Genomic DNA, 57,671 nt, shown 5'->3' with positions numbered 1-57,671 from the left:
GACACCGACAATGCTGCTTCCGGAGTAAAATACTGATGCTCCAGCATAGTCACACTCATGCTGGCAGAACGGCCATGTGGCTTGGCATCAATTTTAATACTGAATCGTGCCTGTTCTGTTTGCTCAGACGATTTCCAAAACCAAAAGCCCTGCTCTTCACTGCGGGTGATCCAGCCGGTAACAAACTCCTGGCCTTGCTCGTCCTGTTGTAACAAGTCAACGCCTTGTTCAGCAAACTGCGTTTTCAGCATTTGTTGCAGGAAAGGCAATAAGTCGCCGGTGTAATCATTGCGGTCAAACCAAACGCGGGATAATTTATCGCCCTCTTCCATCCGGCTGCTGGCTGCCGTGGCCAATACCATGACAGGAGCCCTGGTATCAACTCCTCTTGCTTTAGCCGACGTAGGCGGGATGTCGAACTGGCCGGGCTGTGCCGGTTGTTGTAAACCTGCCGGAACCTTAATAGCCTGAAGGGCCGGGGCTGGCTTGCTGTCTTGTTCAACCTGAGAAGTTGAACAACCGGCCAGCAACAAACTTAACACTACACTACCTTTTACCCAATGTTGCACTTTACTACTCCTGAATTTGCTGCCGCGCTGTGTCATCACAGTGCAATACCAGCCTGCGTCAATGCCTGTTCGATTATCGCGCCGTGAATTGGTTCAAGCTGTGTCAACGGTAACCGCATCAGATCTGAGCTGATTAAGCCCATTCTGTGCAGCGCCCATTTAGCCGGAATGGGGTTAGCCTCGATAAACAGATCATGATGCAGCGCCTGCAGGCTGCTATCAATTTGTTGTGTTACCGCTTTATCACCTGCCAACGCCGCCTGACACAGCTGTGCCATTTGCCGTGGTGCAATGTTAGTGGTAACAGAAATTACACCATGACCACCTTGTAACATAAATTCGGCGGCAGAGGCATCGTCACCACTTAATAACATAAAACCGGCCGGACAGCGCTGCTGTAAATCAGCCAAACGCTGCATTGAGCCGGTGGCTTCTTTAATACCAACAATATTGGAGGTTTTTGCCAATTCAGCTACCGTTTCCGGCAACAAATCTACGCCGGTGCGGCCTGGCACATTATATAAAAGTACCGGTTTATCCGTAGCAGCCGCTACGGCATTAAAATGCAGCACCATACCTTTTTGCATCGGCTTATTGTAAAACGGCGTAACGGTTAAAAAACCGTCTATCGGTAATTTCGACAAAGCGCGGGTACGTTCTACCGCTTCTGCCGTCGAGTTAGCACCGTTACCGGCAACAACTGCAATGCGCCCCGCCACCTGAGTGCAAACTGCCGCAATAACCTCCAACTGTTCAGCAAAGCTAATGGTCGCAGCCTCTCCGGTAGTACCCATAATTACCAGACCCTGAGTACCGTTCTGCAGATGAAAATCCACCAGCCGTTTCAGGCTGACGTAATCTATTTCACCCTGCCCAACCATAGGCGTTATCAGCGCAACCCAACTTCCTCTGAACATCTTCATTACTGCCCCGTTTGCCATTAAGGGCGCCTATGTTAAAGAGACACCGGCGTAAACACAAGAATCCGTTTGGGCTTAACGCGACAAGGCACAAACGGATGAAATCTTCCGGCCTTATGCTACACTGGCGCGCATCATTTTTGCTCAGTGTATTTTCTGCTGTCACCGGGGTTTTCATACTATGTCACAACAACTTGTCGTAACCGCCATCGGCACTGACCGCACCGGCATTGTCAGTAGACTGGCGCGTCTGGTAACAGATTGCAATTGCAACATTACCGACAGCCGCATGGCCATTTTCGGCGGTGAATTTACCTTTATTATGTTGTTAAGCGGTGATCCTGCCGCCATCAGCCGGATTGAGCATCTGCTGCCGGCGCTGGGCGTTGAACTTGATCTAACTACCATGACTAAGCGTACCGGTTCGCATCAGCCCAAAGCGGTCGCTGCGCATTATGTGTTGGAATACAGCGGCCCTGACCGCGTAGGTACTTTAGGCGCCATTACCGGCTTACTGGCCAGCCGTCAGGTGTATATCGGCTCACTGCAATCGCAAAGCAAAACCGGCGCTGATGGCCAAAGCATTATGCACACCATGATGACATTGGAGTTGCCGCAAGGTGAGCCGGCAGCGCAAATTGAGGCAGACATCAGCAGTCTGCTGCAACAGATGAATTTAACCGGCACTTTCCATGCCCAAACCTGATACGGAGCACAATATGCAATATTTAGCCGCCGGCGCCACCGCGCCTGATTTCACCTTGGCAGATCAGCACAACCAAGCGGTGCAGCTAAGCAGCCTGCTTAAGCAAAGCCGCGTATTGGTGTATTTTTATCCTAAAGCCATGACACCAGGCTGCACCGTGCAAGCCTGTGCATTACGGGACAGCAAAGCAGAGCTGGCAGCCAAAGGCGTAACGGTGGTTGGCATCAGCACCGATGCCCCGGCCAAACTGGCTAAATTTGCCCAGCGCGATGAGCTGAACTTCACCCTGTTGTCAGACGAAGATCACAAGGTGGCAGACGCTTTCGGTGTTTGGGGCGAGAAAAAGTTTATGGGTAAAGTATATGACGGCTTGCACCGTATCAGCTTTTTAATCGGCCAAAACGGCAAGGTAGAACAGGTGTTCGATACCTTTAAAACCAAAGATCATCACCAGGTGGTGCTGGATTATTTAGCCTGACAGCAATAACACTACACCGTGCCGGTATAGCATCTGGTCTTATTCAGCAACCGCGCACGGCGTAACCTGCTATGGTTTATGCACTTAACCTATTCTAATCGCTTATTTTCTGCACCAGCCGGGAGAGAAACATGCAAAAACAGCTAATGGCGGCATTTATTGCCCTGACAATTACCCATACCGCACAGGCAGCAGAGCTGGTTACTGAAAAAACCACGCTGACGGTAGACACCGTAACGTCCGGCTTAAAGCATCCGTGGGGCATGACCTTTTTGCCCGATGGCAGCATGCTGGTAACAGAGCGTAACGGCGGCATGCTGCGGGTTGATGCCAAAGGCAATAAAAGCGCCCCGCTTGGCGGCTTACCGGACATTGATGCCCGCGGCCAGGGTGGTTTACTTGATGTAATACTGGCGCCGGATTTTGCTACCAGCAATAAGCTGTATTTCAGCTTCAGTGAGCCGGGCACGGCAGGCAACAGCACTGCAGTTGCCAGTGCAATTTTAGACGCTGACAAACTCAGCGACGTAAAAGTGATCTTCAGCCAACAGCCTAAATACGACAGCCGGCACCATTTTGGCAGCCGGTTGGTATTTGATAACAATGGCCGGTTGTTTATTACCACCGGTGATCGAGGCAGCCAGCGCGACCAGGCACAAAAGCTGGATAATCATATCGGCAAGGTGATCCGTATCAACACCGACGGCACAGCAGCACAGGATAACCCCTTTGTTAAAGACAACGCTACTAAAGCGGAAGTCTGGTCGTACGGTCACCGTAATATTCAGGGCGCGGCACTGCACCCGCAAACCGGCGCGCTGTGGACGCACGAACATGGCCCTCAGGGCGGTGACGAAATTAATATCGCTGAAGCTGGCAAAAACTACGGCTGGCCGGTTATTACCTACGGTGAAGAATACGGTGGCGGCGTAATTGGCAAAACCAAGCAAGATGGTCTCGAGCAACCACTGCACCACTGGGTACCGTCAATAGCCCCAAGTGGCATGGCGTTTTACAGTGCTGAGCTGTTTAGTGGCTGGAAAAACAACCTGTTGGTGGGGTCACTGAAATTTGGCCAATTGGTGCGGTTGGAGCTGAACGGTAATAAGGTTAGCCATGAAGAACGCATTATGATTGGCCAGCGCATCCGCGATGTAAGACAAGGCCCCGACGGCGCTGTATACCTGCTGACAGACAGCTCTGATGGCCAGATCCTGCGCTTAACACCGGCACAATAACCACTGTGAATACTTTCAAATCTTACGCCGGCAGGTTAAGCCTGCTGGCTCTGGCCTTGCCATGCCTGTTCAGCCGCAGCCTGCAGGCCGATACCGAAGTTATTGTCATAAGTGCGACAGAGCAGCGCGAAAGTTGGCTCAGCAGCCCGGCATCGGTTGAGCTGAGCACTGTGCCTGAGCAGGGGATCCTGATTGACAGCGCTCAACTGCTCAATAGCATCAGTGGTGTGCAGGCCGACAGCCGCGCCAATTTTGCCCAGGATACACGACTGAGTATCCGTGGCTTTGGCAGTCGCAGCGCCTTTGGTATTCGCGGCCTGTATTTACAACAAGATGGCATTCCACTGTCCACCCCGGATGGTCAGGGCCAGTTATCCAGTGTGTTGCTTGATAATATAGCGCAGGTAGAAGTATTAAAAGGCCCGTTGGCTGCGCTTTATGGCAATGCGTCCGGCGGCGTTATTTCAATGTACAGCCAAAACCCGTTGCAAAGCGCGCTGGCAGTGCGCATGGCAGGCAGTGAGCAGCATCGGCAGTATCAGCTGCATGCTGATTGGGTAAGCGGCGATACCAGCCTGAGCGCGGCACTGAAGCAATTTGACAGCGACGGTTACCGGCCGCACTCAGCGGCTAAAAAGCAACAGGCACAGCTACTGTACCGCACGGCCGTGGCAGAGACAGCAAAGCTGACAGCCAGGCTGGATTATGCCAGAGATCCGCAATTGCAGGACCCGTTGGGGTTATCTTTGGCGGACTGGCGGCAAGATCCAAAGCAAACCAACACAGCCGCAACGTTGTTCGATACGGAAAAACACAGCCGTCAGCGCCAGCTCAGTGTCAGTCTCGGCGATTATCAGGAAGCTGATCTATGGCAGCTGAGCAGTTGGCTGGGCGATCGTACTATTGGTCAGCGCCTGGCGTTTACCGGCAGCGCCCTGTCATCCGCGGGTGGTGAAGTAGCTCTGCAGCGCCGTTTCAGTGGTGTCAGCGGCAACTACCGGCTGCTACAGGGTAGCAATTATCAATTGCGCGCAGGTGGCAGTGTGGTGCAAAGCGAGGACGACAGACAAGGCTTTGTTAATGACTTTGGCCAGCGTGGCGACATGCGCCGCGATCAAACCGACAGTGCAGATAATAAAGACGTGTTTGTGCGAATGAACTGGCAACCGGCAACACGCTGGCAGTTGCAAGGCGGCTGGCGTTACAGCGAGCTGCAACTGGCAGTGGCCGACCGCTACCTTAATACAGAAAACCCGGACGACAGCGGCCGTAAAGGCTTTTATAACCAGGCATTGGCATTGGGGCTCAGTTACCGTATCACTGATGGAATAAGTGGCTTTATCAGTGCCGGCCGCGGCTTTGAAAGCCCTACCCTGGCTGAAATTGCTTATCGCAGCGATGGCAGCGGCGTGAATTTAGCGCTTGAAGCCAGTACCAACCGGCAATGGGAAGGCGGCATTAAATGGCAAAACAGCAGCACTGGCGGCGCTGCTTTTAGCGGCAGTGTCAGCCTGTTTAGTATCATAACCGACAATGAGCTGCTGGTAGACAGCTCCGCCGGCGGCCGCACCAGCTATCGCAATGCCGCCAAAACCGAGCGCCACGGCGCTGAGCTGCAACTGAACTGGCGGCAAAATGCTTATCTGCGCCATCAGCTCAGTGGCCACTATTTAACGGCACAATTTGCTGATGCGCTGCTCGATGGTAACAGCTTACCCGGCGTAGCCCGCAGCCAACTGCAGTGGCAACTGGCGTACCGGCCCTGGCAGGACAATACCGCACTTAACGGTACTGAGCTTAGCCTGCACAGCCAATACCGCAGCAAGGTGTATCTGGATGATGCCAACAGTGACTCAGCACCATCAGCAGTAACCTTTTCTGTCAGTGCCCGCCACAGCAAACAATGGCAACAACTGACACTGGATTACTGGCTGGCACTGGATAATATCACTGACAAAGCCTATGTTGGCTCGGTGATTGTAAACCAAAGCAATGGCCGCGCTATTGAACCGGCACCGGGAAGGCAATTCAGTGCCGGCATCAGCGCCGGCTTTTTATGGTAACCAGCAGCAGTAAAGTAGCGTCTTTACTGCTGCTCCGTTAAGCTCACATGCGGATGCACCCTGCCAGACCAGGCATTGATAGTAGCCTTTACCAGTGACGCCAGCGGTATAGCAAAGAAAATCCCCCAGAAGCCAAACAAACCACCGAAAAACAGCACGGCAATAATAATAAACACCGGATTTAAATCCACCGCTTCGGAAAACAGCAACGGCACCAACAAATTGCCGTCCAGCGCCTGGATAATGCCATACGCCAGCATTAAATAGCCAAACTCAGCGGTAGGCCCCCACTGAAAAAAGGCCACCAGGGCTACCGGTAAGGTTACCACTGCCGCCCCGACATACGGGATCAGCACCGACAGCCCCACCAACACGCCGAGCAGTAGTGGATAATTCAGGCCGAACAGCGCAAACACCGAATAGCTGCAGGCGCCGACAATCAGAATTTCCAGAATTTTGCCGCGAATATAGTTCATGATTTGCGCATTCATTTCATGCCATACCTGGGTGATCAGCTTGCGCTCGGTGGGCAACAATTGCACGAAACTGCTGGTCAGTTGCGCTTTATCTTTCAGCATAAAAAATACCATCAACGGCACCAATACCAGATAAATCAGCAAGGCTACCAAATCGACAATTGACGCCAGCGACAACTGCAGCATATTGGTGCCGAACCTCATCAAACGCTCATCAACCGAATGCATTAAGACGTTAATTTGCTCAACACTCACCACGCCCGGAAAAGATGCCGGTAACTCCAGCAAATAAGCTTTACCCTGCTCTATCATCTGCGGCAAATCCCGCAGCAGGTTGCGCCCCTGGTACCAGACTATCGGAATTAACCACATTAAGGTTAAGGTCGCCACGCCGATAAAAGCTGCCACCACCAGCACAGTACTGACTGCCCGCGACAGCCCGAGCTTGCCCAGCCGCAAAACCGGCCACTCCAGCAAATAGGCAAACGCAATGGCTACCAGTACCGGCGCCATAATGCCGCTTAGCCAGTAAATTGCCATAAAACCGATAAGCAGCAACAAAAACAGCGTGACGACCTGAGGATCAGAAAACTTATTGGTGTACCATTTTTTTAACCAATCCAGCATGTGTCTGAACTCCAACCTATGCAAAAAGTGCTAACTGACGAAAACAACCGCAAGTATACCCATGATAACGGCTAATTTGGCGCTTAACACTCTGTCGCAACAAAATATATGTTAAATTAGCACGGCTTTGCTGACGGAACTAATCAGCGCAAAACCAGACAAAGTCTGCATTAGCGGTCAGACCAATCATTAGAACAGGGTCAGGTGTTTTTGACATGAGATTCTCTGCAGTAACAAAACCTTTGGCGCTGTGCCTGTTAGCAACAGGTATTCAGCTGTTACCCGCTACGGCCTTTGCCGTTTTGCCCGATCTGGGTGGTAATGCGTTCAGTACCATTACACCGGAAAAAGAAAAACAACTGGGCGATGTGATGATGCGCCAAACCCGTGGCAGCCTGCCGATGGTGTACGACCCGTTATTGGACGAATACATTAATTCATTGGGTAATAAGCTGGTAGCGCGCGCTAATGATGTGAAGTTTCCGTTTAAATTCTATTGGGTTGACGACAAGAACATTAACGCTTTCGCCACCCTGGGCGGTAATGTTACCTCACACACCGGTACCCTGGCGGTGGCAGAAAGTGAAAGCGAATTTGCCTCGGTAATGGCGCATGAAATTGCCCACGTTACCCAGCGCCATATCGCCCGCTTTGTAGAAGCACAAAGCCAGAAAGCCCCGTTAACCCTGGCGGGGGTCCTCGGTGCTATAGTGCTCGCAACAGTAAACCCGGAAGCCGGTATGGCAGCAATGATGGCAACCCAGGGCGCTGCCCAGCAAAGCGCTATTAACTTTACCCGTAGCAACGAGCAGGAAGCAGACCGTATTGGTATGCAAATATTATCTGAAGCTGGTTTCGACCCCCACGCAGTACCGAATTTTTTCCGTAAACTCGCCGAACAAAGCCGCTTTGTGAACCAGCAATTATCGTTTTTGCAAACCCACCCTTTGTCACAAAGCCGCGTCAGTGATACGCGAATGCGTGCTGAGCAATTTCCACAGCGTTTTGTGCCCGATAGCCAGGATTTCACCCTGAGCAAAGCCAGAGTGATGGCCAGGCATCAGTATGATAAAAAAGATGCTGAAGTGATATTTCGTAAGATGCTCAGCGACCCGGGCGGCAATACCCGAGCTAATCAGTATGGCTTAGCCATAGCCTTATTAGATAACGGCAAACCGGAACAGGCCCGTAAGTTAATAGAGCAGTTGCTGGCAAAAGATGAACACAATCTTTACTACATTGATGTGTACACCGATATCTTGCTGGCGCAAAAAGAGTATCAGCTGTGTTTAGAGATGCTGGAACAGCAATATTTGCTGCGGCCGAATAATCAGGTGGTTACCCTTAACTATGCCAATGCGGCGTTAAAAGCCAATGCCAACCGGCTGGCTATTCATCTGTTAAAAAACCTGCTGTTCTACAAAAATGACAGTATTCTGGCTTATGATATGTTGTCTGAAGCCTATAAAGCCGCCGGTGACCTGGCCAAATTTTATGAAGCCCGCGCTGATCTGCGCTATCAGTTGGCTAACTACCCACTGGCCATTGACGATATAAATGAAGCACTTAACCACTTAAGACCGGAAGAAAAGCTGGAAAACCGCCGGCTGGAGGCGAAAAAAGTGCAACTGCAAACTGAATTTGACCGGCTGCGCCGCATGTAGCCGGCCCGGATAATACCGCTTACAGGACATCATTATGTTAACGATCTACCATAACCCGCGCTGCTCGAAAAGCCGTGAAACCCTGGCCTTACTGCAACAACAGTCGCAGCCGTTTCAGGTTATTGAGTACTTAAAAACACCGCCGACGGCGGATGAATTGCGCCATTTACTGCAGTTGCTGGGGCTTAACGCCCGCCAGTTACTGCGCAGCAAAGAAGACGAATACCAACAGCTGGGGCTGGCCGATAGTACGCTGAGCGAGCAGCAACTGATTGCCGCTATGGTGGCACAGCCTAAGTTAATTGAACGCCCCATAGTGGTATATGGCAACAAAGCCGTTATCGGCAGGCCGGCCACTAATGTACTGAACATTCTGCCATGAGCGGTTATGTGTTGGTGCTGTACTATTCGCGCCATGGTGCCGTTGCCGCATTAGCAGACAAAATTGCCATAGGTATCCAGCAAGCCGGAGCTGAAGCCCTGGTGCGTTGCATTCCGCCACTGGACAGCAGCGTTGCCAGCCGCCATGCGTTAGTTACCCTGGCCGAGCTAAGTGCCTGTGATGGCCTGGCATTTGGCAGCCCGGTGCGTTTTGGCAATATGGTCGCCGATGCCAAAGCATTTTGGGACGGCACCACCAGCTTGTGGCTCAAAGGCGAATTAATTGATAAACCGGCCGGGGTATTTACCTCATCCGGCAGTATGCATGGCGGCAATGAAGCCACCTTGCTAAGTATGAGCCTGCCATTGTTACATCATGGTATGCTGTTAACCGGTATCCCTTACAGCGAACCGGAACTGCACCAAACAACCAGCGGTGGCACGCCGTACGGTCCAAGCCACGTCAGCGGCCATCACGCAGATAATAAACTCAGCGTTGATGAGCAGCGCCTCGCCATTGCCTTTGGCAAACGACTGGCCGGTTTAAGCCGGCAGCTAAAACAACACAGGTGTTAAAGATGCAACACAGCAGTACTATTGCAATGTCAGCCAAAACCGCCCGCTATCTGCTGCTGGGCCGGTTGGGCTTTTTCGGTTTGTGGTTACTGCAACCACTGTGGATCTTATGGTTGGCACCACCGCAACTGGGCAGTGCTTATACCTTGTTAGCTGTGCTGTGGTTACCCTTGTGGTTTCCGCTGTACGGTATGCTCAAAGGCCACGCCTATACATTGGCCTGGGCTAACTTTATTGTGATGATTTATTTTTTGCACAGCCTGACCAATTTGTGGGTCAGCACCGGCATACAGCAATTTTTGGCGGTTTTGGAATTACTGCTGGCCAGCATGATGTTTATCGGTTGCACCTACTATGCCCGCTACCGCGGCCAGGAGCTGGGCTTAAAAATCCCCAAACTTAAAGATGATCCGCGTCGTTAACACATTACTCCGCGACAATGCGGCCGGTGTAAAACGTCAGCCGGCGCTGAATAAAACCACTTTGCACCATCCGGCTCAGAGTGGCATTCAGCTGCTGCGCACCGGTTGCGTCATGCCGGCTTAAACCACAATACACGGCCGGTGGTGCAGACCATAGCGGGTCGGCCGCAAAACTGTGATCTCCGGTTGTGTTTACATAAAAGTGGTATGACAAATCTACCGTCATCACCACATCCAGCCGGCCCTGTTTTAACCTGAGCAAATTACTTTCCAATGAGTGAGCATCATCACGTATTACATCACCGGAGCGAAACACCTGCTCCAGCTCCGGATAGGTAAAACCACGGCTGGTACCTACCCGTTTACCGGCTAAATGCTGCACCGCAGCAACAGGTTCGGCCTGGCGCAGTCGCACCAACAACTGTTGCGTATTAAACAGTGCATCAGTCCACAGTAGTTGCTCCGGCTGTGATACCCAGTCCGGATTTAAAAAACAGGCTATTTCAGCTTCGCCCTGCAATAGCCAGGGCTCAACCCGGGCGCGGGGTAAATTTAAATACAACACCGGCCGGTTTAGCTGCCGGCCCAACTCATCGATAATGTCTTTACTTAAGCCGGCTTGCAGTACCTTATCGGCATTAAAAATAGCATAAGGCGGCGTATTGGAGTCACTGACAACGGCACGGATAGGAGCAGTATTACCGGCAACCGGCAGCGCAGCCAAACACAGTAATATCAGGCACAATTCGCGCATCAAGTCCCTCATATCCTTGCCCGGTAGCGGCTGGTTTAATCTGCATTAATATCAGCCTAGTCGCTTTCCTCCAGCCATTCCACTTTTTCTATCTGGCTGAACCTGCTACTGATTTTATGCGCCGAGGTATGGATCTGTTTCACATCTGTGGCAGCCTGATCGATATGTTTAGCCAGATTATCAAAGCGGCCACGAAAGCGATCAAAATCCTCCGCCAGTTTAATTAAATGTTCCTGAATAAGGTGAATTTGCCGCCGTGTGGCATCATCTTTCAATACGCTGCGTGCCGTGGTAAGCACTGCCATTAAGGTGGTCGGCGAGGTTAACCACACCCGCCGGCGGTAGGCCTCTTCGACAATATCGGCGTGATAAGCATGCAGCTCGGCAAAAATAGCCTCGGCCGGTAAAAACATAATGGCGCCGTCGGCGGTTTCATTGGCAATAATGTATTTGTCGGCAATATCATTGATATGCTTTTTAATATCGAGCTTAAACTGGCGCTGTGCTTGTTTGCGCTCTTCAGCACTATATTGCGGATCGGTCATCTTTTTATAGCTTTCCAACGGAAACTTGGCATCAATCGCAATATCGCCACTGGGTTTGGGCAAAAACAACATGCAGTCGGCAATACGACCATTACTCAGGGTATGTTGCAATGAAAAGTGCTGCTCCGGCATGACATTACGAATAAGCGCGGTTAACTGCACTTCGCCAAAAGCGCCACGCGAGCGTTTATCGGCCAACACCTCCTGCAGGCTGACAACGTTGGTGGACAGCTCGGTAATTTTCTTTTGTGCATCGTCAATCAATGCCAGCCGTTTAACGATATCGGTGAAGGTTTGGTTAGTCTTCTCAAAGCCTTCACTTAAGCGCCGCTCTACCTGGCCGGCAATGTCTTTTAAACGCTGATCAATGCTCTGGGTTAGTTGCTTCACCTGCTCGGCCAGCATGATGGCCTGCTGTTGCAGATTTTTGCTCAGTTCAAACCTGGCAGCCTGCTGCGTCTCGGTAATTTTCTGCAATACCTGCAGTAAATGCTCCTGCTGCTGTTGCTGCAGCTGCTGGCGCTGCAGATGCAACTGCTCGAGTAATTGTTGCTGAAACCTGCCCTGTTGCTGCACCAGCTCCAGCTTATGCTGTGCCAGTTGTTCTGCCAACCCGGCCCCCGGGGCGCGGCGCAACAATTGCACTAACAATAAAATCAGGTTCAGGCTTAGCAAAGCCGTGATCAAATAAATAAAGTGTTGTGTCGACATAAAACCTCTGTGCCGGCAAACCATTGCCGGTTGCTTTGCGTATAACGAAGCACTATACAACTTTATCAGCAGCACTATGAAACAACTGGCGTTATTTCCGTTAAACAGTTTTATCTTACCTGAGGGCCGTATGCGCTTGCGGATCTTCGAGCCCCGCTATGTGCGTTTGATCAGCGAAGCCAGCGCCGGCAAGCGCGATTTTGCCCTCGCCCAAATTAACCCTTATGTCAGCCAGCAGCATCCGGATCGCATTTTGCCACTGGCGACACGGGTGTGCATTGAAGATTTTGAACAGCTCGATGATGGTTTACTGGGTATTACCATCGCCGGCATAGAAAAAGTACAGATAGCACAGCGCTGGCAAGAAGCCGATCAGCTGCATGTGGCACAGGTGCAGCCGCTGGATAATTGGCCGGCGCTGCAACTTGATGCCGGCTACCAACCGCTGATGCTTCAATTACAAAAATTGCTGCAACAGCAACCGGCTTTACAACAACTTTATCCCAGCCCGAAATACAGTGATGCTACCTGGCTTGCTTCACGTTGGTTGGAACTGCTGCCCATGCAGCCGGCACTGAAGCAGCGACTGGCGTTGGAAGACAGCCCCGCCCCGTGTCTTGACAGCTTACAAGCCTGGATGTCGTATCATGCCTGAGATTTTACTACCCGGTCATAAGCGGCCTGCTCGTCATCGGTAATAATGGACACCACTTGCCAACTACCTTGCAGGGCTTGCAGTGTGTACGAGGTATGGCAGGTAAACATCACTTTGCCGCTATTGTCATAAAATCGCCAATACAGGCTGACAAACTGCAGCTGGTCAGACAAGCGTAACTGATGCTGCAGCACAAAATCGGCCGTTGCCACACCCAAAGCACGATACTTGGCCACCTGCCCCAGCACATGCCGGTGCAGACCTTCTGTATCAGTCAGCAGGGTTTTGCTGTCGCCTGCTAACAATAAGCTGGGTAACGAGATAAGCTTTTGAAATGTATCAAGCTCAGAGTTTATATAGGCTTTGGCATAGGTTTGAAAAAAATGCTCTACGGTTTGCATCAGCTGATCCCTAAATATTTATGTACCTGCACACTTAGGCGCCAGTTATGTTGTTTGCACATCGCAATGGCCAGTTCTGTTGCCCGGCGCTGCTGGCTTATCGGCTGCAGGTAAATCAGCTTAGCTTTAACATCAGTATGTTGCAATAACTGCAACAGCTCGTCGATATGCTTTTGCATCGCCACCGGATGCTTAATTTCATTAGCGCGATCCAGCGCACTTTGCAGCACCTTGTAGCCGCCGGCCATATTCACCTTCGGCGATACCGTTACCCAGGTTTGCGCCGGCGCTTTAATCTCAAAGGTGCCACTGGTTTCAATTTGCGTGCTGTAGCCCTTACTGTGCAAAGCCTCACACAGCGGGTTTAAATCATACATACAGGGCTCACCGCCGGTGATCACCACATGTTTTGCCTGGTAACCTTGTTTGGCAAACAGCGCCAACAACTCCTCGGCACTAACACCGGCCCAGTGCTCAGTCTCTGCGGTTTTAATGACGATATCACCCAGTGACTGGCGCAGTTCGCCCTTCACTTCCCAAGTATGTTTAGTATCACACCAACTGCAACCCACCGGGCAGCCCTGTAAGCGGATAAAAATGGCCGCGGCACCGGTAAAACTACCCTCACCCTGGATGGTTTCAAAAACCTCGTTAACTTTATACACTCTGTGCTTTGCCCTTTAGCCTGCGGCTGAATTACTGTACAATGCGCGCCCCCGCCTGGCTTGGCGGGTAAAGTCGCAAAATTTGAGCTGTATTATACAAGAGAGAGCCTGCTATGCCGAACAAAGTTGTGGTGATTTATTCCGGTGGGATGGATTCCTTCACCGTATTACACAAAGCGGTTCAGGCCGGCCATGATGTGTATGCCTTGTCGTTTAACTATGGTCAGCGCCATGTAAAAGAGCTGCAATGCGCGGCACAGGTGTGTCAGGAGCTGGGCATCAAGCATAAAATTGTTGATATCTCTGCTATTAACCAGCTTTTAGCCGGCTCGTCGTTAACCGATGATATTGACATTCCGGAAGGTCATTATGCCGCCGACAATATGAAATCGACCGTGGTGCCTAACCGTAATATGATTTTATTATCTTTGGCAGTGGGTTATGCCGTGTCATTGGGTGCCAATCAGGTGTATTACGGCGCGCATTCAGGCGATCACTTTATTTACCCGGACTGCCGGCCGGAGTTTGTGCAAAAAATGCATGACGTTTGCCAGATAGCTAACTACGAGCCGGTAGATATTATCAGCCCGTACCTGGCACAAACTAAAATTGAAATTCTCGCCGATGGCCTGGCCATGGGACTGGATTACAGCAAAACCTGGACTTGTTACAACGGCCGGGAAAAAGCCTGTGGTAAATGCGGTTCCTGTCAGGAGCGGCTTGAAGCCTTTACGCTGAATAACACCACCGACCCGCTACCATACGAATAAACTCACTAACAGATAATCAGACCGGTCGTTTAAAACGAACCGGTTTGCCCACGCCAACACGCCGTAAACCCATCCCTGGGGGCTCGTCTCAGCCCGTCCGGGGCTTCAACGGTTGGCTTAGGGCAAACCGATTCTCACTTAAGTTATCTGCCCGATAAATCAGTTTTTTTGTTTTCAGGCCGCACTAAACAAGCTCTGGTGCAGCTGTTTAACTACCGCCGGCGCGTCAGCATCCTGCACTAAAAAGCACAGGTTATGCTTAGATGCACCGTGGCAAATCAGCCGCATATTAATGCGCTCCAGCGTATTAAATAAATCACCGGTAATGCCTTTGCTGCTGTGCAGATGATTGCCGATAACCGCTATCAGGCTTAAGCCCTGCTCTACCGACACTTCACAAAAACTGCGCAGTTCCGTCAACGCCGGCTCTACCGAAGCACTAAAGGCGCTGGTCATGCCGCCTTCGTCTAAGGTTAAGGCTACACTGATCTCTGAAGTGGTAACTAAATCTACAGAGATCTGGTGCCGGCTTAAAATATCAAACACCCGGGTTAAAAAACCGGCGGCGTGCAACATGGCCGGGCTTTTTACCGTAATTAAGGTTTGTGATTTGCGCAGTGCAATAGCGCGATAAGGCGGGCGCTCTTTTACCTCTTTGGCAATCCAGGTACCGCCAGCTTCAGGCTCGCGGCTGGAGCCGACAAAAACACCGATATTACGCCGCATTGCCGGTATTAACGTCGCCGGATGCAGCACCTTGGCACCAAAGGTGGCCATTTCCGCCGCTTCATCAAAGCTGATTTCTTTAATGCAGCGCGCCTGTTCTGTTAAGCGTGGATCGGTGGTAAAAATGCCCACTACATCGGTCCAGATTTGCACTACAGCAGCACTTAACGCCTCAGCCAACAGCGCTGCACTGTAATCTGAACCACCACGGCCCAGGGTAGTGGTTTGGCCTACCTCATCCGCGCCGATAAAGCCTTGGGTAACCACCACGTTATCGGCCAGCAGCGGTTGTAATTGTATTGCGCACAGCTCACTTATCTGGCTGATTTGCGGCTCGCCTTTACCAAAGCGGCTGTCGGTACGCATTACCCGGCGCGCATCAAAACATAAGCCGGCGGCGCCACGCTCACGCAGCACCTGAGCAAACAATACCGAGCTTAAGCGCTCACCAAAGGATTGAATTTCATCTTTATGCGCAGCGCTGTATACCGCACCACTTTGCTCTATCAGCTGTTTTAATGCCGACAACAACTGATCGATATCCGTAGCTACTGTATCGGGCTGCTGCAAACGGTTTAGTACGGCCAACGTAATACGCTCAATGCCCTGATAGCAAGCATAGCGTTCTGTTACATCGGTATGTTTGGTGATATCGACCAGCAGGTTGGTTACGCCGGAACTGGCGCTGACCACTACTAAGCGAATGGCTGGTTCAGCCAGGATAATGTCGGCGCAGCGCGACATTGCATCGAAGTCTGCGACACTGGTGCCGCCGAATTTTGCAACAATAAGATTGGACAAGGGTGCCTCTCCTTATAAAACATAATAAGCAGAGCATGGCATTTGCTAACAGCAAAACGAGAATGGCACAGATAGCTTCTGTAATTTCTGTAAACTGTAGTTAACAAAGGCCAGAAGCTCTCCACCGGAATTCAGGTGACAGTCGTAAGGATTCAGCCTTAACGACCGGGACAGGCAGCTCTATAACTGCATCTCCCTCGGCGTTAGTCCCCCTCGTTCAGGCTGCGATGTATAGACATCTGTCCGGAACTACCTGGCTAACGCACCTCTTCTGGTCTATCAGATTTGATTGACGGGCGACACCTTATCCTGTTTTTGCCATTCAGGCAATAGCCTTTTAGCCGTCTAAACAGTTCTTTTATTCCGATAAAGCCCGTTGCCGCGTCTGCCAGCGCTTATATTTGAGCGCTATGGTAGCGGTTTAAGCTGAACAAATCCTTAGCAGCAATGAAATAAATCAGTAGTTAAGGTTAATTTTTTTAAGCATAGCGACAAAGGCATCCATATCGGCTTCATTAGCCGCGTCGCTGTGCCATTTATTATGGAACCCCAGGGTTAATTGCACCTTGCCATTGCTAAAATACACTTCATAACCATCAAAGCCGGAATTCACCGTAATGCCATCCAGCTCAAAGCCGGCGCCCAGCTCATTATTAATAGCGCTGCCATGTTGTTCTACTTTGCCAAATACACTGAGTAGAAATTTGCCATCCAGTTCGTTTTGCATTGCTAAGCTCCTGTCGTCGTTAGCTTAAGAGTAACACCGGTTTGCAGCTAATACGCGCAAAGGTTATAGTCCGGCGCAGTTATAAGAACAATAAGGCGAAATATATGCACAAAACTTTAGTTACCACCGCTGTTGCCCTGACATTTTTTGCGGCCTCTGCCACTGGCAATATTGTTCAGGACGCGCCATTGGTGTCTATTGCCAGCCAGGATGCGTATTTTAATAACTTGCGCGCGCACTGCGGTAAAGCCTTTGAGGGCAAAGTGGTGATGGATAATCCGAAAAGCCCGGGCTTTGATGGTCGTTTAGTCATGCATGTACGTAAATGTACTGACAGCCAATTACAGATCCCGTTCCATGTTGGTGATAACCATTCCCGCACCTGGATTATCACTAAAACCGGTTCAGGCCTGAGTTTAAAGCACGATCACCGCAATAAAGACGGCAGCCATGATGTGTCTACCATGTACGGCGGCCACACTTTGGATGCCGGCTGGCCTACTGTGCAAAGCTTCCCGGCCGACCAATATTCAAAAGAGCTGTTTGTCAGCCAGGGCATACCGGCGTCCAATGGTAACACCTGGCAAATGTATATTTACCCGCAAACGTTCAGCTATCGTCTGGTGCGTGATGGCCGCGAGTTCCGCGTTGATTTTGATTTAACCAAACCGGTAGCCCTACCACCCACGCCCTGGGGTTATCAGGACTAAGCGCATTTAAGTCGCGACCACTTTACTGGTCGCTGGTTTTTACTTGCGTTAAGATAAATGGCTTTTAATACCGAACGCTGAGACAACAGCGACATATAACGATAAAAACCACGGAGTGACTATGATTACCCTTTCAAGGTTTACGCTACTGGCCGGCGCACTGGCTACAGGCGCCCTGCTTAGCGCCTGCTCTGAGCAACCTACCGACGTTAAAACGGCAGAAGCACCACAACCTGCCGCTGAACAAACCGAATTAAAACTGACCGAAGTTAACCCGCGTTTAGGCGAATATATTAAAACCCTGGCCTCAGACGAGTTTCAGGGCCGCGCCCCGGCGACTAAAGGCGAAGAGTTAACCGTGGCCTTCTTAGAAGATAACTTTCGCCGTATCGGTTTAAAGCCGATAGACGGCGACAGCTATAAACAACCGGTATCACTGGTGCAGATTGACCCGGTGCAGGTATCTGCTATGAGCTTAAAAGGCGATAAATTACCGGCACAGTTTAACTATCGTGACGATATGACCGCCTGGACTACCCAGGTAACCGAACAGGTTGATGTGACCGACAGCGAAATGGTGTTTGTCGGCTACGGCATAGTGGCACCGGAATACGGCTGGAACGACTACGAAGGCCTGGATGTAAAAGGCAAAACTGTAGTGATGTTTGTTAACGACCCGGGCTTTGCTACCCAAGACCCTAATCTGTTTAACGGCAACGCCATGACCTACTATGGCCGCTGGACCTACAAATATGAAGAAGCCGCCCGCCAGGGTGCAGCGATGGCGCTGGTGATCCATGAAACCGATGCCGCCAGTTACGGTTGGGGTGTGGTCGCCCATGGCTCACCGATTAAATTTGATTTAATCAACGAAAACAAAAACATGGACCGCGCTAAAGTAGAAGGCTGGGTCACCACTGAATCGGCCGAAAAGCTGTTTGCCAATATCGGTACCGATTTAGCCACTATGCACAAAAAGGCGCTGCAAAAAGACTTTGCTCCGGTGCCGCTTAATGCTACCGCCTCTGTCAGCGTAAAAAACAACCTGCGTGAGCTGACTTCCAGCAACGTGGTAGGTTATATCGAAGGCAGCAAATATCCGGACGAATATGTGCTGTATATGGCGCACTGGGATCATTTAGGTATGGATTTTTCCAACCCGGATAACAAAGTATTTAACGGCGCCCAGGACAATGCCTCCGGCACCGGTGGCTTACTGGCACTGGCCGAGCACTTTACGCAGCAGGCAAAGCCGGAGCGCTCAGTGGTATTTGTAGCAGTAACGGCAGAAGAGCGCGGTTTATTAGGCTCGGCCTGGTATGCGGCCAACCCGGTATTCCCGCTGGAGAAAACCGTGGTTGGTATTAATATGGACGTGATGAACGTGTACGGCCCGATGAAAGATATGGTGATTGTTGGCCTGGGTAATAACAACGCCGAAGATATTTTAATTAAGTACACTGAACAACAAGGCCGTTATGCGGTGCGCGAGCACAACCCGGAAGCCGGTATTGCCTATCGCTCAGATCACTTTAACCTGTCGAAAAAAGGCGTGCCTATTTTGTATGCTAAAGGCGGTAATGACCACTTTGAAAAAGGTGCTGATTGGGGTAAAGCCCAGCGCGCCGAATACAATAAGTGCTGCTACCACAAAGTGGGCGACGAGTGGAATGACGACTGGGACTTACGTGGTGCTCAGCAAGACTTATTCCTGTTTTATCAGGTAGGTAATGAGCTGGCTAACAGCCGCAACTGGCCAAACTGGAATGAAGGCAACGAGTTCCGTGCGCTGCGCGATGCATCGGCAGAGGCGCGTAAAGAGTAACTTGTGGCAAGTAACAAGTAACAGTAATAAATAATATCAGGGCAGCTCAGGCTGCCCTTTTTTATGTCGCTGCCACACACAGGGCAGCAACGTGGTATATTCATTGTCTATTCAGTACGTTCGGCTTAGTGTCCGCTTAACAACCTAAAGGATTACCTATGCGCTGGTGGCTCAAAACGCTGCTTACAGGCTTGGCACTGTTACTGCTGTTAACAGCCGGCGCATATTGGTACCTGCAAAAAACTCTGGCCACCCTACCGCTGCACAACCTGCAGTATCAGATCAACAGCCTGGGCTTGCGTCAGATAGCATTTAGCAGTGTCAGTTTTAACCTCGACAATCCCAAACTGCATGTACAATTCAAAGATATTAACCTGAGCTGGCAATGGCTGAATACCAAACTAACCCGGGTACAACTTGGCAGCGGCGATATCAGTTTGCTGGCCTGGCCACAGGCTAACGCTGACAATGCTACTGATGGCAATACTGAAGATGCTGCAATAAACAAACTCAGTTTGCCTGCCAACTGGCAATTGCCTGACATGCTGCCGGCTAAGATAGATGTCACTCAGTTGGCTTTGCATTTGCCCTGCAGCCAAAACCGTTGCAGTTATCTGTTATCGGCCGCACTGAGTAATAGCACGCAACAATTGCAGTATCAGTTAACACTGGCTGACAGTAACAGCCCGGATACAGCACGTTTAACTCTCAATGGCGATTACCGCACGGTACAACAACTGCCACTGCTGAACGCCAGGCTTAATCTGGATAACAGCACCCGGTTACAACTGCGCCAGCAATTAAGCGCACAAGATGGCATTAATGCCAGTGGCGAGCTGACACTGGATATCGCGCCACCCTCGCCGTGGTTAGTACAACAACTGAAAATGTGGCAAATCGGGCTGCCGGCCCGGGTCGCAGATCAAGCCTTAGCGCAATTTAGTGCGCCGGTGTCCGTGCAAAGCAACTGGCAACTGCAATTACCGGCAACCACAGATTTAGCCGTTATAGCGGCGCAAGCCACTGGTAACTGGCAACTTAGCGCCAACCTGCCCTCAGCGTTAACCTTACCGGGTATCGGTCAATTACAGGGTACAGTAAACGCAGAGCTTGGCCTGGACCATGGTGAGTTAAGCCGGTATCAGCTTAATGCGCAGTTGGCGCTGCACCAGCCGCAGCTACCGCAACAGGCGCAGCAATATGGCCTGGCCGCAGAGCAGCTGCAAATTAACATCACGGCCGATGGCCAAAGCCAGCCACAACTTACCGCTCTGCCGCTCAGTATCAGCCTCACCAGCCTGGGAGATACAGCGCTAACCTTCAATGCCGGTGCCACGCTTAACCTGACACCACCTTTTAGCGCCGCCGTGCAAAATGCCACTCTGGCGTTAACACAGCAACAACTGAGCCCCGCCGCCGGTACAGTAGTGGATACGCTAACGCTAAACAGCCGTTTTAACGCTTACTGGCTGGCAGACCGCTGGCAACTGGACCTGCTAAACACTGAGGCCCATATTGCACAGCTGAAAACTGCCGATATACAGGCACGTGATATGCGCCTTGCCACTCCGTCCGCCCGCTTTAGCGGCGACAGGAGCTTGAGCAATGTTAAGCTGCAAACTGATCTTAGCCTGAGCCTGGCAGAGCTGATGCATGCGCAGCTAAAACCGCTTAGCTGGCAGTGGCAAGGTACGCTTAGCGGCACAGCAACGGCATTTAATATAGACGGCAAGCTCAGTAACAGCGCCAGCCTTGGGCTTGGCCATCAGCTGCAGTATACACCTGAGCAGACCCGGCTTAACTGGCAGTTAGACGATACTTTTTTGCTGGCCGGTAACCCGCTATCAGCAACATTAACCGCCTGGCCGGCACTATTGGAATTTAACCGCGGCCGGCTGGCAGCAACAGGCGAGCTCACGCTGTTACCGGCTCTTGGCGCACAGGCAACATTAAGCCTGTCCGGTGTCAGCGGTATTTATGATCGCAGCCTGTTTAAAGACTTAGCCGCCACACTGCAACTGCAGTACCTGGACGATAAGCTGCAATTGGATATGAGCAAGGCCAGCCTGGCTGAAATTCAGCATGGTATTACCGCCGGGCCCCTAACACTCAGTGCACAGTACCTGGCTGACAGCGATACGCTAAGCAGCGGCAAACTGGATATACAACAGTTGCAGCTGCAAGCGATGGGCGGTCAGGTGCGTATGCAACCACAATTACTGGATTTGGCGCTGGCCGAACAACAGCTGCAACTTGAGTTGCAGCACATCGATATCAGCCAGTTGCTGCAACAACACCCGACAACAGATTTAACCGGCAACGGCCGCATTTCCGGCACCATTCCGCTGCTGCTTGGCCGCAGTGGTGCCAGCGTAACGGATGGCAATATTGCCGCAGAGAGCCCGGGCGGTAAGCTGCAATATCGCCCCCCTACCGCGCAAAGTATGGCCGCAAGTAATCAGGGTATGAAGGTAGTACTCGAAGCGCTGGACGATTTTCATTACTCGGTGCTATCCAGTAAGGTCAGCTATGATACCAACGGTAAGTTAGTGCTGGCGCTTAACCTGCAAGGCAGAAATCCGGCGCTGGAAGCCGGCCGCGCTATTAATCTGAACATTAATCTGGAAGAAGATATTCCGGCGCTTATCACCAGCTTACAACTTAGCAGCCAAATCAGTGACAAAATAAAGCAACGAGTCCAACAACGGTTACAACAGCAAGGCGCTAACAACGCCAATGGAGCACAACCATGATACAACAACTAAGCGCGGCAGCAGCGCTGGCCCTGTTTCTGGCGGCTTGCACCCCCAAGGTACAGGTAGCGTTGCCGGCCGAACCGATAAACATTAATCTGAATGTAAAAATTCAGCATGAAATTTATATCAAGGTCGACAAGCAGCTGGACGAATTATTCAGCGATGACAGTGGTTTATTCTGAGGAGCACATTATGAAACTGATTAAAAACATCAAGATGCTACTGTTACCGGCCCTGTTTGCGCTAAGCCTGCCGGTACTGGCAATGAATTTACAACAAGCCATGGCAGCACTGGGCCAGGCTAAAGCACAGGGGCTGGTGGGCGAACAAGCCAATGGTTACCTGGGTGTGGTGCAAAACAGTAGCAATGCGGCCGACATCGTTAAATTAATTAATGATGCACGCCGTGCCGAATACGCCAGGCTGGCACAGCAAAATAATATTGCCGTGGCCGATGTAGAAGCGATGGCCGGTAAAAAGGCGTTAGAGCGCACCAGTTCAGGCCATTTTATTCTGCTGGACGGCAACTGGGTGCAAAAACGCTGAGCGGCGTAAATAAAATACATCTGCGCGACACAGTATCGGCTATGCTGATATTGTCTTGCTCAGTGGTTAATTTATGTCTTTGAATAAAATCATATTCAGCGCTTTGTTGTTGCTAAGCTGTGCCTCACATGCACAGCCGCAGCAGTTTGATCAACTGGTGCAGCAGATTGAAAGTGGCCAGCGTTACTTTTTCAGCATTGCCGATTATCAACGCGCCCTGTCTGAGCTTGAAGCGGCGCTGCCGCCGGATGATACGCAGCGGCAACACCGGCTGGATCGCTTACGTTGCCAGCTGGCTTATGCCGGCGACCCTGCCGCCGGTATCGCCTACAGTGACGTTAAGATACAACAAGCAAAAGCGCGTAACGACCCGGCCGCGCTAGCCGATTATTACACCTGCCGATATTATTTGTTCAGCCAGTCCGGCGACAGCAACCGGGCTGAGCACAGTGCGAAAAAAGCTCACGACGCCGCCAAAAACAGTGAAAGCCCGCTGAGTATTGCTATCAGCCTGGCGCTGCTTGGCGACATAGCCTCATATCGGGGCAACTATGCCGATGCGATGGAGCACTATGTTACCGCCTATCAGCTGCAACGTGGCCTGGGCTATAAGCCCTACCTCAGCGATCTGGTGCTGTCGATTGCCGCCACCTACCGTCGCATGGGATTGTATCAGGACGCACTGAATTATATACAGCAGGCCGAGCAGGAATTCACCGCACCGGACGAGCAATTCCGCCACGCCCTGATTATGCACGAAAAAGCCTATTCTCATGCTGAGTTGGGCCGTTACGATCAGGCGCTGGAATTCTTTCAGCAATCGATGCAGGTTTATCAGCAAATAAAGGAGCCGCTGTGGCGCAGCTACACTAAGGTGAACCTGGTGTGGATCCACAACTTGTTGCAGCAATATCCCAAAGCCTTAACCCTGGCCGCAGAAGCTAAAACCGAGCTGGCCACCCTCAATGCGCCCGACTTATCTACCCTAACCAGCTACAAAGGCTTACTGGCGATGTACCACGGTGAAACCCTTACTGCAGTTAACCGTACAGAGGCAGCACTGGCCAGTTTTGACGAAGCACAGCACTACCTTAGCGCAGAAAGCAATCCGCGTTATATGCTGATGCTATATGCCGCCAGAGCACCGGCCGAAGCCGCCGCCGGCAACTACCAACAGGCTCATGCTTTATTGGCGCGCTATATCGCGTTGAATAAACAACAGCAGCAACTGGCTAAAGAGCAACAAAGCAATATACTGCGTTTTCAGTTCGACTCCGCCCGGCAGCAGGAGCGGCATAATCAGCTGGCGGCAGAGAAAAAGTTAGTTGAGCAACATGTCAGCACCTTACAATTGGCACAGCGCTGGCAATATGCTGCCTTATCACTGATCGCGCTGTTATTAATCATTTTGTTCAGTTTTGCCTTATCGTTAAAACGGCGTAACCGCCGCTTGCACCGCCTTGCCATGACCGACGAGCTGACTAACATCGCCAACCGGCGCCGTATTATGATGCAAGCTGAGCAAGAGCGGGTAAAAGCCATTGATACCGCCGCGCCACTAAGTTTCCTGATTCTGGATCTGGATCACTTTAAACAGGTGAACGACCGTTTTGGCCATGATGTCGGCGATACCGTGCTGCAGCAAATGTGCATGACTGTATCGGCCATGTTGCGCCAGCAAGACCATTTTGGCCGCACCGGTGGCGAAGAGTTTCTCATTGTGCTGCCCGATACAGCACAAGACCAGGCGCTGGCCATTGCCGAACGTTTACGTCAGGCCATTGCCGCCATCAGCTTCGCCGACAGCCCGCAGCCGCTGAAAATCACCTGCAGCATCGGTGTGTCGCAGTATCAACCGGACGAGGCATTAAATATCAGCCTGGCACGGGCCGACGATGCCTTATATCAAGCCAAAGCAGACGGCCGCAACAAAGTGGTGGCCGGCCAGGGCACGACTTTAGTCTAATGGCCTGACACATTATTTTTTTGTACTATGCTTACCCTACCGTTACCCTAACTATAACAACACCTTACAGAGGCCTCTGATGAATGCCATTTTTTTGATGTTGATGGGGCTTGGTGCTATGGCACTGGGCTATTTTGTCTACTCTAAGTTTATCTGCGAAAAAATCTTTAAAGTTGATCCTAACTTTCGCACCCCCGCGCATGAAATGCAGGACGGTGTCGACTATGTGCCTACCAATAAATACATCCTGTGGGGCCACCACTTTACCTCTGTTGCCGGAGCTGCGCCTATTATCGGCCCTGCTATCGCCGTGATCTGGGGCTGGGTACCGGCGTTTTTATGGGTGGTGTTCGGTACTATTTTCTTCGCCGGTGTACATGATGCCGGCGCTATCTGGGCCAGTAGCCGCAATAAAGCCAAATCTATCGGTGCTTTAACAGGCGATATCGTGGGTAACCGCGCCCGCAGCATCTTTATGATTGTGATTTTCCTTGTGCTGTTAATGGTAAACGCGGTATTTGCCGTGGTTATTGCCGGCCAGTTAATTAGCTTCCCCAGTGCCACTATTCCGGTATGGGGCGCTATAGTAGTGGCGCTGATTATCGGCCAGTTAATTTACCGTAAAAATATGAGCCTGCTGTTGGTCACCATCGTTGGGGTAGTTGCCCTGTACGGCATGATCTACGTCGGCCCTATGCTGCCACTGGCGCTGCCGGAAATGGTTGGCCCGCTAAGCGATAACCAAAGCTGGATTATTTTACTGTTTGTCTATGCGGCTATTGCCTCACTGCTGCCGGTGTGGATGCTGTTACAACCACGCGACTATATCAACGGTATTCAGCTGTTTATCGGCTTAATTCTACTGTATGGCGCAGTGCTGATCTCCGGCCCGGATGTGGTAGCTCCGGCGTTTAATAATGACGTTCCGGAAGGCACGCCATCACTTATTCCGCTGCTGTTTGTTACCATTGCCTGTGGTGCTATCTCCGGTTTCCACGGTTTAGTCTCCAGCGGCACCACCTCCAAGCAATTAGATAAAGAGCCGGATGTGCGTTTTGTCGGTTACTTTGGCGCCGTAGGCGAAGGTTCATTAGCCTTAGCCGCCATTATTGCTGCCACCGCCGGTTTTGCTACGCTGGCCGACTGGCAAGCCATCTACAGCGGCTTTGGTAAAGGTGGTGTATCAGCCTTTATTACCGGCGGTGCTAACATATTGCAGGCCGGTATTGGTCTGGATACCGTGCTGTCGCAAACCCTGTTAACGGTAATGGTGGTATTATTTGCCGGTACTACCATGGACACCGGTCTGCGCCTGCAGCGTTATATTTTCCAGGAATGGGGCAGTATTTATAACATTGGCTGGATGCAAAAGGCTGCACCGGCCACTTTGTTAGCGGTCGGCTCCTGTTTACTGCTGGCCTTTGGTGCCGGCGGCGATGGCTCAGGTGGTTTAATGATTTGGCCACTGTTTGGTACCACTAACCAGTTACTGGCCGGTTTAACCCTGTTGGTCATCACGGTAATGTTGGTAAAACTGCGCCGACCAATGTGGTATACGCTGGCGCCGTTAATCTTCCTGCTGATCATGACCACGCTGGGTTTATTAATTCAGCTTAAGAGCTTCTACGACAAAGGCGACTGGTTCCTGTTTACCATGGACTTAATTGTTCTGGTAGCGGCAATACTGGTATCGCTGGAATGCAGCTCGGCATTAAACAAACAACTTAAAGCCAACAAAGCGAATCCCGCTGCTGAAGAAGCATGAGTTTAGACAAGTTTAAGGCCTGGTTCCGCCAGGCCAGCTTTTACGCTGAAGAAGCCTATAACGCGCCCTATCGCAGTGCGATAGCGCGTGCCAAACGTGAGCAGGATGATTTATTTATGCTGCTCATTTTTTCCGAGATGATGGGTGTACCCAACCCCGCCAGTTATTACACCCTCGAGTTGCAACCCTTATTAATGGAACGCTTTCATGACTGGCATATCCGCATGGGCATGGAGCACTCGCCACTGGACAACGTTAAATGCTGTTAACCGATAAACGCGTGCTGCTGATTGGCGGTAAAGGCGGCGTGGGCAAAACCACCACCTCCTCTGCACTGGCCCTGCTCGCCGGCAGCCGCGGCAAAAAAGTATTGTTGGTGTCGACCGACCCGGCGCACAGCTTAGCCGATGCCTTTGACCGTGACATCGGCGATAGCATTACGCGGCTGGCGCCTGATGTAGATGGCTTAGAGCTGGATCCGGATCGTGAAGTAGAACAGCACCTGGCCAGAGTCACAGCACAGTTAAAGCGCTTTACGCGGCCGGAAATGTTCAGCGAAATTGAACGCCAGATGCGCTTAACCCGGCAATCGCCCGGCGCCCAGGAAGCGGCCATGTTAGAACGCATCGCCAATGTCATCGAACTTGGGTTGAAAGATTACGATATCGTGATTTTCGACACTGCCCCCACCGGCCATACGCTGCGGTTACTCAGCCTGCCGGAAGCCATGGCAGCCTGGACTCAGGGCCTGCTTAATGCAAATAAACGCTCGGAAAAACTCGGTGACGTGCTGGGCCATTTAACCCCCAAAGCCGGCCGCGATATCGACAACCCGCTGGCCGATCCTAATCAAAATGCCACCGCCGGCATGGATGCGCGCAATAAAGCCATAACCGAAACCTTATTGGCACGCCAGCGCTTATTACAGCGCACCCGTGAGATATTAACCGACGCCGATCGCACTGCCCTGCTGTTTGTGTTAACACCGGAAAAACTGCCAATATTAGAAACCGGCCGTGCCGTGCAAAGCCTGCAGCAGGAAAAACTGCCACTGGCCGGGCTGGTAGTTAACCGCATTTTGCCCGACAACGCCGACGGCGCTTTTCTCGCCGCCCGCCGTACTCAGGAAAAGGTGCATTTAGCCCAGATAGAGCAGGATTTTGCTAAACTACCGCGTTACAAGGTACCGCTGCAAGCCACCGACATTCAGGGGCTGAACGCCCTGCAGCATATGGCAACCTTGCTGGAACAAGCCGGTTTATAACCGGCTCAGGTTTTAGCTGTACTGTGCCTTTGCGGGCATTATTTTAGCGCTACACCGCCAACTTCTGTTACCGTGGCCGCACCGGCCCGGTCAATAATTTTAACCAACACCGACTGAATCGTTTCATCCTGGCGCACATCCGTCCGGGCAGAAAAACTCTGCTGCTGCGGCGCAGCGCCCTCTGCTGATACAAAGGTCACCACCACTTCCGTAGCGCAATCAGCCGTTTTACCAAAGTAAGCTAAAGTAAGATGCGGGTAGCCTGCAAAGCCCTTTGTCAGCTGTTTTGCGATACGTTTTTTCGCTTTATCTAAATTCATTGTCGCTCCTGATATTTATTCTTGGTTATAGCTGCCTGAGCGTGTTTAACCAGTGCTACGCCTGGCCCACAGCGCAAACAAGGACGCGCTGGCGAACATCAACAAGCTGTAAACACTGGGTGCTATCGACATAGCGGAGTTTTGTAAAATACCGGTAGTGATAAGTAGCGCCAGGGTGCCATTTTGCAGCCCTACTTCCAGGCAAATGGTGCGGGCCTGGTTCTCGTGCTTAAGCAGCCATTTAGCCAGGGCATAACCCAGCAACATGGTACTGAGGTTAAGCAGCAAGGCCGCCGGCCCGGCTTTTGCCATATAACGCCACAGCTCATCGCCTAAATCGAACGCGATACTGATAATTAACAGCACCAGTACGATGATGGAAAATTTGCTGATATAAGGCTCTGTCGCTTTGGTAAATGCCGGCCATTTTGCCCGCAGCAACATACCTACTAACACCGGAAATACGCTGACGATCATTAATGTCAGCCAGGTGCGAAATACCGGCAAGTGCAAATTTGTTTCAGCGCCGGCATAAAAGCCTATGGCCCAGGCCGCCAGCAGCGGAATAGTAAAGGGCGTAATAAAACCCACCACGGCGGTAAGTGACACTGACAAGCCAACATCGGCTTTACTCAGGTAGCTGTAAAGGTTTGATGTAGTGCCGCCCGGGCACAGCGCTAAAATAAACAGCCCTATCGCCAGTTCGGCCTGTAAATCAAACAGCGCAATAACCGCAATAGCGGCCAGTGGCAGCAGTAACAGCTGCGCCAGGGCACCGAGTACAAAGCCTTTGGGGGCGAGAAATACACGGGAAAAATCTGCCACGCGCAGGCTCATGCCCACGCCGGTCATGATCAGGATCAGCGCTATCGGTAAACCAATTTGGGTAAGGGTTGCAAACATATCACGGCCTGCGGGATAAAAAACACCACGTTACCCTATAACGCGGCAACAGACAAAGTACATAAATACAATAAGATGTCGTACTGCCGGCAGCGCGTGTTACAGCGGCAACACTTCTTTTGCGCCCGGCCACAGCTGTTGCAACTGTTGGCGAAACAGCTCAAGGTTGCCACTGGTGTAAAATATGTCGCTTACGCTGTTACCGGGCTCCTTATTTCCGGGGTCTTTGTTTAAAGGAGCCGCCAACAACTGAGCCTGCAGTAAGCGCAGCTGCAGCTGTTTCGCCACAGCGGCTTCAGTGCGGATAATCGCCACTGCGGGCCCGGCAATAGCGGCAATGCTATCGGCGACAAAATTATAGTGCGTACAGCCCAATACCAGGGTGTCGGCGCCTTTTTCCAGCAAGGGGTAAATATAGCTTTGCAGCAGCGCCTGCATCGGCGCGCCGCTAAAATCCATTGTTTCTATCAGCTGTACCAGCTGCGGGCAAGGTTGTAATTCAATGCGGGCCTGGCCGGCAAAGCGCTGCGCCAAATTGGCAAAGGCCGGGGTTTGCAAGGTGCGCGGCGTGGCCAAAATACCCACTACCCCGGTTTTACTGGCCAGCACCGCCGGCTTAACGCCGGGCTCTACACCGATAACCGGCAGCGGGCACTGTGCTCTTAGTTTGGTAATAGCGGCAGTGGTGGCGGTATTACAAGCTACCACTATGGCTTTAACACCTTGCTGTTGCAGGCGCTGGCTAATCAGCTGCATGCGCTGGTAAATATAGTCATCGGTTTTTTCGCCATAGGGCGCATGGCCGGTGTCGGCAACGTAAACAAGGCTTTCATTTGGCAGCAGTTCACGCACTGCGCAGGCAACAGAAAGCCCGCCGATGCCGGAGTCGAAAATACCTATTGCAGCTGAATTAGCCATAGCGTGCCCGTTACTGTTTAAAGCCGGCAAATTAGCATATTTCGGCTGGCTTTTTCTGCCATCTGCGGATAAAAACCGGCATAAAAATAAGCAAGCCAGCAACGCGGCGGCCAATACGGCAAACAGCAGCCAGGCCTCTGTAGCTTCTAACACCCATAACGTAAGGCCAGACAGCAACAGCCAGAGCATCGGAATAACCGCAGTAAGCAGTAAGCGCCAACCGCGCAGCAGCATAAGTACCAGCCCCAGGGTGATAATAGCTGTGGGGTCAGCATGGATACCAAACACCTGCGCCTGCCAGCCACTACCGCCGCCAAACAGTGCCATCAGCGGCTGGATAACCAGGCCGGTAACTGCGATAGCGATACCAATAACAGCAGGCATTTTAGCCGGTGCAACCTTGTTAAAACCTGCGCCGGTTAACCCCAGCCATAGCAGCACTATGGCCTGAGCAAAAAAAGCATAAGCAATATAGTTAGCAGCCCAGTTAAGCTGAGCATAGTGCTGTATAAAAAACACCACGGCCACCCAAGCCCAAACCGGTGCAATTAACAGACACGCCAACCGGCCACGCTGCTCATATTTCCGTACAAACAACGCCAGCACAAGGGCAGCTGCGCCCAGTGCCAGGCTGAGTAGATGCAGCGGCCACCAGCTTTCATTTATGCGCTCCAGCAGGCGAAAATACACCTCCGCACTAAAAGGAACAAAATCCTGCAGTTGGTAGCCGGTAAAGCTATTCATACGGCTTCTATAAAGCGCGCCATTTGCTTGCGGCCGTTGGCAGAGGGCATGGGGTTAAGGCCGGCGCGCATATTTTCCTGCAAATGCGCAAGCTGCGTGGTGGCGGGAATGGCGCAGCTAATAGCCGGGTGGCTGACAATAAACTTCAGCAAAAACTCTGCCCAGCTAGTGCAGCCATGTTCTGCCGCCCAGCCGGGCAAACGCTCACCACGGCGTTTCAGGCTTTTAATCAGGTTACCGCCGTTGTAAGGCCGGTTGGCAATTACCGCTATGCCCTTCTCTGCGGCCAATGGCAACAGCCGCTGTTCTGCTTCGCGCTCAACAATGTTGTAAGTCAGTTGCACAAAGTCGATGTCTTCTGCAGCCATAATCTGTTCCACCTCACGGTGGCGACGGCCATGTGAGGTGGTAATACCGATATAGCCCACCTTGCCGGCGGCTTTTAACTCACGCAGTACCGCCAAATGCTCACGCCAGTCGCTCAGGTTATGTACCTGCAGTAAATCAAATTGCGGAATATTCCAGCGCCGTTGCAAATCGGCTACCTGCCCAAGCGTTGAACCACCGGCCGGGCTCCAGATTTTTTCGGCGGCAAACAAGCTGTCAGCTATATCTGACTGTACTGCACCGGGCTTTGCTGTATCTAACTGCGCTAAGGCATGCCCCATTACATCCGGTGCAGAGCCATACATAGGCGAGGAGTCAATCAGGCCGCCGCCCAGCTCCAGAAAGGTTTTTACCAGTTCAGTGCGCGCCGCCAGTAACTTAGGGTCGTTACCCACATTAAAGGTGCGCCAGGTGCCCATGCCAATAACCGGCAGGGATTTATTGCTACCGGGAATAGTTTTCTGCAAAGGCCCGCCGCCAGCGGCAAAACCAGGCCATGCCGGCAATAAACCGGCCGCCATAGCGCCAGCCAGTAGTTTAAGGCAGTGTCTGCGGGTTAAGCGATGCTGCATGGTAACGCCCCTTCAGATCATTCCTGCAAGGCACGGTATGGTGCCAGGCAGCAAAATAAAGCATACCAGCACAGCCATGCAGTTACCAAACCAGGGCTATGGGGGGGAGCAGGCAAAAAAGTTAATCTATTACTTTTCTTTGCTGGCAGGATAATTAACGCCAGGAAAACTACCGGCCAGCTCTTCCTCCAGTAAATTCAGTTTTTTACTGGCATCGCTATCTGATAACCCTTGATCACGCACTTCACGCAGTATTGCTATCAGCCTACGGCGGTAATCCCAATGCCATTCACCACGCTGTTCCCACTTAAATGTGCGCTGAAATAGCAAAACAAAGGCCGGAATAGCTGCAATAGCTGCTGTGAGCTTGGGCTGGTTATCACCAAATATCTGCGCAAAAGCCGGGTAACTGCTTGCCACAACCACCAGCAACAACAGAAGATGATTAAGTACAAAGTCAAATTTGGAGTAGCGATAGCGGGCTTTTACTTCACTTTCTATTTCTGCAACAACGGCACTTTTCTCGTCCATCAGTCAGTTCTCGTTAACAGATATTGGCTGTAATAACAGTAGCACAACAATAAGTGCCGCATTCTCAGGCAGTATTGCTAAGACGCCTGAACAGCTTTTTCGCTGCTAAATTTATTCCGAATGGCTGCTATGAGCGAATAGCGGAAGTTAACGCTGCCAGCAGCGGCCGTTGCTGACTAGCCTTGTTAACTGTTACTGCTGGACTTTCCATCTTTGCTTTAGCTTAACGGGGATCACTGCTGTGCCAGCTACAGCAAAAGCTAAAATTATCCAATCTAGCGCTGAAAGAAATTGTCCATAAGGGTCTGTAAGCTGGATAAACAACTCTTCGCTAACCTCACCTTCAAGAAACCAAAGCATTGGTGGGACGAAAAGGTAAACCACAAGACAAACAAAACACCACAAATAGCACCACACGACGGCCTTTGCTATCTGCTTAAATGTGGATTTCCATAGTACAAATGCTGAATATAACGCTGGCAAGAGCAGATAGAAAATACCGGTTACTACTCTCAAATAGCTGTACTCAGCGTAGACAATATTTGATTCCACGATACCAATCTCGATAAAATTAACGCTTTGCTAATTGGCTGCCGCAGCGTAGCGTAGGCAGTCCAGTGGAGGCCACGTTTTTAGTGGCCGGAACGAAATTAAGCAACTTGTTAACTGGAAATTTTGATAATTTTTATAATTTTGTTCTGAGCACCAGTTTGAACATAGTTGATTGAAACACACCTATTATTTCTTAAGAATTTATCCGCGTGGAGCGTGCTATTAAAATACATCCCTCGGTCATAGTTGTTGAATTCAAAAGGCACATCATTAACTTTAAATGATTCGACAACCGTCCCTACCTTAGGTCGCTCCAACTTATAACCTGTAATACAACCAGAAACTTGAGAGTACTCTTTTTTATTGATGGTTTTTTCTAGCTTTATTATGTTTACATAATTAAAAATGGATCCAATAGAGTACAAAACCATCATGCCTAAGAAAATTCTAGCTAAAACTATTCTGTTTACCTTTGTAATATCTGCAAATATTTGGGAAAAAAGAGGATATTTCAGTACTAGGAATATCAAAAAAAATACAGGTACAAGCTCGATGAAATGGTCAGTGCTCGTATTTACTGATGCTTCAAAATAGATGCTCAAAACTTGTTTTTCCAGTTAACGTTTGGTTAAGGAGCGGGCTTTAGCCCGTCCCAGTGAGCGGAGCGAACGGTTTGAACCAGTTGTTAGGCGGTTCATGCCGTACGCTCGTTCTGGGTCTTCAAGCCAGGTACGCTTGCATAGAAAAAATGGGCGATGGACATACTTCTGGGTATTAACGGAGGAAGCTCATTGTGCAGAAAGGCTACTTGTGCTTCAAGAGTGCAGAAATCCTCAAGCTTGTAGCAAAATATAACTATTGGGTCGTCAAGGTTTTCGCCCATACATTTGACAGTCGCCCACTTTATAAAATTGTTAACTTCAAACTCAGATTGGATATTTAGCGCTGATACTCGCAAGCCAAATTCTTCGGTAAACGTAAGCTCTATTGGCCTAACAGGAAATTCATATATTGGGCGTTTAAGACAAGTATCGGGGCCGTCGAGTGATAGCTGGACTAGAGCCTCGTCGGGATTGTCGGATACCCCAATGTGAGCATCAATCCACGCGATTAGCTCTTCTGAGCTTACAAGCCCAAGCTTCCACAATGACAGAGCGATACTCAGAGTTTCCATACAGAGCCTAACGCCTTGCTAATTGGCTGCCGCAGCGCAGCGTAGGCAGTCCAGTGTAGGCCACGCTGTTTGTGGCCGGAAAGAAATTAAGCAACTTGTTATAAGCCATTTGTGTTGACCCTGTTACCGCAATGAATACAAACGATTGAGCCTGAAAACCAATGCCAAACAACTTTAGACCAATCTCCACTTGATGCTGGATGTGGCGATTTAAACCTTTGAACAGTTAAACACTTATTGCAGTGAGGGCAACGATTAAAAAATGCCAAAACAATATGTACAACTACGGCGCCAAAAAACGCACCGAAGATGTATATCAAATGACTCGCACTAGACTCCGGCGGAGAGAAAAACTTAACGTAACCTAGTGCTAGAAAAAAAGCGATAAGAAGCAACCATGAAATAAAAACGCTGAGTACATCAAGTTTCCCGACTAACGATTTCATCACCGATCTATCCTATGGCTTATAACGCCCAAATTTAGCGCGGAAAGCCGCGCAGCGGGTTGACGTCGCAGCCAGCGCTTTTTGCTGGCGATAAAATTTGATTGTTAGGCTACTACTTAATGACAACGAATTTAGAGAGTTTTACGCCTTTACTTATCTCTGTGGCATACGACTCTTTAATTCCAGCTGCTTGGGCAATTTTTTTCATTGAAACACCAGAGTTTTTTATTTCTTTAGCATATTTGATGCCGAACACATGAATCATAGCGACAGCTTCGCCATGATTAGAACTTAGATACATTTCCTTTAGTTCTTTGCCTAAATGAAGTAAGTCCATCTTAAACCTCAGCTATCTTTAGTTTGATTGTTCCAGTCTCTACCCCAGCTGGCCTTTCCACATTGAGTACACGCATAGTCACCAGTGGCAGCACCCAAATGGTACTCTTTGCTAAGGTTTGGATGGTCGCAAGGCTTATCCCCCCAAGTTTCCCTTAACTTTTTTGCTTCTTCCAATTGCATGAGTTAATCCTTACTTTTTGATTGCGAGAGCCTAACGAGTAAGCGACAGTTGAGCGCATTGTTATGCACTTATACAAATTCATGCTCTGCTATTCCTGTGCTCTCCGAGCCTGTGAGAAAGCGTACAAACAGCGTGTGCTGGTAGCCCAGTTGTTCTCTAAATGCTTTGAGCTTTGATAGATCCTTGAAGCTCTGTTCTTGGTTTGTAGATTTCTTTACTTCAATAGCTATTAAATTGTCATTGGTCATCCGTCGATGGATGATTATGTCAGGAACAACATTGCGCTCAGAAACTGAGCCGTCTGGCGAAATGGCATAAATTAGGCGTTTTATTTTTTCCATGTCTCGATTGTACTCGCAGTCAACATGCCAGCCTGAGAATGCTCCGGCCAGTTTCATTGCAAGTTGATGAGAGATGGCTTGCTCGCTAGAGTCGTTTGCCAGTAGTTGATGCTGCTCTGTAACGAATTCGTGAAGCAAGGGTTCAAGGTCGATGTCTTGGATTAACACTTTACTAAGTGCATAACGCCCGGCTTTGGGGCGGACTTGTAGCCGCGCAGCGGCGGAAAGGCCGTCCCAGCCACGAAGGGGCGACAACAGCCGTTTGTTAGGCACCGTGAGTTCTCATACTAAATTCTGCTGCAATGAAGTTTGCAGTTTTTACATATTGTTTAGCTGTAGTAGGAGTAATGTCAGCATCAGTTGCATGCACCGCTTTATTTCTAAGCAACCTAAGTTCTTGGTATGCCGTTTGGAAAGCTTCGATATCAAGATCTTTGTCTTTGGCAAGACGAAATAAACCTTGGTAGGAAACTTTAGACGGAAGCCCGTTTGCCTCACAGAATACAGAGGTTGCTTTTTCTACCATTATCCAAGCTTCCAGCACAGCAGCTCGTGGCGATACTACAGCCAAATCTTCCAACGCAATAGATGTAACATTCTGCTCTTGTTTGATTCCTTTTGTATTATCTCTTGAGATTGTCTCGATTTTATTGAGTCGCTCTTGGAACTCCGCTTCCAGCTCTCCATACTTGAGCTTCGTTACTCGTTCAATGAGTTTTCCCACTGGGGCTCTTAGAATGTAAACACAGCAGACCACGGTCACTGGCCAAGCCAGTGAATCCGTTAACGATGCAATAAACTCTAATAAATCCATATTTTTCAGAAATTCCCTGGTTTGATCTGCCTAACGCTGCCAGCAGCGGCCGAAAAGCCGCGCAGCGGATTTGAGGTCCAGCGACCAACGGGAGCGATGCTGACTGGTCTTGTTAGAGTTCCTAGACGAGAATGTCATGGATATCTCCATTGATGTTGAATTTAATTTTTGGCTTTTTAATAACTAACTCAGAAAGTTTATTTGAGTCAACTGTAAAACGTAGCGGTACCAATTCTGATTTATCGCATCGAGCAAACGCAAAGCGGTATTCTCTTTGATAACTGAATTCAGCTCGTTTCTTGAACATCCCTCTAGTTAAATCGTCATCAGTATACTTTACAGGCCCATTGACCATTTTGTACTCAGTTTTTGACAGCAAATTGTGAAACGGAATAAATGACTCAGATGGTAAAAGTGCATAATTATTTCCGAACTCTTGTATAATTCTTTGCAAGTCCCTTTTTAGTGAAATGAGCTCCAATTTGGACTCTGGAACTTCTAGAATAAACCAGCAACTCAACCATGAATCGTAGTAATCCTGATCTAGAAAAGTAAAAACCTCAGTTGCTCTAGAAAGATCAAGATTTTTACCATCCATGATTATTGTTGGCATTCGCTGGTCAAGTGATCTATTAGAGTAACCAATACATGCCTCGAACCGATCTGATATCCCTTGTTCATGACAGTTCCGGTAATAATGCGGAGTGTTGCAAAAGAAGTTACCGCGCAGAAAATCATCTAAATATTCTGGTTTAGAAAAGAACTTTAACAATCCAGCAATCGCAGGTGGTTCTCTCATGTCATTAATAGCTCTAACGCTCGCAGCACAGGCCGAAACCCGCGCAGCGGTTGAGGTCTAGGCCACGCAGTGGCCGATTGTGACTGCGCTTGTTATACACCGTTTGCACAATATTTTTCAAAAAAAGCCTCGACCATCGCGTCGAAAGTTTTAAAAGCAGGATTGTGAGGATGAACCCGGCCTTTGAACACATTTTTATCGCTACGATATATGGTCAACGATTCATCAAACTTTGAGCAGCCGTTTGCGGCATCATTATCTGTTAAATAGGCATTACCCATCTCAAACAGAGCCTTCGATACTCCCCAGTAATCTCCGTCTGCTTCAAACGCTTGAACGGCTAATTCGAAGTGTTTAATTGATGTTGATGCAGTAGGGTCATATTCATTGTGTCTTATGTAAAAATCTTTGTGTTCTCGGTAACTTCTATTCTTATAAAACAATCCAAGGAATGTATGAGCTTCTGCAATACCATAGACATCTTTAGACTTTTCTAAATCAGCTAGCGCCTCTTGCCCAAGTTTTTCAGCCGCTAACCCTCTACCTTGTATTTCCATTAGCTGATATGCGTAATTGAGTTTTGCCATTGGATCATTTGTATAAGGAACACCAGCCGCTGCGCAGCCGAGTAAAAACAATGTAATAAATGAAATAATGGTCAGCTTCATGCCAAACTTTCCTTAGGTGTATAACATTTTATTATTGAGCATGCTCGTTTTCTCAATTCCGATAGAGGAAACATGAGTTTATAATACATTGTAAAACAACAATAAATATTCAAATTCTATTTTCGCTATTTGGAAAAACGAGCATGCGTTATATTTCGGAACCTGTGCATTATATTTACGTACTTCTCTTTAGTAAGTACCTAATTTATAGCATGTAAATAAAACCAGCAACTAGCTTGTGCGCGATGTTAACGGGATATTTGACCTGGTATGCCGGATATTTCAAATAGCACTGTGTATAAAAACATTGAACATCACTTTTACCACAGACAATGAATAGAGCTGAAGCGTGAGCCGACAGTCTGCTTTTGGCACAAAGCTGCCGTTTCTATAGGCATTCACCCTGCCGGATAAAACCAGGCGTTTTTTATCAGGCCGCCTTGTACTTCATACACCACTACTACCTGATACGGCTGTTCGGCCATGCCGTATACCCTTTCGTGGTCGATAACCTTATTACCCACCAGCATCCGCTGGAGCACTTCGGCGCGCAGCGCAGCTATAGTAAAGCGCTCGGTTTTGTAAAACGCTTCCAGTGCAGCGTGGCCTTTTAAAGCAGGCTCCGTTGCAGGCATACGGTAAATAGCAATATCGCTGTGATAACAGCTGATAAAAGCGGCGAGATCTTTAGCGTTGTAAGCATTCAACTGGCGTTGTACCGGCAATACTGTTTGTTCGTTATTCATATCGTTAGCCATGTCATTAGCCATAGTGTGGCAGCCTTATTCCAGCGTTTTAGTCATAAACAGACTATTCGGGTCTTCCGGGTAATCGGCGAAGCGGCCGCAGTAGTTAAAGCCGGCACTTTGGTACAAATTGCGGGCCGGCAGAAAAAACTCCATTGAGCCGGTTTCCAGGTAAATGTGCCGAAAACCGCTTTGCCGGGCCTCCGCCAGTAAAAACTGCAGCAAGGCGCGCCCTACTCCCTTACCGCGCGCTTCCGGAGCGGTACGCATTGATTTAATCTCCGCCATATCGTTGCTGTGTTGCTTAAGCGCCACGCAGCCCAGCAATATCTCGCCCTGCCAGGCGCCCCAGAAGCGGATACCGGGCGCTTGTAATTTACTGATATCCAGCGCGTGCACACTCTCCGGCGGTGAGGTAGCATACATATCGTCTAAATGGCCCTGCAATAACTGGATAACCGCCGGCGAGTCCAGCCGGCCCGGAATAATGTTCATCGTTAATCTACCTGAAATACATAGCTATAAAGGTGTAATAACAGCTGCAGCCTTAGTTAGCGGCTAAAACTGCGGCAAATAAAGTGGCCGGCTACGGCTGTACGTGTGCTTTGACAGCATGGATAAAAAATTAGCCCGCAACAAGATTTTTTTTCCTGCAAAACGTTTTGAAATCCTGTATATTACCGCACTATTTTCAAACCCTAGCTTATTGAGATTACTATGTCAGCAGATTTATCCTTATACAGAAACATTGGTATCTTCGCCCACGTTGATGCCGGCAAAACCACTACTACCGAGCGTATCCTGAAACTGACCGGTAAGATCCATAAGTTAGGTGAAGTTCACGAAGGTGAATCTACTACCGACTTTATGGAACAAGAAGCCGAGCGCGGTATTACTATCCAGTCAGCAGCCGTAAGCTGTTTCTGGAAAGGCTACCGTTTCAACGTTATCGATACCCCGGGCCACGTTGACTTCACTGTTGAAGTTTACCGTTCATTAAAAGTATTAGACGGTGGTGTTGGTGTATTCTGTGGTTCAGGCGGTGTTGAACCTCAGTCAGAAACCAACTGGCGTTATGCTAACGACGCTGAAGTATCACGTCTGATCTTCGTTAACAAACTGGACCGTATCGGTGCTGACTTTATCCGCGTTACTGAGCAGGTGAAGAAAGTTCTGGGCGCAAACCCACTGATCATGGTGTTACCAATCGGCCGCGAAGACACCTTCAAAGGTGTGGTTGACCTGTTAACGCAAAAAGCTTACATCTGGGATGAAACCGGCTTACCGGAAAACTACACCATTACTGACGTACCGGCTGACATGGCTGATGACGTTGAAATGTACCGTCAGCAACTGATCGAAACGGCTGTAGAGCAAGACGACGACCTGCTGATGGCATACATGGAAGGCGAAGAGCCGTCTATCGAAGACATCAAGCGTTGTATCCGTAAAGGCTGCCGCGACCTGGCATTCTTCCCGACTTACTGTGGTTCAGCCTTTAAAAACAAAGGTATGCAATTACTGTTAGATGCGGTTGTTGATTACCTGCCAAGCCCGACTGAAGTTATTCCTCAGCCACTGACTGACGAAGAAGGTGTTGAGACCGGCGAACACGCTATCGTGTCTGCTGACGAGCCGTTCCGCGCTTTAGCCTTCAAAATCATGGATGACCGTTTCGGCGCCCTGACCTTTATCCGTATCTACTCTGGTGTACTGAACAAGGGTGATACCATCCTGAACTCTTTCACCGGTAAAACCGAGCGTATCGGCCGTATGGTTGAAATGCAGGCGAATGACCGTACCGACCTGACCACAGCTCAGGCGGGTGACATCATTGCTCTGGTTGGTATGAAAAACAACACCCAGACCGGCCACACTCTGTGTGATCCTAAGCACCCATGTACACTTGAGCCAATGGTATTCCCGGAGCCGGTAATCTCTATCTCTGTTACGCCAAAAGACAAAGGCTCAGTAGAGAAGATGGGTATCGCTATCGGTAAAATGGTTGCTGAAGATCCAACTTTCCGTGTTGAAACTGATATTGACTCAGGTGAAACCATCCTTAAAGGTATGGGTGAATTACACTTAGATATCAAAGTAGACATTCTGAAGCGTACTTACGGCGTTGAGTTAGTTGTAGGCCAGCCACAGGTTGCTTACCGCGAAACTATTACCCGTGAAATCGAAGACAGCTACACCCACAAGAAACAATCCGGTGGTTCAGGTCAGTACGGTAAAATCGATTACCGCATTCGTCCGGGCGAGCAAAACTCTGGCTTTACGTTCAAATCAACTGTTGTTGGTGGTAGCGTACCAAAAGAATTTATGCCTGCTATCGAGAAAGGCTTTGAGTCTATGATGTCAACCGGCACTCTGGCTGGCTTCCCGGTATTAGACGTTGAAGTTGAAGTATTCGACGGTGGTTTCCACGCCGTTGACTCATCAGCTATCGCGTTTGAAATCGCGGCTAAAGGCGCATTCCGTCAGTCTATGCCTAAAGCCGGCGCGCAAATGCTTGAGCCAATCATGAAAGTTGACGTGTTCACTCCGGAAGATCACGTAGGTGATGTTATCGGTGACTTAAACCGTCGTCGCGGCATGATCTCTGGCCAGGAAGCAGGTGTTACCGGCGTCCGTATCAAAGCTGACGTACCACTGTCAGAAATGTTCGGTTACATCAGTACCCTGCGTACTATGACGTCAGGCCGTGGTCAGTTCTCTATGGAGTTCTCGCACTACTCACCGTGCCCGTCTAACGTAGCTGAAGCGGTTATCGCCAAAGAAAAAGAAAAGAAAGCTGCCGCTGCTAAAAACTAAGCAGTAATACAGCTAAGCAAAAGCCCTGCCGGTTTACCTGCAGGGCTTTTTTCTGCCTGCTGTTTCTACTGTGGCATACGCCTTGCTGTACCTGTTGCATTAACCCTGCAAAGTTCAGGGTGCAGTACAAGGAGTTGCCGATGAGTGTAAAAAGTTTTACCCGTGGCGGATACCCGCTAACCGACAACTGCTTTGACGAATTGATAAACGACGATGGCAGTGTGCGGCCACCGGCAGCGGCCATTGCGCGCTTTATAGACAAGCACGGAGCTACAGAGCTTTGCGAAAGACAACTGCAGTTAAATCAAACCATTAGCGATATGGGTGTGTGCTTTACCCTGTACAGCGATGGCAGCAATATCGACCGCGCCTGGCCATTAGATGTGATGCCGCGCACTATACCGGGTTCAGAATGGCAAGCCACCAGCGCCGGTTTAAAGCAGCGCTTAACCGCGCTGAATCTGTTTATTGATGACTTATACAATGGCCAAAAAATCCTTAAAGACGGCATAGTACCGGCCGAGTTGGTGCTGCAATCGAAGAATTACCTTGCACCATGCCGGGGCATTTCGCCCCGTTATGGCGTGTGGGCCAATATTTGCGGCACCGATTTGGTCCGCGACGGGAGCGGCCGCTTTCTGGTGCTGGAAGATAACTTGCGGGTACCGTCCGGGGTGTCTTACATGCTGGAGAACCGTACCGTAATGAAACGGGTGTTTCCCGAGCTGTTTGCCGACTCCACCATTTATCCGGTTGACGATTACCCGCATCAGCTGTGGCGTATGCTGGCATCACTGTCACCGCGCAGCGGCGATGTGCCCTGCATAGTACTGTTAACACCCGGCATTTATAACTCAGCCTATTTTGAGCACAGCTTTCTGGCGCAGCAAGCCGGCATAGAGCTGGCCGAAAACACCGACTTATTTGTTGAAGACGACATTGTTTACTTAAAAAAACTGCACGGTAAGCAGCGGGTTGATGTTATTTACCGCCGTATTGACGATGTGTTTTTAGATCCATTAGCATTCCGGCCGGACTCTGTGCTGGGGGTTGCCGGCCTTATCAGCGCCTGGAGCAAGGGCAATGTGGCTATTGCTAATGCGCCCGGCTCCGGCGTGGCCGACGACAAAGTTATTTATGCCTATGTCCCTAAAATTATTCAGTATTATCTGGGCGAAACCGCACTGATTGATAACGTTGAAACCTTTTTATGTCTGGAGCCGGAGCAGCGCAGCTATGTGCTGGCTAACCTCGACAAGCTGGTGGTAAAACCGGCCAACGAGTCCGGCGGCTACGGCATTTTAATCGGCCCGCGTTCAACATTGGCCGAACAGCAACAGATGGCAGAGGCCATAAAAGCCAACCCGCGCAATTTTATTGCCCAGCCAACACTGAACCTGTCTACCGCCCCTACCCTGTGCGACGGCGCGCTGGAACCGCGTCACCTCGATTTACGCCCCTTTATTTTGCAGGGCAAAGAGCTGTACTGCACCACCGGCGGGCTAAGCCGGGTGGCACTGACGCGCGGCTCTTTAGTGGTCAATTCATCCCAGGGCGGTGGCAGTAAAGACACCTGGATCATCAACGATGAGGTATAACCTATGCTGCTGAAATCTGTCGACAATATATTCTGGCTCGGTCGCTATCTGGAGCGGCTGGATGACACCGCCCGGCTGGTCAACGCCACCAGCCACCTGCTGATAGACAGCCACAAAGACACCCGCTTCAGCTGGCCGGTGCTGCTGGATGTGATGGGGCTGGACAGCAGCAGCAGCCTGGCCGACTATCAGCTGCCGCCGGATGCAACGCCCGAGCAAGCCAGTATTGAATACGCGGTAATGGCACATTTAATCAGCAACAGTGCCAGCAGTGTGTCTATCCGCCATACCTGCAGCCAGCTGAAATATAACGCCCGCTCGGTACGCCAGCTTATACCGCGTGATATGTGGGAAGAGCTGAATAAACTGGATATTTTTATTCAGCAGAACTGCTGCCAGGCAGACGGCCGCCGGCAACGCTATAACCTGATGACCGAAGTCAGCCGCCGCTGTCAGATGGTGGTAGGCGTACTGGACGGCGTGATGCTGCGCAGCGACGCCTTTGATTTATTTAATATTGGCCGGCACTTAGAGCGCGCCGATATGACCACCCGCATTATGGATGTTATGGTGCTGCAGCAGTTGCAACCGACGCAAATTAAGCGGCCTAAGTTTCGCTGGACCTCTATCCTTAATGCGCTGGGTGGCATAGAGTCGTACCATTATTATCTGGCGCAGCAAAGCGGCGATGTCGATGCTATCGATTATCTGCTGGCCTTTGCCGATTTTCCACGCTCTATCGCCTATTGTTTAAACCGTGTTGCCGCCTCGGCCAAAGGCTTACCGCACAGCATCAGCATTTTGCAACAAGTGCATCAGTTACAGGCGTTGCTTAAAGCCGAACCGCTGACCGAGCTGTCAACCGAACAATTACACGGCCTGATCGATCAAATCCAGGCCGGTATTATGCATTTACACCAGGTTATTGCCGCGCCGTCAGCCGTGCAGCAACAACAGCAGCTTTCAGCCTGAACGCCGTTACAGGAGCTTTATGTCAGTGAGCGTTACGCCATACAGTTTTGCTGAACAGCAGCACTGGCAACAGCTGCCGCAGTGGCAGCAATTGCAGCTCTGGTGGCAACAGCAAGCGCCCGAGCGCCGGCAACAACTGCAGGCCGATTTACAACATCAGCTGCGCGAAAACGGTGCTGCTTTTGCACCAGAGCTGCAACGGCAACTGGATGTATTGCCCTGGTTAATCAGTGAGCCACAGTGGCAACAGCTGGAAGCCGGCCTTGGCCAACGCCATCAGCTGCTGAACGCAATTTTACATGACTTATACGGCCCGCAATTGCTGTTACAGCACGGTATTATTCCGCCCGAAGTGATTTTTTTAAATAAAGACTACCTGCTGCCCTGCGCCAACTTAATAACTGAGCAGGCCTGGCTGCCGATGCTGGCCTGTGATATCGGTCGCGACAGTGCCGGGGGCTTCTGTGCTTATGCCGACAACAGCCGGTTACCGGCCGGGCTGGGCTATGTATTGCAACACCGGCTGGCCTTTAACAACACTACCGCCGGGTTAAACGCCGGCATTAAAAAAAGCCAGCTGGCCGGCTTTTTTCGCAACCTCCAGCAACTGCTGCAGCAAGGCTGCCACAGCGATAACGGCGAAAAACTGGCCGCGATCCTCACACACCATAAACGCGATGCCGCCTATTTTGAACATGCCTTCTTAGCCAATTACCTGGATATAGCCCTGGTACACGGCGCTGACTTACTGTTTAAAGACGGCCGCTTATGGTTAAAAACCTTAAGCGGTTTGCAAAGCCTGCAAAGCCTGCTGCGTTATCTGCCGGATCACAGCTGCGATCCGCTGGAATTAGACGCCGCCGGCAGTGGCAGCGCCGGCTTATTGCAAAGTATCCGCCAGCAACAACTGCTGTGTGTTAACCCGCCGGGTTCTGCCTTGCTGGATTCCGGCGCGCTGCTGCCGTTTATGGCATCTTGCTGTGAGTTTTTGCTGCAGCAGCCATTATTGTTAGCCACGGTACCGGCATTATGGTGCGGCAATAAGCAAAACCTGGCGCAACTGCAGGCCGGTGCGCCATCTTACTGTGTACAGCATTTACTCAGCGCTGAGCAATGGTTGCTACCACAGCTTAGCCAGGCAGAGCGCACGGCGCTGTGGCAGCAGGTACAACAACAGCCGGCAGCTTATATCGCCCGCCAGCTGTTACCGCTTAGTACTGTGCCTTGCAGCCCGGCACCTGACAACAACGCGCCAACGGCAGCGCTTCAACAACTGCCGGGCGTGTTGCGGCTGTTCAGCCTGCTGGGTAATGAAGCCGGGCCAACTGCGGCAAACAGCGCTGCTGTCAGCGTTATGCCAGGCGCACTGGGCCGGGTCTGCGCCGACAGCCAGCAGTTGCAACTGAGCGACCACGCCGGCTTTGGCCGGGGTTTTATCGCCAAAGATGTCTGGGTACTGGCCGACAAAGCCCACGCCGTAAGCTTACTGCAAAGTGCCAAACAACAAGTCACGCTGTCGCGCCACTCCGGTCTGTTACCCAGCCGTGTTGCCGACCACTTATTCTGGTTAGGCCGCTACAACGAACGGCTGAACCTGATTTGCCGCGCGCTGCGCGCTGCGCTGAGTTTACTGAGCAACACTGAACCGGCAGCACAGCACGACGCCACCTGTTTGTTGCATTTTTGCTTGCAAGCCAACGGCAGTGGCGACAGCTCTGCACCGCCACAAGCGATTAACCCCACTGCGGCTCTGGATAGCTTATTTAACGCCGCTAATCCGCGCGGTGTGGCAGCGGTGCTGCAAAATCTGCTGTTTAACGCCCAGTCGGTGCGGGAGTATTTCAGCGAAGATACCTGGTACGTGCTGGATAAGCTGCAAACCAGCATTTACCAGTGGCCGGCTACAGCAACGCAGCCGCCGATAGCCGTAATGCAGCGCACGCTGGACGAAGTGGTGTTATTGCAAACCGCCATTTACGGCCTGAACAATGAAACCATGAGCCGCACCCAAACGCTGCGCTTTATGGATCTGGGCCAACATCTGGAGCGGGCGCTGCAAACCTGCAGCCTGCTGCAGGCGGTGTTTACCCATACGCCACCCGGTGATGCCCTGCTCGAAGCCCTGCTGCGGCTGGCCGATACCCTGCTCACTTACCGGCGACGTTATCATGCCGATTTATACCCGGCGGCCATTATTGACTTGTTGTTACTCGATGACAGCACGCCGCGCTCTGTAACTTACCAATGCGCCAGCCTGTTACGCCAGGCTGAAAAACTGCCGGCCCTGCAGGCCCATTCCGGCTTAAAACCCGGCCGCGAACAACGGCTGGCAATGGCATTGGTGGCGCTGCTGCAACAGGCCGATCCACAGCAGCTGTTTGACCCACAACAGCACGCGCGGCCGGAGCTGAGCTTACTGCTGCATCAGTTGCAACAACTGCTGCGCCAGCTGTCTGACAGCATTACGCAGTCTTACTTTAATCATGCCGATCTCAGCAGCCAATGGCAGAGCTTTTAACATGGCCGCTATAATATGAAATATCAGCTTAGCCACAGCACCGAGTACCGTTATACCCATACGGTGGCCAACAGCTACAATCTGGCCTGGTTAACCCCGCGCACCCTGCCGTATCAACAGCTGGAGCAATTCAGCCTGACGGTTAACCCGACGCCGTCTGAGATACAGCAGCGCACAGACAGTTTTGGCAATCTGCAGCACTTTATTCACCTGCAGCCACCGCACCGTCAGCTTACGGTTACCGCCCGCAGCGTGCTGCAGGTGCAACCGCGGCACAATGTATTGAAAATCTGCGACGGCGCCCACAGCAGCGAACTGGCGCACTACCTGGCAACCAATACCGGCAGCGACGCCCTGGCGGCCAGATTGTGTCTTAACGCCAGCCGGATGATCCCGCTGCTCAGCGCCGCCAAAGCGCTAATATTGCCGCTGCAACAGTCAGGGCAAAATGTACTGCAACTGGCGCAGGCATTAAATCAGCTAATTTTTACTGAGTTTCAGTACGATCCGGAATTCAGTACTGTGATTACGCCGCTAAGCGACGTCTTGCAACATAAAAGAGGGGTGTGTCAGGATTTTGCCCAGCTGGCCATCAGTTGCCTGCGCTCGGTAGGTATTCCGGCGCGTTATGTCAGCGGTTATCTGCAAACGCGGCCACCGCAGGGCCAACCCAGGCTGGTAGGTGCCGATGCCTCTCATGCCTGGTTTGCGGTATTTGACCCTAAGCTGGGCTGGCTGGACTTTGATCCCACCAACAACCTGCTGGCCGACGAGCAACACCTTACCCTGGCCTGGGGCCGCGATTATGCTGACGTCGTGCCGTTAAAAGGCTTGCTGCAAGGCAGCGGCGAGCACCAATTGCGTGTCGCCGTTGATGTTATACCCCTTGCGGAGACATAACTCAGGGTTCAATTAATACCGGGTACTTCAGGTATTGCCGGTCGTAAAACGGCATTTGGCGGTAAAACCAGTTATAGCGCTGACGCGGGTTAGTGCGCAGTGCTTCGTCTTGTGCTAAGGCCTGGTCAAACTGCTGTTGCAACTCCGGTTGCTGTGCCAGCATTTGTGCTATTAACGGCTCTATAGCATAGGGCTCAAAGTATTCGGTACGTTCAAACATGCCCGGGAAAAAGCCCCAGCTGAAGAATGAATCCGGCGCCGTCGGTTCCAGCAACGCCACTGCTAAACGGCCTAACGCCTGATCGGTGCTGACTTTTACCCAGCCGGCTGCCAGGTTACGGTTTTGCGCAACCCGGCTAAATGCAGCCTCTGTCAGCATAAAGCGACTCTCAAACGGTTTATCGGCAAATTTATATGCCGTGGCGCTCAGCTGCTGCACTGTGACCTTTTGCGCTTTATCCAACACACTAAGCTCAATACCATGCAGTTTAAGCCGCTGTATTACGCTGTGCTGCTCCGGTGGTATCCAGTACGCCTGCGGTATGGCCACTTCTTTATCTGCCACCTTGTCCCAATACTGCGGCAACTGCGGGTACAGCTGTGGCTTACCGGTCCATGCTACGTAGCTGTCACCGCTGATAGCTGATTGGCGCAGCTCATAACTGATGCCTTTAAAATCGATAACATCGGCTTGTTCGCTGGCTTTAAAGCTTAGCACCATGCGCTTGGGCCTGGCTTGCAAGTCGGCCTGGCGCGCTAATATCAGCGCTTTGCCCTGCTCATTTAACAGTTTCAGGCTTTGCTCCAGTAACACATAGGTGCCCAGCACCCGCTGGCGGTATGGTTTTAAGCTGTGGTTTTCTACCAGTACTGTGGGTAAGTGGCGCACATCACCATAGCCATTAGAAAAGCGCGGGCTGGCGGTCCAGCCACTGATACCTTTGCTAAAATCCTTGCTGTCAACGCCAAACACCAGCGGCCCGGGAATATGCCCGGCCTGCGTTAGCGCTGCATCCACGGCCGGGCGGTATAACTTTGCCAACCAGCTGGCACCATTAGCACTGATAGCGGCAAACGGCTCGTTAAAGCCATAGGTAATGTCGTACTGATAATCTTCGCCATCGGTAACATGGACATCGATATATAAATCCGGCTGGTAGCGGTTAATCAGCGCCAGCAGCGCCTGCATTTCCGGCGCGTCGGCTTTGGCGTAGTCACGGTTTAAATTCAGATTTTGCGCCGTAGCGCGCCAGCCCTGCTGCACCGGTCCGCGCTGGTTCATGCGGTTGGTTTTGGAGCGCCGCTCATGGCCGTCGGCCGACAACACCGGAATAAACAATAAGTCGGCATTGGCGAGTAAATGCGCTTTATCCCCCTGGGCAATATCGCGCAGCAACATTAAACCGGCATCTTTGCCATCAATTTCGCCGCTGTGAATACCGGCCTGCACCAACAACAGCGGACGCTGCGGGTTTTGCGCAATTTTATGCAATGCCCTGCTGGCCTTGACCACGTACAACGGCCGGCCCTGAGCGCTGATGCCAAACTGCTCCAGCATCAACAGATCTGAGCTATCTACCAGTGCGTTCAGGTATTTCAGCGTAGCGGCATAATCGGGGCTGTCAGTCAGCCCGGTCAGTTCGGCCGGGGTAACCCAGGGCTGGCCCTTGCTTTTAATCAGCGTTTCGCTGTTGCCCTGCCATGCCGGTAACGGCGGTAACCAATCGGCTGTGGTCTGTGCCCGGGCCGGCAGCAGTATGGTAGTTGCTAACAACAGCGGTAATAACTTATTCATATCAATCCTGATTTGTTTTGATATTAAACACACTGCAATACAGCACCGGTAAAAACAGCAGCGTTAATACAGTGGCAAAACCAAGGCCAAACATGATCACCACCGCCAAACTGGCAAAAAACTCATCACCTAACAGCGGGATCATGCCGAGTATAGTAGTGATAGCCGCCATCGACACCGGTCGCACCCGGCTTACCGCACTGTCAAACACGGCATTAAAGGCGGCTTTGCCCTCTTCCAGCTCCAGCTTGATTTGCTCTACCAGCACAATGCAGTTTTTAATCAACATGCCGGACAAACTTAAAAAGCCGAGCAAGGCAATAAAACCAAAGGGCGCGCCCAGCAATAATAAACCAAAACTGACACCGATAATGGCCAGCGGCACGCAGGCCCAGATCACCAAGGCGCTGCGCATGGAGTTAAACAGCAGCACGGTAATCACAAACATCATCAGATACCCCAGCGGTAACGAGCTGAACAGCGCCTTTTGCGCTTTTTGCTGCGCCTCATATTCGCCGCCCCAGCTGAGGAAGTAGCCGGTTGGCAGCGCTATGGCTTCTATATCGGCTTTTACCCGTGCCAGTAAGGCTGAGGCAGTGTCATCAGACAAGTTATCGTGATCTGCCATTACCGTAATGGTTCTTTTGCGGTCGCGGCGTTGAATTTGCGCGTCTTCCCATACCAGATCAAACCGGGTAACCACCTGCGTGATGGGCACATAGCGTTGCAACTTATTGCTGTATACCTGTAAATCGTACAGTGCATCGGGGTTGTCGCGCTCGGCCAGCGGCGAGCGTGCCACTATCGGCAGTAAATGGGTGCCGTCACGGTAAATACCCACAGTACGGCCCGACATCGCGGTTAACAGCACATCATCGATATCCTGTTTACTGATGCCGGCACGACGCGCCATGGCCTCATTAAATACCGGCCGGATCACCTTGGTGCGTTCGCGCCAGTTATCACGGATACTGACGGCACGGCCATCTGAGCGCAAGATCGTTTTGGCTTGCTGCGCCAGGCTGCGCAACATATCCGGATCGGCACCGCTGAATCGCGCTTCAATCTTAGCCGGCGTTGAAGGCCCTACTTCGAGCCGCAGCAGCTTATATTGCAGGCGCGGCAATTGCGAAGTGATATATTCCCGCGTGTGTTGCATTAATGCCGGTAACTGCTCGCGCTGCTCTGCCCGCACAATAAGCTGGCTGTAAGCGGCAAAGCTTTTCTCCGGCTGATAAGTCAGCATAAAGCGCTCTGCACCGCGGCCACTGGTGGCGGTAACATGGCTGATACCATCGAGCGACGACAAATAATTCATCAGGGTTACCGCATCAGCAGCACTGTGGCGGATGTCGCTGCCTTCCGGCTGCCATAAATCGACGAGGAAAATAGGCGTATTAGACGGCGGGAAAAACACCTGCTTTACCTTAGAGAACCCCAGCACCGCAACGACCAACAACAACAGCGTAACGCTGTATGTCAGCAGGCGGTAACGCAGTGCAGCACTGAGCATCTTACGGTACAGATTAAACACCGCGCCCTGATACAACTCTTGTGGCTCAGTGTCCTGTTGCAGCTTGTCTTTGAATAACATACTGGCGAAAAACGGCGTTAGCGTAATGGCGGTAACCCAGCTAAGCAGCAAGGACACCAGCAACACCCAAAACAAACTGCCGGCAAACTCACCGGTAGCGTCGCTGGATAAGCCTATAGGGGCAAAGGCCGCAATGGCTATAATAGTTGCGCCCAGCAGCGGCCACTGTGTTTGCTTAACAATTAACGCGGCGGCGTCAGCCAGCTTAAGCCGGCGCTGCATACCGATTAAAATACCTTCGGTGATCACGATGGCGTTATCCACCAGCATCCCCAGCGCAATAATTAACGCGCCAAGCGACACGCGCTGCAGCTCAATTTGCATTTGCTGCATAAAGATAAAAGTACCCAGTACCGTCAGCAGCAAAATAAGGCCGATTAAAATACCGCTGCGCAAACCCATAAACAACAACAGCACTACAATAACAATGGCCACCGCTTCAGCCAGGTTAATAATAAAGCCACTGACCGAGTTGGCCACTTCATCCGGCTGGTTGTAAATAGTGTGCAGGTTTATGCCCACCGGTTTATTGTATTCCAACTCAGTGAGGCGCTGTTGTACCAGCTCGCCGGCTTCTACCACATTCACGCCAGCGGTGAAGGACACTCCCAATGTCAGCGCGTTTTGGCCGTTAAAGCGCAGCAATTGGTTGGGTACTTCAGCATTTTCGCGATAAACCCGCGCTACATCGCCTAAATAAATCAGCTCTTTTGAGTCTGGGCTGGAGATAATCAGGCTTTCCAACTCAGTCACCGATTGAAACTCGCCGGTGGGATATATGCGCAGCCGGTCCGGCCCCACTTTAATCGAGCCGGCATTGGCTACCATATTCTGGCTTTGCAACAGCGCAGCAAGGGTTTGCGGTGCTATACCCAGGGCGGTTAGCCGTGGCCTGGAAATTTCAACGATCACCTGCTCCTGCTGCACGCCGCCTACGGCGACTTTGCCGACACCATTAACCAACACTAATTCACGGCGTAAGAAATCAACATAATCGCGCAGTTCATCATCGCTGTAACCGTCACCGGTAAGCGCATATAAGATGCCGTATACATCGCCGAAATCGTCTTTAACCTGCGGTGGTTGCACGCCTGGTGGTAACTGCGGCTGTAAGTCATTTACTTTATGGCGCAGCTCATCCCAGATTTGTTTTAACTCTTTGGCGCGGTAGGTATCTTTCATCTCTACCATCAGCTGCGATAAGCCGGCGGTAGATACTGAGGTAACATGATTAACATAGGGCAATTGCTGAATGGCATTTTCCAGCGGATAAGTCACTTCTTCTTCGACCTGGGTGGGTGACGCGCCCGGGTACTGGGTAATGATCAGCGCTTGTTTTAAGGTAAATTGCGGATCTTCCAGCCGGCCAAGGCCAAAGTACGACACTATACCGCCAAACAATAAGATAGCGGCGAACAACCAGGATGAGGTGCGGTACTGAATAAAATAACGGGCAGCATTCATACTTACAGCCCCCGCTCACGCACCCAGGGCCTTACCTGCTGGCCTTCCTTTAACTGTTGCACACCGGCACTGACCACTTGTTCACCGGCATTAAGACCGGCGGTTACCGCCGCACCGGCACTGGTTAAACTGCTGACGGTTACCGCGCGTTTAGTTACGACACCGCTATCGGCGTTATACACCCAGACATAGCTTTGCTGTGATGCCAGTGCAGTATCGTCCGGCATAAAAATCGCGCTGGCCGGAATAAACAATGCATCGACATAGGCGGCGTTAATTTTGCTGACTTCAGCAATCACATTGGCTGTCATACCGGATAGCACGTTGAATTCAGTGGGTGTCGGCATAGTAAACACCACTTTAAAGCTGTTGGTGGCCGGATCGGCGCGGGTATCCCATTCGCGAATGCGGGCACGGTAACGCTGCAGCGGATGGGAGTCGAACACCACCTCCGGCTGATAATCAAAATCTTTGCGCACATTGGAAATAACATCTTCCGGCACCTGGATCACTACATCGACCTGATCGCGCACCTGCAGCTCCATAATGGCCTGCTGCGCGGCAACGTTTTCGTGGTTCTCGACCAGTAAGCGCGAAATGTTACCGGCAAAAGGCGCCTCCAACCGGGTATAACTCAGCGCGGTTTCAGCAGTGGATAAATCGGCTTGCGCTACCTGTAACTGCGCTTTAGATTCATCAAATACTGCTTGTGACACCAGCTTTTGTGCCACTAACTGCTCGGCGCGGGCAAACTGGGTTTGCGCCAGTTCAAACCGGGCGCGGGCCTGGTCCAGCTTGAGTTTAAAGTCAGTGTCATCCAGCCGTGCCAGCAATTCGCCTTTTTGCACCGCCTGGCCGGGCCTGGCGATCAGCTGTACTAACTTGCCACTGACGCGAAAGGTTAAATTTGCCCGCTCGGTGGGTTCTACCACGGCTGGGAACTGGCGTACCGCAGCGGCAGCATCGGCGCCAACCAGATGCAATTTCACCGGTCGTACCAGTAGTTCAGTAGTTTGAGACTCAGGCTCTGAGCAAGCGGACAGCAGCAACAACGAAGTAAACAACGGCAAGATTACCGGCGGGAAACGTAACATAGTTATCATCCTGAAACAGTAGTAGAACCAAGGCGCCTTTACAGCTTAGTCAAATCTGTACAGATCGCCTTATTTAACATTAAAATCAGCGCCCTAACAGTAAAAATTTTAGGTCAGCGCTTATATTGGCACAGCTGAACGGGTACGGCTAAATTTCTAACAATGCCTGCTTTAACAAATGCACTTTATCGCGCAGTTGCGCGGCTTGCTCAAACTCCAGGTCGCGGGCATGTTGCAGCATTTTCTGCTCCAGTTGCTTAATTTCTGCCTCCACCTGGTACGGCGTCTTACCTTTAATCATCCGCACTCGTTCTGCCACCAACGGCAACGCCGGCGCAGCATCCTGGCCTAAGTCCATCACATCGGCAATTTTCTTTTTAATGGCGGTAGGTGAAATACCGTGCTCAATATTAAACTGCTGCTGTTTAGCGCGGCGCCGGTCAGTTTCATCTATGGCCCGTTGCATAGAGCCGGTAATACGATCGGCATACAATATCGCCCGGCCGGTTAAGTTACGCGCGGCGCGGCCTATGGTTTGAATTAACGAGCGCTCGGAGCGTAAGAAGCCTTCTTTGTCGGCATCCAAAATGGCCACCAATGACACTTCCGGAATATCCAGGCCTTCACGCAGCAGGTTAATACCTACCAGCACATCAAATACGCCCAGACGTAAATCACGGATAATCTCCATCCGTTCCACAGTGTCGATATCCGAATGCAAATAGCGCACTTTAACGCCATGTTCGCTGAGGTAGTCGGTTAAATCTTCCGCCATGCGTTTGGTTAAGGTGGTCACCAACACCCGCTCTTTGCGCTCGGCACGGATAAAGGTCTCAGATAATAAGTCATCCACCTGGGTTGCCACCGGGCGTATTTCTATCTCCGGGTCAACCAGGCCGGTGGGCCGCACCACCTGCTCAATCACTTCGCCAGCCGATTGCTCCAGCTCATATGCCGCCGGCGTAGCAGACACATAGATCCGCTGCGGTGCTATGGCTTCAAATTCATCAAATTTCAGAGGCCGGTTATCCAGCGCCGAGGGCAGCCGGAAGCCGTAATTCACCAGGTTTTCCTTGCGCGAACGGTCGCCTTTATACATAGCGCCGATTTGCGACACCGTAACGTGCGATTCATCAATAAACATCAGGCCGTCGGCCGGAAAATAATCCAGCAAAGTCGGCGGCGGCTCGCCGTTGGCGCGGCCGGACAAGTAGCGTGAGTAGTTCTCAATGCCGGAGCAATAGCCCAGCTCTACCATCATTTCTATATCAAACAAGGTGCGCTGGCTTAAGCGCTGCTCTTCCACCAGCTTATTATTGGCCAGCAGTTCATCGCGCCGGTGTTTCAGTTCAACTTTTATCTCATCTACCGCAGCGAGGATTTTCTCCCGCGGCGTAACATAGTGCGTTTTCGGATAGACGGTGTAGCGCGTCACCACCTTTTCCACCGAGCCGGTTAATGGATCAAAAATGCTGATACGCTCAATTTCTTCATCAAACAGCTCTACCCGCACCGCAATGTCGTCGGACTCGGCCGGAAAAATATCAATCACATCGCCGCGTACCCGGTACGTTGCGCGTTGAAACTCGATATCGTTGCGGCTGTACTGCAATTCGGCCAGACGGCGCAAAATAAAACGCTGATCGACAATATCGCCGACTTTTAAATGCAGCAGCATTTTCATATAGGATTCGGGATCGCCCAGGCCGTAAATAGCGGAAACCGAAGCGATAATCACCACATCGCGCCGCTCCATCAACGCCTTGGTGGCCGACAGCCGCATTTGTTCGATATGCTCGTTAATAGAAGAGTCTTTTTCAATAAAGGTGTCGGTCGAAGGCACATAGGCTTCCGGCTGGTAATAGTCGTAGTACGAGACAAAGTATTCCACCGAGTTATGCGGGAAAAACTCTTTCATCTCACCATACAGCTGGGCCGCCAGGGTTTTATTATGCGCCATAATCAGCGTTGGCCGGTCTACTTTTGCTATCACATTGGCCATGGTAAAGGTTTTGCCCGAACCGGTAACACCGAGCAAGGTTTGGTGCGCCAATCCGTCTTGCAGCCCTTCTACCAGTTTGGCGATAGCTTGTGGTTGATCGCCGGCCGGCTGATAGTGCGATACCAGTTCAAATGCTCTTGTCATATACCTGCCTCCTGCTGTGAACACCGTGCCGCGCGGTTAAACCAGCGCCATGCCAGGCTTGCGGTAAAAATATTGCCCAGCACACAGCCGATAAATAAGCCGGTAACGCCGAACATTGTGCCACCTAACCAGGCCAGCGGCACATAAAACACAAATAACCGTATTATGCTTAATATCAGCGCACTGCCTGGCTGATGCAAAGCATTAAATGATGAATTAGTCAGAATAATAACGCCTTGCAAACCATAAGACAGCGGTACTATCCAGATAAACAGACAAATAATGCGCACTACCTCAGCATCATTGCTGAACAAACCGGCCAACGGCACAGCCAATAGCGCCAACAGCAGATACACGGCAAATTGCCACAGCATAACAAAGCGGCCGCACAAGCGATAAGCCTGCTGCACCCGCAGCAGCAAACCGGCACCGTAGTTTTGGCTGACAAAAGGTGGCAAAGTCATCGACAGCGCCAACACCACCAAACAGGCAATACTCTCCAGCCTGGCGCCCACACCAAAGGCCGCTACGGCTTCAGCGCCATAGCTGGCCATAATGGCAGTCAGCACCGCCATCGCCAACGGCGTTAACATATTCGCCCCGGCCGCCGGTAAACCAATACGCAGAATTTTACGGCACACAGCCAGCAGCGGCTGCAATGAGATCCAGCCGGTGCTGATCAGGTCGCGTTTAATCAGTAAGGCTAAAATAAGCGCAGAGCCAAATAACCACGACAGTACAGTAGCTATAGCAGCGCCCTGCATACCCAGCGCCGGGATGGGCCCGATGCCGAAAATCAGTATCGGGTCCAGCACCGCATTGACCAAACCGGAACAGGCCATAATAATCGACGGCGTTTTGGTATCGCCGGCGGCACGCAATATGGCATTACCCACCATCGGCAGCACTAATAACACCGCGCCGGCAAACCAAATATCCATATACTGACGAATATAGGGTAATACGTCACCAGCGGCACCCAGCGCGGTAAACAGCGGCACGGTAAAGAAGTAACCGGGCACCGCCAGCAGGGCAACCAGAACGGCAGATAAGCCCAGCGCCACCTGGCCGTCGGTACGGGCCTCGGTTAAGCGGCCGGCCCCCAGCGCCCTGGCGATAACTGCCGAAGTGCCAATGCTCAGACCAATAGACAAACTGATCAGCGCAAAGGACACCGGAAAAGTAAAGCTGATGGCCGCCAACTGCACCGTACCCAGCATACTGATGAAAAACGTATCCACCAGGTTAAAGGTCATTAAGGTGATCATTCCCACCAGCATCGGCAATGTCATGGCGACCAGGGTGGCTTGAATATCGTCTTTTGTCAGTGAGTAAGCTGTTTTGGCTGAAGTGGTCATAAATACAGGCTAAATAAAGCGTGGCGCTATTGTAGAGAAAAGCGCCGGCGCGGGCCATGCTAATTTTGTGCTGCGCCGTGTTATTGCGATTAATGCGGGCCTTGCTGCGTTATTTGCCGTTAAAACAGTTCACAATTCCGGCGTGCTTAATTTGTGCCAGTTTGAAACAAAACAATATTTAATTTTGCCGACAACAAAATAACTATCTCATTGTTTTATATAGGTAAATATTTTCGTCGCAAGTTGCTTGACCTGATGCCAGGTCAACAGAATCAAGCCTTCCCCCAGGAAACCAGCGTTAAACACACAGACTTATCCACAGATTCTGTGGGTAACTCTGTGCAGTGCCCGCACGCTATGGCTTTAGGCCGTAAAGGCAAACCTCCGCACACAGCGCTGGTTTTTTCAGCATAAACTGCTGCACTAAAGCCCGCTTTGCTTAAACAATATGCAAGTGATTCAACATGGCGAAAATCCCTGCTGCAAAGTGTTGACAGAGGGTATAGCTGGCATTAGTATTGCGCCCCGTTGAATGCTGTTCCCTAGTAGCTCAGTTGGTTAGAGCGGCGGACTGTTAATCCGTAGGTCACTGGTTCGAGTCCAGTCTGGGGAGCCAACAGCAGTTAACTAAAGCAATACCCGTAGTACAATTCCCTAGTAGCTCAGTTGGTTAGAGCGGCGGACTGTTAATCCGTAGGTCACTGGTTCGAGTCCAGTCTGGGGAGCCATCCTGCACTACACAGCACCATTTTACACAATTCCCTAGTAGCTCAGTTGGTTAGAGCGGCGGACTGTTAATCCGTAGGTCACTGGTTCGAGTCCAGTCTGGGGAGCCATCATTAGCACGCGTTTTTCCCGCCACCCATCGTTAATTTATATATTTCTCAGTATTTTTTTGATTTAATTAGCTTTCTATTGCGCGAGCCTAAAACTATAGTAAGCGTTAGGACAAGGAAACTGGTTATATCTGGTGGTCACTGCTTATGAGAATATTCCGAACTCTGCTTATCAGCCAATTGCTGTCTGCCTTTATACTTGCCATGGTGGCGTTGGTAATAATGGTAGTTTACACCCAGCAACAACTGCTCAGTAGTCAACAAAATGCCGCTAAGGCGATTGAACAAATTCTTAGTCATCATATTACCGGTGACGGCAAAATTTTAAGCCGGCAGCTGGATCGCAGCTTCGCGCTAAAAAGCCTGCGCGTGAGTCAGTTAGACAACACTATATTGCACGAGCAAAACCTGAACGGTAATAAAGCGCCGTTGGCCAT

53 protein-coding genes, 3 tRNA genes and 1 riboswitch (2 of these 57 only partly in view) are annotated in these 57,671 nt (G+C 50.9%); of the genes, 28 read left to right on the top strand and 28 right to left on the bottom strand.

Going from position 1 to position 57,671, the window contains the following annotated elements:
- Positions 1-569, bottom strand: partial view of an outer membrane protein assembly factor BamC gene (bamC, locus tag Q8O77_RS14785; RefSeq protein WP_305554738.1) — the 5' portion only. It extends 484 nt beyond the left edge of the window; the window shows 569 of its 1,053 coding nt (coding positions 1-569); the start codon lies at positions 567-569; the stop codon falls past the left edge of the window.
- Positions 570-604: 35 nt separating this feature from the next.
- Positions 605-1,486 carry a 4-hydroxy-tetrahydrodipicolinate synthase gene (gene dapA, locus Q8O77_RS14780; RefSeq protein ID WP_305554870.1) on the bottom strand — a complete coding sequence of 294 codons (882 nt, stop codon included), beginning with the start codon at positions 1,484-1,486 and terminating at the stop codon, positions 605-607.
- Positions 1,487-1,670: 184 nt separating this feature from the next.
- Between dapA and Q8O77_RS14775 the strand changes: the two genes are divergently transcribed.
- The 4 genes from Q8O77_RS14775 (at position 1,671) to Q8O77_RS14760 (ending at position 5,974) form a co-directional block, all read left to right on the top strand.
- Positions 1,671-2,195 (top strand): glycine cleavage system protein R, encoded by a 525-nt coding sequence (locus Q8O77_RS14775; protein WP_305554735.1) that lies wholly within the window; start codon positions 1,671-1,673, stop codon positions 2,193-2,195.
- A 13-nt stretch (positions 2,196-2,208) separates the two neighbouring features.
- On the top strand, positions 2,209-2,673 hold the full coding sequence (bcp, locus tag Q8O77_RS14770; RefSeq protein ID WP_305554732.1) for a thioredoxin-dependent thiol peroxidase: 465 nt from the start codon (positions 2,209-2,211) through the stop codon (positions 2,671-2,673).
- A gap of 131 nt (positions 2,674-2,804) precedes the next feature.
- Positions 2,805-3,911: a PQQ-dependent sugar dehydrogenase gene (locus Q8O77_RS14765; protein ID WP_305554730.1), complete on the top strand. Its 1,107-nt coding sequence runs from the start codon at positions 2,805-2,807 to the stop codon at positions 3,909-3,911.
- Positions 3,912-3,916: 5 nt separating this feature from the next.
- Positions 3,917-5,974 carry a TonB-dependent receptor domain-containing protein gene (locus Q8O77_RS14760; protein WP_305554727.1) on the top strand — a complete coding sequence of 686 codons (2,058 nt, stop codon included), beginning with the start codon at positions 3,917-3,919 and terminating at the stop codon, positions 5,972-5,974.
- Positions 5,975-5,997: 23 nt separating this feature from the next.
- Here the strand turns inward: Q8O77_RS14760 and Q8O77_RS14755 are convergent, their stop codons facing one another.
- A complete protein-coding gene (locus tag Q8O77_RS14755) occupies positions 5,998-7,077 on the bottom strand; it encodes an AI-2E family transporter (protein ID WP_305554725.1) in 1,080 nt (359 codons plus the stop codon).
- Positions 7,078-7,292: 215 nt separating this feature from the next.
- On the opposite strand from Q8O77_RS14755, the gene Q8O77_RS14750 reads away from it, so the two are divergent.
- Genes Q8O77_RS14750 through Q8O77_RS14735 form a run of 4 tightly spaced genes read left to right on the top strand, consistent with a single transcriptional unit; the run spans position 7,293 to position 10,120 of the window.
- On the top strand, positions 7,293-8,741 hold the full coding sequence (locus tag Q8O77_RS14750; protein WP_305554722.1) for a M48 family metalloprotease: 1,449 nt from the start codon (positions 7,293-7,295) through the stop codon (positions 8,739-8,741).
- A gap of 34 nt (positions 8,742-8,775) precedes the next feature.
- On the top strand, positions 8,776-9,123 hold the full coding sequence (gene arsC, locus Q8O77_RS14745; protein ID WP_305554718.1) for an arsenate reductase (glutaredoxin): 348 nt from the start codon (positions 8,776-8,778) through the stop codon (positions 9,121-9,123).
- A complete protein-coding gene (wrbA, locus tag Q8O77_RS14740) occupies positions 9,120-9,698 on the top strand; it encodes an NAD(P)H:quinone oxidoreductase (protein ID WP_305554715.1) in 579 nt (192 codons plus the stop codon). Before arsC ends, wrbA begins: the two co-directional genes overlap by 4 nt.
- A 2-nt stretch (positions 9,699-9,700) precedes the next feature.
- Positions 9,701-10,120 (top strand): DUF2069 domain-containing protein, encoded by a 420-nt coding sequence (locus Q8O77_RS14735; protein WP_305554712.1) that lies wholly within the window; start codon positions 9,701-9,703, stop codon positions 10,118-10,120.
- 4 nt (positions 10,121-10,124) lie between these two features.
- Here Q8O77_RS14735 and Q8O77_RS14730 read toward each other — a convergent pair whose 3' ends face one another.
- Positions 10,125-10,886, bottom strand: coding sequence for an ABC transporter substrate-binding protein (locus tag Q8O77_RS14730; protein ID WP_305554709.1), 762 nt, complete (start codon positions 10,884-10,886; stop codon positions 10,125-10,127).
- 44 nt (positions 10,887-10,930) lie between these two features.
- Positions 10,931-12,130 carry a DNA recombination protein RmuC gene (locus Q8O77_RS14725; protein WP_305554706.1) on the bottom strand — a complete coding sequence of 400 codons (1,200 nt, stop codon included), beginning with the start codon at positions 12,128-12,130 and terminating at the stop codon, positions 10,931-10,933.
- Positions 12,131-12,206: 76 nt separating this feature from the next.
- On the opposite strand from Q8O77_RS14725, the gene Q8O77_RS14720 reads away from it, so the two are divergent.
- Positions 12,207-12,785: an LON peptidase substrate-binding domain-containing protein gene (locus Q8O77_RS14720; protein WP_305554703.1), complete on the top strand. Its 579-nt coding sequence runs from the start codon at positions 12,207-12,209 to the stop codon at positions 12,783-12,785.
- On the opposite strand, the gene Q8O77_RS14715 is transcribed toward Q8O77_RS14720, so the two are convergent.
- Positions 12,776-13,186, bottom strand: coding sequence for a hypothetical protein (locus Q8O77_RS14715; RefSeq protein ID WP_305554700.1), 411 nt, complete (start codon positions 13,184-13,186; stop codon positions 12,776-12,778). The genes Q8O77_RS14720 and Q8O77_RS14715 overlap by 10 nt on opposite strands.
- Positions 13,186-13,851 carry a 7-carboxy-7-deazaguanine synthase QueE gene (gene queE, locus Q8O77_RS14710; RefSeq protein ID WP_305554697.1) on the bottom strand — a complete coding sequence of 222 codons (666 nt, stop codon included), beginning with the start codon at positions 13,849-13,851 and terminating at the stop codon, positions 13,186-13,188. The genes Q8O77_RS14715 and queE overlap by 1 nt, the downstream gene beginning before the upstream one ends.
- Positions 13,852-13,964: 113 nt before the next feature.
- On the opposite strand from queE, the gene queC reads away from it, so the two are divergent.
- Entirely contained in the window at positions 13,965-14,621 is a 657-nt protein-coding gene (gene queC, locus Q8O77_RS14705) for a 7-cyano-7-deazaguanine synthase QueC (RefSeq protein ID WP_305554694.1), read from the top strand.
- Positions 14,622-14,795: 174 nt separating this feature from the next.
- On the opposite strand, the gene lysC is transcribed toward queC, so the two are convergent.
- Complete coding sequence (lysC, locus tag Q8O77_RS14700) at positions 14,796-16,148, bottom strand: lysine-sensitive aspartokinase 3 (RefSeq protein ID WP_305554691.1); 1,353 nt, start codon at positions 16,146-16,148, stop codon at positions 14,796-14,798.
- 106 nt (positions 16,149-16,254) lie between these two features.
- A riboswitch (Lysine riboswitch) is annotated at positions 16,255-16,427 on the bottom strand.
- A gap of 178 nt (positions 16,428-16,605) precedes the next feature.
- The gene (locus Q8O77_RS14695; protein WP_305554688.1) at positions 16,606-16,875 is read right to left on the bottom strand and encodes a DUF3081 family protein; all 270 of its coding nucleotides are present in this window, start codon (positions 16,873-16,875) and stop codon (positions 16,606-16,608) included.
- 104 nt (positions 16,876-16,979) lie between these two features.
- On the opposite strand from Q8O77_RS14695, the gene Q8O77_RS14690 reads away from it, so the two are divergent.
- From Q8O77_RS14690 to Q8O77_RS14650, 9 genes are all read left to right on the top strand, one after another.
- On the top strand, positions 16,980-17,585 hold the full coding sequence (locus tag Q8O77_RS14690) for a hypothetical protein (RefSeq protein ID WP_305554685.1): 606 nt from the start codon (positions 16,980-16,982) through the stop codon (positions 17,583-17,585).
- A 121-nt stretch (positions 17,586-17,706) separates the two neighbouring features.
- Positions 17,707-19,410: a M28 family metallopeptidase gene (locus Q8O77_RS14685; protein ID WP_305554682.1), complete on the top strand. Its 1,704-nt coding sequence runs from the start codon at positions 17,707-17,709 to the stop codon at positions 19,408-19,410.
- Positions 19,411-19,568: 158 nt separating this feature from the next.
- A complete protein-coding gene (locus tag Q8O77_RS14680; protein WP_305554679.1) occupies positions 19,569-22,163 on the top strand; it encodes a YdbH domain-containing protein in 2,595 nt (864 codons plus the stop codon).
- Positions 22,160-22,348 carry a YnbE family lipoprotein gene (locus Q8O77_RS14675; RefSeq protein WP_305554676.1) on the top strand — a complete coding sequence of 63 codons (189 nt, stop codon included), beginning with the start codon at positions 22,160-22,162 and terminating at the stop codon, positions 22,346-22,348. Before Q8O77_RS14680 ends, Q8O77_RS14675 begins: the two co-directional genes overlap by 4 nt.
- Positions 22,349-22,358: 10 nt before the next feature.
- On the top strand, positions 22,359-22,712 hold the full coding sequence (locus Q8O77_RS14670) for a YdbL family protein (RefSeq protein ID WP_305554673.1): 354 nt from the start codon (positions 22,359-22,361) through the stop codon (positions 22,710-22,712).
- Between the two features lie 73 nt (positions 22,713-22,785).
- The gene (locus tag Q8O77_RS14665) at positions 22,786-24,678 is read left to right on the top strand and encodes a tetratricopeptide repeat-containing diguanylate cyclase (RefSeq protein ID WP_305554670.1); all 1,893 of its coding nucleotides are present in this window, start codon (positions 22,786-22,788) and stop codon (positions 24,676-24,678) included.
- A gap of 79 nt (positions 24,679-24,757) precedes the next feature.
- Entirely contained in the window at positions 24,758-26,443 is a 1,686-nt protein-coding gene (locus tag Q8O77_RS14660) for a carbon starvation protein A (protein ID WP_305554667.1), read from the top strand.
- Positions 26,440-26,712 carry a cory-CC-star protein gene (locus Q8O77_RS14655; RefSeq protein ID WP_305554664.1) on the top strand — a complete coding sequence of 91 codons (273 nt, stop codon included), beginning with the start codon at positions 26,440-26,442 and terminating at the stop codon, positions 26,710-26,712. The genes Q8O77_RS14660 and Q8O77_RS14655 overlap by 4 nt, the downstream gene beginning before the upstream one ends.
- A complete protein-coding gene (locus tag Q8O77_RS14650) occupies positions 26,703-27,707 on the top strand; it encodes an ArsA family ATPase (RefSeq protein WP_305554661.1) in 1,005 nt (334 codons plus the stop codon). Before Q8O77_RS14655 ends, Q8O77_RS14650 begins: the two co-directional genes overlap by 10 nt.
- A gap of 38 nt (positions 27,708-27,745) precedes the next feature.
- On the opposite strand, the gene Q8O77_RS14645 is transcribed toward Q8O77_RS14650, so the two are convergent.
- The 14 genes from Q8O77_RS14645 to Q8O77_RS14580 form a co-directional block, all read right to left on the bottom strand.
- The gene (locus Q8O77_RS14645; protein ID WP_305554658.1) at positions 27,746-28,027 is read right to left on the bottom strand and encodes a hypothetical protein; all 282 of its coding nucleotides are present in this window, start codon (positions 28,025-28,027) and stop codon (positions 27,746-27,748) included.
- A 45-nt stretch (positions 28,028-28,072) separates the two neighbouring features.
- Positions 28,073-28,930, bottom strand: a complete 858-nt coding sequence (locus Q8O77_RS14640) for a bile acid:sodium symporter family protein (RefSeq protein ID WP_305554655.1) — start codon at positions 28,928-28,930, stop codon at positions 28,073-28,075.
- A gap of 99 nt (positions 28,931-29,029) precedes the next feature.
- A complete protein-coding gene (murI, locus tag Q8O77_RS14635; RefSeq protein ID WP_305554652.1) occupies positions 29,030-30,592 on the bottom strand; it encodes a glutamate racemase in 1,563 nt (520 codons plus the stop codon).
- The gene (locus Q8O77_RS14630; RefSeq protein ID WP_305554649.1) at positions 30,589-31,551 is read right to left on the bottom strand and encodes an aldo/keto reductase; all 963 of its coding nucleotides are present in this window, start codon (positions 31,549-31,551) and stop codon (positions 30,589-30,591) included. Before Q8O77_RS14630 ends, murI begins: the two co-directional genes overlap by 4 nt.
- Before the next feature lie 129 nt (positions 31,552-31,680).
- Entirely contained in the window at positions 31,681-32,082 is a 402-nt protein-coding gene (locus Q8O77_RS14625; protein ID WP_305554646.1) for a hypothetical protein, read from the bottom strand.
- A gap of 192 nt (positions 32,083-32,274) precedes the next feature.
- Entirely contained in the window at positions 32,275-32,634 is a 360-nt protein-coding gene (locus Q8O77_RS14620; RefSeq protein ID WP_305554643.1) for a hypothetical protein, read from the bottom strand.
- A gap of 110 nt (positions 32,635-32,744) precedes the next feature.
- A complete protein-coding gene (locus Q8O77_RS14615) occupies positions 32,745-33,236 on the bottom strand; it encodes a hypothetical protein (protein WP_305554640.1) in 492 nt (163 codons plus the stop codon).
- Between the two features lie 1,130 nt (positions 33,237-34,366).
- Complete coding sequence (locus Q8O77_RS14610) at positions 34,367-34,591, bottom strand: hypothetical protein (RefSeq protein ID WP_288740932.1); 225 nt, start codon at positions 34,589-34,591, stop codon at positions 34,367-34,369.
- Between the two features lie 251 nt (positions 34,592-34,842).
- Positions 34,843-35,388 carry a hypothetical protein gene (locus Q8O77_RS14605; protein ID WP_305554633.1) on the bottom strand — a complete coding sequence of 182 codons (546 nt, stop codon included), beginning with the start codon at positions 35,386-35,388 and terminating at the stop codon, positions 34,843-34,845.
- Complete coding sequence (locus Q8O77_RS14600; RefSeq protein WP_305554630.1) at positions 35,381-35,929, bottom strand: hypothetical protein; 549 nt, start codon at positions 35,927-35,929, stop codon at positions 35,381-35,383. The genes Q8O77_RS14605 and Q8O77_RS14600 overlap by 8 nt, the downstream gene beginning before the upstream one ends.
- Before the next feature lie 121 nt (positions 35,930-36,050).
- Positions 36,051-36,728, bottom strand: coding sequence for a hypothetical protein (locus Q8O77_RS14595; protein WP_305554627.1), 678 nt, complete (start codon positions 36,726-36,728; stop codon positions 36,051-36,053).
- Positions 36,729-36,820: 92 nt separating this feature from the next.
- The gene (locus Q8O77_RS14590; protein WP_305554624.1) at positions 36,821-37,396 is read right to left on the bottom strand and encodes a hypothetical protein; all 576 of its coding nucleotides are present in this window, start codon (positions 37,394-37,396) and stop codon (positions 36,821-36,823) included.
- A 398-nt stretch (positions 37,397-37,794) separates the two neighbouring features.
- Positions 37,795-38,166, bottom strand: a complete 372-nt coding sequence (locus Q8O77_RS14585) for a nuclear transport factor 2 family protein (RefSeq protein WP_305554621.1) — start codon at positions 38,164-38,166, stop codon at positions 37,795-37,797.
- 12 nt (positions 38,167-38,178) lie between these two features.
- Entirely contained in the window at positions 38,179-38,637 is a 459-nt protein-coding gene (locus Q8O77_RS14580) for a GNAT family N-acetyltransferase (protein WP_305554618.1), read from the bottom strand.
- A gap of 216 nt (positions 38,638-38,853) precedes the next feature.
- Here Q8O77_RS14580 and fusA point away from each other — a divergent pair, with 216 nt between their 5' ends.
- The 5 genes from fusA to Q8O77_RS14555 all read left to right on the top strand — a co-directional run bounded on the left by fusA (position 38,854) and on the right by Q8O77_RS14555 (position 46,947).
- On the top strand, positions 38,854-40,959 hold the full coding sequence (gene fusA / locus Q8O77_RS14575; protein ID WP_371133496.1) for an elongation factor G: 2,106 nt from the start codon (positions 38,854-38,856) through the stop codon (positions 40,957-40,959).
- A 140-nt stretch (positions 40,960-41,099) separates the two neighbouring features.
- The gene (locus tag Q8O77_RS14570) at positions 41,100-42,557 is read left to right on the top strand and encodes a circularly permuted type 2 ATP-grasp protein (RefSeq protein WP_305554612.1); all 1,458 of its coding nucleotides are present in this window, start codon (positions 41,100-41,102) and stop codon (positions 42,555-42,557) included.
- A 3-nt stretch (positions 42,558-42,560) separates the two neighbouring features.
- Complete coding sequence (locus tag Q8O77_RS14565) at positions 42,561-43,529, top strand: alpha-E domain-containing protein (protein WP_305554609.1); 969 nt, start codon at positions 42,561-42,563, stop codon at positions 43,527-43,529.
- A gap of 19 nt (positions 43,530-43,548) precedes the next feature.
- The gene (locus Q8O77_RS14560; protein WP_305554606.1) at positions 43,549-46,047 is read left to right on the top strand and encodes a circularly permuted type 2 ATP-grasp protein; all 2,499 of its coding nucleotides are present in this window, start codon (positions 43,549-43,551) and stop codon (positions 46,045-46,047) included.
- Positions 46,048-46,062: 15 nt separating this feature from the next.
- Positions 46,063-46,947, top strand: a complete 885-nt coding sequence (locus tag Q8O77_RS14555) for a transglutaminase family protein (RefSeq protein WP_305554603.1) — start codon at positions 46,063-46,065, stop codon at positions 46,945-46,947.
- A gap of 1 nt (position 46,948) precedes the next feature.
- On the opposite strand, the gene Q8O77_RS14550 is transcribed toward Q8O77_RS14555, so the two are convergent.
- The 5 genes from Q8O77_RS14550 to Q8O77_RS14530 all read right to left on the bottom strand — a co-directional run bounded on the left by Q8O77_RS14550 (position 46,949) and on the right by Q8O77_RS14530 (position 56,398).
- Positions 46,949-48,742: a M14 family metallopeptidase gene (locus Q8O77_RS14550; RefSeq protein ID WP_305554600.1), complete on the bottom strand. Its 1,794-nt coding sequence runs from the start codon at positions 48,740-48,742 to the stop codon at positions 46,949-46,951.
- 1 nt (position 48,743) lies between these two features.
- Positions 48,744-51,800: an efflux RND transporter permease subunit gene (locus tag Q8O77_RS14545; RefSeq protein ID WP_305554597.1), complete on the bottom strand. Its 3,057-nt coding sequence runs from the start codon at positions 51,798-51,800 to the stop codon at positions 48,744-48,746.
- A 2-nt stretch (positions 51,801-51,802) separates the two neighbouring features.
- The gene (locus Q8O77_RS14540) at positions 51,803-52,894 is read right to left on the bottom strand and encodes an efflux RND transporter periplasmic adaptor subunit (RefSeq protein WP_305554594.1); all 1,092 of its coding nucleotides are present in this window, start codon (positions 52,892-52,894) and stop codon (positions 51,803-51,805) included.
- Positions 52,895-53,042: 148 nt separating this feature from the next.
- Entirely contained in the window at positions 53,043-55,040 is a 1,998-nt protein-coding gene (gene uvrB / locus Q8O77_RS14535; RefSeq protein WP_305554591.1) for an excinuclease ABC subunit UvrB, read from the bottom strand.
- A complete protein-coding gene (locus Q8O77_RS14530; RefSeq protein ID WP_305554588.1) occupies positions 55,037-56,398 on the bottom strand; it encodes an MATE family efflux transporter in 1,362 nt (453 codons plus the stop codon). The genes uvrB and Q8O77_RS14530 overlap by 4 nt, the downstream gene beginning before the upstream one ends.
- Positions 56,399-56,937: 539 nt before the next feature.
- On the opposite strand from Q8O77_RS14530, the gene Q8O77_RS14525 reads away from it, so the two are divergent.
- From Q8O77_RS14525 to Q8O77_RS14510, 4 genes are all read left to right on the top strand, one after another.
- A tRNA-Asn gene (locus Q8O77_RS14525) sits at positions 56,938-57,014 on the top strand.
- Positions 57,015-57,049: 35 nt separating this feature from the next.
- A tRNA-Asn gene (locus tag Q8O77_RS14520) sits at positions 57,050-57,126 on the top strand.
- Positions 57,127-57,157: 31 nt separating this feature from the next.
- Positions 57,158-57,234, top strand: a tRNA-Asn gene (locus tag Q8O77_RS14515).
- A 147-nt stretch (positions 57,235-57,381) separates the two neighbouring features.
- Positions 57,382-57,671 carry the beginning of an EAL domain-containing protein gene (locus Q8O77_RS14510; protein WP_305554585.1) on the top strand. 1,636 nt of this gene lie beyond the right edge of the window, so 290 of the gene's 1,926 nt are visible here — the first part of the coding sequence; the start codon lies at positions 57,382-57,384; the stop codon falls past the right edge of the window.

It is taken from the genome of Rheinheimera sp. (assembly GCF_030690345.1).
Classification (GTDB): domain Bacteria; phylum Pseudomonadota; class Gammaproteobacteria; order Enterobacterales; family Alteromonadaceae; genus Alishewanella.
This window is presented reverse-complemented; position numbering and strand designations above follow the sequence as displayed.

Bases quoted from the DNA above. Each gene is read 5' to 3' on its own strand.
- Q8O77_RS14640 (WP_305554655.1), bottom strand. From the start codon at position 28,930: ATGTTTGCAACCCTTACCCAAATTGGTTTACCGATAGCGCTGATCCTG.
- Q8O77_RS14545 (WP_305554597.1), bottom strand. From the start codon at position 51,800: ATGAATGCTGCCCGTTATTTTATTCAGTACCGCACCTCATCCTGGTTG.
- Q8O77_RS14720 (WP_305554703.1), top strand. From the start codon at position 12,207: ATGAAACAACTGGCGTTATTTCCGTTAAACAGTTTTATCTTACCTGAG.
- Q8O77_RS14690 (WP_305554685.1), top strand. From the start codon at position 16,980: ATGCACAAAACTTTAGTTACCACCGCTGTTGCCCTGACATTTTTTGCG.
- Q8O77_RS14560 (WP_305554606.1), top strand. From the start codon at position 43,549: ATGTCAGTGAGCGTTACGCCATACAGTTTTGCTGAACAGCAGCACTGG.
- Q8O77_RS14755 (WP_305554725.1), bottom strand. From the start codon at position 7,077: ATGCTGGATTGGTTAAAAAAATGGTACACCAATAAGTTTTCTGATCCT.
- Q8O77_RS14585 (WP_305554621.1), bottom strand. From the start codon at position 38,166: ATGGCTAATGACATGGCTAACGATATGAATAACGAACAAACAGTATTG.
- Q8O77_RS14595 (WP_305554627.1), bottom strand. From the start codon at position 36,728: ATGAGAGAACCACCTGCGATTGCTGGATTGTTAAAGTTCTTTTCTAAA.
- Q8O77_RS14580 (WP_305554618.1), bottom strand. From the start codon at position 38,637: ATGAACATTATTCCGGGCCGGCTGGACTCGCCGGCGGTTATCCAGTTA.
- bcp (WP_305554732.1), top strand. From the start codon at position 2,209: ATGCAATATTTAGCCGCCGGCGCCACCGCGCCTGATTTCACCTTGGCA.
- Q8O77_RS14715 (WP_305554700.1), bottom strand. From the start codon at position 13,186: ATGCAAACCGTAGAGCATTTTTTTCAAACCTATGCCAAAGCCTATATA.
- murI (WP_305554652.1), bottom strand. From the start codon at position 30,592: ATGAATAGCTTTACCGGCTACCAACTGCAGGATTTTGTTCCTTTTAGT.
- Q8O77_RS14775 (WP_305554735.1), top strand. From the start codon at position 1,671: ATGTCACAACAACTTGTCGTAACCGCCATCGGCACTGACCGCACCGGC.
- uvrB (WP_305554591.1), bottom strand. From the start codon at position 55,040: ATGACAAGAGCATTTGAACTGGTATCGCACTATCAGCCGGCCGGCGAT.
- Q8O77_RS14540 (WP_305554594.1), bottom strand. From the start codon at position 52,894: ATGTTACGTTTCCCGCCGGTAATCTTGCCGTTGTTTACTTCGTTGTTG.
- Q8O77_RS14670 (WP_305554673.1), top strand. From the start codon at position 22,359: ATGAAACTGATTAAAAACATCAAGATGCTACTGTTACCGGCCCTGTTT.
- Q8O77_RS14695 (WP_305554688.1), bottom strand. From the start codon at position 16,875: ATGCAAAACGAACTGGATGGCAAATTTCTACTCAGTGTATTTGGCAAA.
- Q8O77_RS14735 (WP_305554712.1), top strand. From the start codon at position 9,701: ATGCAACACAGCAGTACTATTGCAATGTCAGCCAAAACCGCCCGCTAT.
- wrbA (WP_305554715.1), top strand. From the start codon at position 9,120: ATGAGCGGTTATGTGTTGGTGCTGTACTATTCGCGCCATGGTGCCGTT.
- Q8O77_RS14680 (WP_305554679.1), top strand. From the start codon at position 19,569: ATGCGCTGGTGGCTCAAAACGCTGCTTACAGGCTTGGCACTGTTACTG.
- Q8O77_RS14650 (WP_305554661.1), top strand. From the start codon at position 26,703: ATGCTGTTAACCGATAAACGCGTGCTGCTGATTGGCGGTAAAGGCGGC.
- Q8O77_RS14530 (WP_305554588.1), bottom strand. From the start codon at position 56,398: ATGACCACTTCAGCCAAAACAGCTTACTCACTGACAAAAGACGATATT.
- Q8O77_RS14685 (WP_305554682.1), top strand. From the start codon at position 17,707: ATGATTACCCTTTCAAGGTTTACGCTACTGGCCGGCGCACTGGCTACA.
- dapA (WP_305554870.1), bottom strand. From the start codon at position 1,486: ATGTTCAGAGGAAGTTGGGTTGCGCTGATAACGCCTATGGTTGGGCAG.
- Q8O77_RS14630 (WP_305554649.1), bottom strand. From the start codon at position 31,551: ATGCAGCATCGCTTAACCCGCAGACACTGCCTTAAACTACTGGCTGGC.
- Q8O77_RS14665 (WP_305554670.1), top strand. From the start codon at position 22,786: ATGTCTTTGAATAAAATCATATTCAGCGCTTTGTTGTTGCTAAGCTGT.
- Q8O77_RS14570 (WP_305554612.1), top strand. From the start codon at position 41,100: ATGAGTGTAAAAAGTTTTACCCGTGGCGGATACCCGCTAACCGACAAC.
- Q8O77_RS14645 (WP_305554658.1), bottom strand. From the start codon at position 28,027: ATGAATTTAGATAAAGCGAAAAAACGTATCGCAAAACAGCTGACAAAG.
- Q8O77_RS14565 (WP_305554609.1), top strand. From the start codon at position 42,561: ATGCTGCTGAAATCTGTCGACAATATATTCTGGCTCGGTCGCTATCTG.
- Q8O77_RS14550 (WP_305554600.1), bottom strand. From the start codon at position 48,742: ATGAATAAGTTATTACCGCTGTTGTTAGCAACTACCATACTGCTGCCG.
- Q8O77_RS14675 (WP_305554676.1), top strand. From the start codon at position 22,160: ATGATACAACAACTAAGCGCGGCAGCAGCGCTGGCCCTGTTTCTGGCG.
- Q8O77_RS14610 (WP_288740932.1), bottom strand. From the start codon at position 34,591: ATGGACTTACTTCATTTAGGCAAAGAACTAAAGGAAATGTATCTAAGT.
- Q8O77_RS14730 (WP_305554709.1), bottom strand. From the start codon at position 10,886: ATGAGGGACTTGATGCGCGAATTGTGCCTGATATTACTGTGTTTGGCT.
- arsC (WP_305554718.1), top strand. From the start codon at position 8,776: ATGTTAACGATCTACCATAACCCGCGCTGCTCGAAAAGCCGTGAAACC.
- Q8O77_RS14750 (WP_305554722.1), top strand. From the start codon at position 7,293: ATGAGATTCTCTGCAGTAACAAAACCTTTGGCGCTGTGCCTGTTAGCA.
- Q8O77_RS14590 (WP_305554624.1), bottom strand. From the start codon at position 37,396: ATGAAGCTGACCATTATTTCATTTATTACATTGTTTTTACTCGGCTGC.
- Q8O77_RS14660 (WP_305554667.1), top strand. From the start codon at position 24,758: ATGAATGCCATTTTTTTGATGTTGATGGGGCTTGGTGCTATGGCACTG.
- Q8O77_RS14655 (WP_305554664.1), top strand. From the start codon at position 26,440: ATGAGTTTAGACAAGTTTAAGGCCTGGTTCCGCCAGGCCAGCTTTTAC.
- queC (WP_305554694.1), top strand. From the start codon at position 13,965: ATGCCGAACAAAGTTGTGGTGATTTATTCCGGTGGGATGGATTCCTTC.
- Q8O77_RS14625 (WP_305554646.1), bottom strand. From the start codon at position 32,082: ATGGACGAGAAAAGTGCCGTTGTTGCAGAAATAGAAAGTGAAGTAAAA.
- Q8O77_RS14555 (WP_305554603.1), top strand. From the start codon at position 46,063: ATGAAATATCAGCTTAGCCACAGCACCGAGTACCGTTATACCCATACG.
- Q8O77_RS14600 (WP_305554630.1), bottom strand. From the start codon at position 35,929: ATGGATTTATTAGAGTTTATTGCATCGTTAACGGATTCACTGGCTTGG.
- Q8O77_RS14725 (WP_305554706.1), bottom strand. From the start codon at position 12,130: ATGTCGACACAACACTTTATTTATTTGATCACGGCTTTGCTAAGCCTG.
- Q8O77_RS14765 (WP_305554730.1), top strand. From the start codon at position 2,805: ATGCAAAAACAGCTAATGGCGGCATTTATTGCCCTGACAATTACCCAT.